This window comes from Herbidospora sakaeratensis, assembly GCF_001570525.1.
In the GTDB taxonomy this organism is placed as follows: domain Bacteria; phylum Actinomycetota; class Actinomycetes; order Streptosporangiales; family Streptosporangiaceae; genus Herbidospora; species Herbidospora sakaeratensis.
Map to the genome: position 1 here is coordinate 596,378 of NZ_BBXC01000007.1, position 57,671 is coordinate 654,048.

Genomic DNA, 57,671 nt, shown 5'->3' on the forward strand with positions numbered 1-57,671 from the left:
CAGCCGCAGGGGAACCTCGCGCCGGGCGGCGAGTATCCCGACCGCCAGGAGATAGCTGAAGGCGGGCCTCGCCACGACGATGGCGATTCCGGCGAAAAAGGACAACGCCGTCATCGCAGGCCAGTCGGGGGCGACAGGGGGTGACGCTGACGCTCGGAACACGAAATCGATACCGATCCCGCCGGAGATGACGCTTGCCAGCAGCACCGTGCCGGCGAACAGGCTTCTGCGCACTCCGGCCCGCGGACTGTGCACGTTTCCGCCGGGATGGTCAAGCGACCGTCGGTTGAGCGGCGGGACATGCCATCGGTGGGTGGTCGCGACTCGGTAGCCGCCAAGCGCGGTGAGCGGAAAGATCATCCACGCGTCGCCCCAGGTGCCCCACCACATGCCCATCAGCAGCGGAGGGACGACAGCGAAGATCATACCGGCCGTCCGGTAGACCTGCGGGGGCACCGCTTCGGGGATCCTCCACCACACGAGGTCCTGATGGTCGGTGGACATGTGATGTGCGAGGAATTCCAGCCATCGCCTGGCCGCCGGGCCGTAGCGGCGCTCCAGGGGGGCCAGGGATTCGGCGTAGAGATAATTGTCGAGGAGATGCCGCTCAATGTCTCCCGCATCACGAAAGCGGGTGGAATCGAGGAGTTCGCCGGGATCTCGGCCGCCCGTTCCGTAGAAGTCGCGGAAGAGCCCGAGCATGACCGGTTTGCGCAGAGCTCGGGAAAGCGGGCTTACCTTGCCGGAAGCGAGCAATCGGATGATTCCCGACCATTCTCCGCCGTACGGAGTGGACTGCGGGCGGATCTCCGTCAGAAAGGCCGCCACATCCTGTGGCGGGGTTGTCCACGCCTTGACCACCATGCCGAAGCCGAATCGTTCGGCGTCCACCAACCGGCGGACATGCCGGTCGTTCGGTGACCGGCAGATGATGATCAGGGCGTCGCTACGCGTCAACGCCTGCTCAAGGGCGTTGACGACCAGACGTTGCCTGGACGGCGGGAGTTCGTGGAGGCCGTCCAACACGGGCAGAATCTGTCGGTTGCCCACCAGTACCTTCGCCATCTCGGGCCCGTACTCCTCGTCGGCGAGCCACGGATGGTCGGTGAGGACGCGACCGGCCAGCCAATCATGAAACGGCTCGTCGTCGGGATCCCAGGTGTGCAGCCCGGTATGGAAAGGCACCTGACCCTGGCCCGTTGCCCTGCGCATGTCCAGCAGGTGAAGCGACAGCAGGACGGCGAGGCTCGTCTTCCCTGAACCGGGAGGACCAGTGATCATCATCCGGCCGCCGGCCACCGACAAGAACCTCTCGGCCATGGTGTGGGAGGAAAGGGGCACCACTTGTCCGGCGAACACCTGCCCGTCCACCCATCTGACGGGCAGTTCGAGCGGGCCGATCAGGCCTGCGGCGACAGCGGCCTCCCGCCCCTGCCGATGGACCGCTGCGGCGAGTTCGGCCTCCGCTTGACCTGGCGATGCGGGCGACCGGACCGGGCGATATGTCATTACGAGAAGGAGCGCGGTGACGCAGATCGCCAGGAAGGCGTAGAGCCACTCGAAGTAGCCGAGGTCTCCCATCCCGAAAATCTGACTGACGGCGAACGTAGAGCTCACCACTGCCGCCATCAGTGCGGCCGCGAGGGTGCGTCTTCTGCGCACGGCTCTCTCCCCGCGCTCCCCGATCCGCGTGGCCGGCCATCGCCGGCATGAAGAGCGCCGAAGGGATTCTGCCGGATCGGATCATTCCGTTTCACGCCAAATGAGAAATGTCCGATCCGCTCTCAATGAGCGATTTCATGGTAAATAGCAACCGACAGGGCAGATTTCATGAATCGCCCTGTCGGTCGACTATCGCGTCAGCACGCCCAGCGCCCTGACCAGGCCGTCGGTCGCGCCGTTGCGGAGACGGGCGTAGTCGGCCTCCGGGTACTGACGGGGGCCGTCCTCGACCAGCAGGATCAGGTAGAGGTACGCCTGGTACATCGCGAAACGCACCCGCGACGTCGGGGTGAAGCCGGCCCGGCCGCCGCCCTCCTGGTAGCCCGCCAGCATCGGGTCGTCGCCGGTCAGGTCGCCGAAGATGGTCGGGGTCACGAAGTCGGCCAGGGGGTCGCCCCAGAAGGCCCGTTCGTGGTCGATCAGGGCCTCGACCGTGCCGTCGGGGGTCAGGAAGACGTTCCCCGGCCAGATGTCGAAGTGGACCAGGGAGGGGGTCTGCACGTCGTCGAGGGCCGCCGCGTTGCGGTGGAAGGCGCCGACCAGGTCGAGGATGGTCGCCGGTAGGCGGGTCTCCCATTTCACCGCGTCGTCGAGGATGGCGCCGACCATCTTCAGGAACGCCTCGCGCCACGTCTGGCCGGTCAGGCCCGCGTAGGGGTAGCCGTAGGCGCCGGTGCCGGGGATGCGGTGGAGGGTGGCCAGGTGGACGCCCATCTCGCGGCGCAGGGCGGCGTCGCGCGCCGGGTCGGGCGCCGCGCGGTTCCACGGGGTGCCCGTCAGCGCCGAGAGGATCAGCCAGTCGCCGCCGATCTCGGGGTCGTCGAAGCCCGCGTGCAGCAGGGTGGCCATCGGCAGGCCGGTGCCCTGGGCCAGGTGGTAGACCATGGCCTCGGTGCGCAGCAGGTCGCGCTCGTAGGTCAGGAGCGGCAGGTCGGGCGGGGGGCCGACCTTCAGGACGACCTGCGACTCGTCGTCGAGGCCGAGGCGCCAGACGGCGTTGGCGAAGCCGTCGGGCAGCTCCTCGGCCGTCACGACGCCCGCTCCCAGGGCGCCGATGACGAGCGCGTCGAGTTCGGCGGTCGTCAGTGACCGCTTCGTTTTGCTGTCCATGGGTCGTCAGGCCGCCGAGATCGTCCAGCTCGCCTCGTGCGTGTCGCCGGGCTTGAGGACGATCAGGTCGGTGCCGCTGTTGTAGGCGTCGGGCGGGCAGGTCATCGGCTCGACCGCGACGCCCTTGTAGCCCAGGCCCACGCCGTTGCAGACCTGGACCCACGGCAGGGACTCGTGGTCCCACGTGACGGCCACGCCGCCGCCGGGGCCGCTCACGACGACGCGGCCCTCGGTCAGGGCGGTGTAGGCGTGGTCGATCGCCACCCCGCCCAGGACGTGGGGCGCGCGGAAGTCGTACTCCGTGCCGTCGACCGCGACCAGCTCCGTGGGGGCGAGCAGCTCGTCGGTCAGGAAGATCTTCCCGGCGGGGAGGGACAACGTGTATTCGCTCACGTCGGGGCCGGCCAGCAGCCACGGGTGGGGGCCACAGCCGTAGGGGGCGGCGGCCTCGCCGATGTTCTCGGCCTTCAGCGTGGTCGTCAGGCCCGACTCGTCGAGGACGTAGGTCGTGGTCAGGGCGAGCCGGTAGGGGTAGCCCTGGTGGGGCTCCAGCGTGTATTTCATGACCGCCGACGAGCGGTGGTCCTCGATCGCCGTGAACTCCACGCACGACCAGTGGGCGTCGGAGACGAAGCCGTGCAGCGCGTGGCCCCGGTCGGGCTCGTTCACCGGCAGCTCGAAGCACTCGTCGGCGAAGACGTAGCGGGCGCCGACGACCCGGTTGGGCCAGGGGGCGAGCAGGGTGCCGTTGTAGAACTCGATGGGCCCGTCGACGGGGCGGCTCGGGATCAGGTCACGTCCTCCGTGCGAGAGGGCTGACACGGCGCCGCCGAGTTCGGTCAGCTCCGCGCGGTAGCCGCCGCCGAGGAGGGTGTACTGGGGCACGGGGGGTGTCCTTTCTCCGAGAGACAAGGTCAAGGGTATGCGCCACGTGATCGGCCCAGCTCGGCAGCCTCCTGGCCACCCGAGTGGGAGCGCTCCCACAACCTAGTGTGAATTGGGCTGAAGAGTCAACGAAAAAGAAGCAGGTCACCGTAGCTCGCCGGTCTCGATGAGATCCCGGTACCAAAGGGCGCTGTCTTTCGGAATTCGCTTCTGCGTTTCGAAGTCGACGTGCACGACGCCGAATCGCTGGCTGTATCCCTCGGCCCATTCGAAATTGTCGAGCAGCGACCACACGTGATATCCCTCGACGTTCGCGCCGGCCTTCATCGCGCGGTGCATCGCGCCGATGTGGCCGCGCAGGTAGCCGATCCGGTCGGCGTCGTGCACGCCGCCGTCGGGGGAGACGGCGTCGTCGGTCGCCAGGCCGTTCTCGGTGATGACGATCGGCACGCCGGGGTGGTCGCGGGTGACGCGCAGCAGGACGTCGTGCAGGCCGTCGGGGTAGTCCTCCAGCCAGTCGGCCACCCTGACCGGGTGGCGGACGACGCGCCGCTGTTCGGCGTCCATGAAGAGCGGGGTGTAGTACTGCACGCCGAGCACGTCCACCTTCTCGCTGATGATCTCCATGTCGCCGTCCATGATCATGTCATGGCGGGTCATGGCCTCCTCCGGGTAGGTCCCCCGGAACACCGGCTCCAGGTAGAGGCGGTTCTCGCGGGCGTCCTGGCGGCGCGCGGCCTCCTTCGCCTCGGGCGAGTCGTCGGCCGGGTAGGTCGGGTGGAGGTTCAGCGCCGGGCCGATGCGGCGGCCGGGGTGGCGGTCGTGCAGGATCCGGCTGGCCAGGCCGTGGCCCAGCAGCAGGTGGTGGCAGGCGACCAGGGCGCGGTCGTCGTCGCGGACGCCGGGCGCGTGGATGCCGGTGCGGTAGCCGCAGTCGACGACGGTCTTCGGCTCGTTGATCGTGAGCCAGTCGCGGACGTGCAGGGCGTCGTACATGATCTCGGCGTATTCGGCGAAGCGGTAGGCCGTGTCGCGGTTCTCCCAGCCGCCCTCGTCCTGGAGGGCCTGGGGCAGGTCCCAGTGGAACAGCGTGACCATCGGCCGGATGCCGGCCCCGACCAGGGCGTCGACCAGGCGCTTGTAGTAGTCGAGGCCCTTGAGGTTGGGGCGGCCGGAGCCGGTCGGCTGGACGCGCGGCCAGGCGATCGAGAAGCGGTAGCTCTCCAGGCCGAGCTCGCGCATGAGCTCGACGTCCTGCTCGAAGCGGTGGTACTGGTCGGCGCCCGGATCCCCGGTGTCGCCGTCCCTGACGTTCCCCGGGGTGGCGGCGAAGGTGTCCCAGACCGACACCCCCCTGCCGTCCTCCTTGGTGGCCCCCTCCACCTGGAAGGCGGAGGTGGCCGCCCCCCAGACGAAGTCGCGCGGGAAGCGTACGGGCGTCATGGTTCTCCTCGGTCGGTCTGCGGCGCAGGCGCCGGCGGCGCTGAGTGACATCAGCACAAATACACCACGACGCGTTATTCCAACCATCTGCGCGGTTCCTCCAGCAACCGCTTGACCGCTCCGAGGAAGAGCGCGGCGTCCCGGCCGTTCACGACGCGGTGGTCGAAGGCGAGCCCGATCCGGACCGTCTGCCGGACGATGAAACCTTCATCGCCCCGCTGCACCTCCTGCTGGGTGGACGCCAGCGACAACGCCGCCACGTGGCCGGGATAGACGATCGGGATGGCGAACTCCACGCCCGCCTCGCCGTGCAGGGTGACCGCGATGTTGGCGCCCTCCAGGTCGCGTTCGCGGAAGCTGCCGCGCAGCGCGGTCATCCGGTAGTCCATGAGCTCGCGGGCCACCGCGTCGAGCGGACGCACGTCCGCGTCGCGGACGACCGGCACGAACAGGCCCTTGCCGACGTCGATGGTGACCCCGACGTGCGACCCCTCCGCGAGCCTGATCCGGCCGTCGCCGAGCCAGCTGGCGAACAGGTGCGGGAACTCGGCCCGCTGGTCGGCCACCGCCTTGACCAGCAGTTCCGACAGCCCGATCAGGGTCCGGGCGTGCTTGGACAGGTCCCGGGTGAGCTTGGCGGTGTCGGTGACGTCGGCCTTGACCGCCGTGAACGCCGCCGGGATGGTCTGGTGCGACAACACCACCACGTCGGCCGCCTGACGCTGCGCCCTCGGCAGCGTGATCACCTCGCGCGGGTCGGCCAGCGCCGCCACGTCCTCGGCCCGGATCACCTTCCGGCCGAGCGCCCGCACCCGGTCGAGCGAGATGCCGTGGTGCTCGATCAGCGCCTGGGCCGGGCGGGTGATGACGACGTCGATCTCCCCGGACGTCAGCGGCGGCACCTCCGGGATCACCGGTTCGGCCACCTCGACCGCCGCCCCGATCGCGCCGATCAATTCGCCCGGCGCGCAGTCGCCGGAATGCACCCGGATGACCAAAGTCCCGTCGGCCGGACTTTCCAGTTCCTCCGCCGTCTTCGACGTTTCGATCACCACGAGCGGGTCGCCCTGTTTCACCTCCTGGCCGTCGGCCGCGAGCCATTCCACGAGGATGTAGCTGTCGTCGTTGTTGTTCAGCTTCGGAATGCGGAATTCGGTCATTTGTTTATGGCTCTTCGGATGTCGGCGGGCTGGACGGTGCAGCGGGCCTCGAGGTGCGCGGCCGTCGGGATGATCGAGTCGGGGGCCGAGATGTGCGTGATCGGCGCGGTCAGCCGGCCCCACAGCCGCTCGTGCAGCACCCGGGCCACCTCGGCGCCCCAGGTGCCCCCGGCGGTGCCGTCCTCGGCGACGTGCACCCGCCTGGCCGCCGCGAGCACGTCGGCGACCGGGGTCACGTCGAGCGGGTGGAGGCGGGCGGGGACGAGCAACGTACAGGCGATCTCGTCTTCCAGCAGCAGGTCGCGCAGGGCGGCGACGGCGCGGTCGGTGAGGCCGCCCGGGGCCAGCAGCACGTGCTCGGTGTCCTCCTCGGCCCGGATCACCGCCCAGCCGTCGCGCAGCTCGAAGGTGTGCAGGCCGTCGCCGCCGCTGAGCATCGGCTTGGTGTAGAGGACCTTGTCCTCGAAGAACACGGCCGGCGTGCCGCTCGCGAAGATCTCGCCGAACAGCCGCTCGGCGTCGTGGAAGGGGCTCATCTCGTAGACCGACAGGCCCGGGACGCCGATGAAGTGCTTCTGCAGGCTCTGGCTGTGCGTCGGCCCGTAGCCCCGGCGGCCGCCCGTGGGCAGGCGCACGATCAGCGGTACGTCCACCCGGCGGCCGTACATGGTGGTCGACTTGGCCGCGAAGTTCACCAGCTGGTCGAAGGCCAGCGTGGCGAAGTCGCCGAACATGATCTCCACGATGGCCCGGTCGCCCGCGAGGGCCAGCCCGGCGCCGACGCCGACGATGCCCCCCTCGGACAGGGGGGTGGACATCACGCGCGGGCCGAAGCGGTCCGACAGCCCTTTGGTGATCTTGAACGCGCCGCCGTACGGATCGGAGACGTCCTCGCCCAGCAGGTGCACCGACGGGTCGCTCTCCATCAGCGCGTGCAGCGACCGGTTCAGGTGTTCGGCGACTCTCATGACCACTCCGACAGGGGCCGGGCCAGCACGTTCTCCACGGCGGCGTCGATGAACGCGCGCTCGATCTCCTCCAGCGCCGCGACTTGCGCGGGGAAGTCGCGCGTGTAGTGGGCGTACCAGTCGCCCGCGGCGGCCTCGGCCAGCTCGGCGGCGGTCCGGGTGTCGTCGCCCTTGCTGTGCGGGCCGGCCCGGTGGACCGACGCCTCGAACACCGCCGGGCGCTTCTCCCGCCGCACGTAGTCGGCCAGCGGGGCCAGCGCGCCGCGCACCACGTTGACGTCGACCGACTCGACCCGCTCGTGCCGCACGCCGAACCCGGCGCAGCGGCCCGCGATCGACCCGGCCATCTGGGCCCCGGTCGGGGTCGACTGGGCGATCCGGTTGTGCTCGACCACGACCAGCAGCGGGGCGCCCCACAACTGGGCCATGTTGAGGGCCTCGTACACCGACCCCTCGCCCCAGGTGCCGTCGCCGACGTACGCGCACACGATCCCGTCGCCGGTCCGCTTGTGCCGCAGCGCGACCCCGACCGCGACCGGGAGCGACTCGCCCTGGACGCCGGTCGACAGGAACCGCTCGTGGTAGATGTGCTGGCTGCCGCCCACCCCGTTGCAGAGCGCGCCCTCGCGGCCGGTGATCTCGGCCAGCAGGGCGTGCGGCTCGTCGTAGCGGGCCAGGAAGTGGCCGTGCCCCCGGTGGTTGCTGAACACGTGGTCCTCGGGCCGCAGCAGGGCGCTGACCGCGACCGGCACGTGCTCCTGGCCGAGGCAGGTGTGCGTGGTGCCGTTGAGGCGGCCCTGCTCGAACAGGCGCAGCAGGGCCTTCTCGAAGTGGCGGATGCGCAACATCCGCGACAGATCGGCTTCCGAGACGGGCGTCAGCGTGCGTTCCCGCACCGCTCCGATCATGACTGGGACTCCTTCGCGCGGGCCGCCGCCAGCGCGGCCAGCGCGGCGAGGCGGCGGTTGGGGCGCAGGGCGGTGAGGTGGGCTTCCAGGGCGCCGGCGTCGAGCGAGCCGATGAAGTCGAGCGCGGCCTTGCGCGACCGGCGGGCCAGGTGGCGGTGCAGCGCCTCGTCGCCCGTGACGGGGTCGAGGGCGTTCAGCCAGGGGCCGAGGTCCTGCTCCGGCACGACCGGGACCGGCCGGGCCTGGCCGACCGACTCGTAGCGTTCGATGCTGCGCACCGGGACCGAGTAGGGCACGCCGAGCTTGGCCTCCGACAAGCCGCCGACGGCGCTGGCGATCACCGGGATCCCCCGGGCCATGGCCTCGACACAGGCGTACCCGAAGGTCTCGTCCCAGAGCGAGGGCATGAGCAGGACCTTGGCCCGCGACAGGACGTCGTCGATGTCGTCGGACGGCTGCCCGATCTCGATGTTGGGCCGCCGCTTCAGCTCGTCGAGGTCGTCGGCGGTGGTGCCCCAGGTCGGCACGGCCAGGAACCGCAGGCCGGGCCGCGCGTCGGCCAGGCCGAGCAGCACGCTCAGGCCCTTGTAGCCGCACGGGTTGATCATCGTGACCAGGTCCCCGGCGGCCAGCTCTGGCGGATCTCCGTAAATATGCGGATAAATCAGCGTGGACGAGATGTCGCCCCACTTCTGCAGGTACGCCCCCGCGGCCTGGCTCACCGCCACGACCGACGCCGCCAGCTTCACCATCCGGGTCCCGGCCGCGCTCGGGTAGAACGCCCCGGGCCCGAACGGCAGCTGCTGCAGCGTGTGCGCCAGATAGACCACCCGCTCCGGGGCCGCCCTGAGCGCGGCCCCGAGAACGATCAGACCCGGGTCGTCCGACGGGACCAGCGTCCAGTCGGGGGAGACCTCGGCGGCCACCTCGCCGATCCGCTTCGCGAGCAGCGACGCTCGGGTCACCACGTGGGCCCGCACCCCGTTGTACTCGTAGACCAGCGCGTCGGGCGTGGCCGACGTCACCTCCGCGCCGAGACCCTTGAGATAGCTCACGTGGTCGTCGGTGGACGTCGCCCGCAACGCCCCGCTCATCGGCGCCACGACGTGGCACTCGTGCCCGCGCGCCGCGAGCTGTTCCATCATGATCCGGTTGGACTTGTTCGCCCCGCCGTGGCTGGGCAGGTGGAACATGTTCTGGGCGAGCAGGACTCTCATGCGTTGTCGGAGAGCAGTTCGTTGATCTCGTCGTCCGACATGCCGTCGAGCTGCTTCAGCAGGGCGGCCAGCTCGTCGTCGTCCACGGCCGCGATCCGTCCCTGGTCGATCGCCTTGGACGCCTCCGCGACGGTGAACCCGGACGCGAACAGCACGTCGATGGGTAACTCGACGCCGAACTGCTCCTCGACCCGGGCCAGGAACTGGACCATCGTCAGCGACTGGCCGCCGAGTTCGAAGAAGTCGTCGTCGACCGACGGCGGGGCCTGGCCGAGCAGCTCGGTCCAGATCTCGGCGACGGCGGATTCGGTGGGGGTCATGCGGAGGTTCCCTTCAGTTCTGCGAGACCGACCAGATCGTCGGGTTCGGCGTCAGGGGTGTCCCGGTCGAAGTTCCGGAGCGCCCGGTGCCTCAGTGCGATCACGATCGTGACGGCCATGGCGAGGCCGCAGATCAGATAGAGCAGGCCGATGCCGCGCCCCTCGCCGACGCCGATCACGGCGCCGACCGTCGAGGCGAGCGCGCCGTCCTCGCGCAGCAGCGGGACGAACACCAGCCCGGCCAGCCAGGCCTGCACGGCCAGGCCGATCGGCTGCGTCGACATGGCGAGCATCTGGTTGATGGCGATCACACGGGCGTGGTAACGCTGCGGCACCTTCGAGTGGATGATCGTGATCCAGATGCCGTCGCTGATCGTCATGAACAGCGCCATGCCGGCCGCCCCCACCGCGACCAGCGGCAACCACGGCCGCAGGCCCATCGAGAAGGCGAACAGCGCCACGACGGCCACGGCCGAGAGCATGCCGAACATCCGGCGGCGGCGCGGGCCGCCCCAGATCGAGATCACGAACCCGCCCGCCACCGCTCCGGCGGCGGCGACCAGGGCCACGGTCCCGGTGTCGCCCAGGTCGCCCATCGAGAGCACCAGCGGCGAGATCATCGTGAACGCGGTGAACAGGAAGAAGTTGACGGCGAACATGGTGATCGCCATCGCCCGCAGGCCCGGCCGCCGCCACAGGTAGCGGAAGCCGTTGCGGATCTCCGCGCCGACCGTCTCCCGCCGCGTCCAGGCCATGGCCTTGGGGAACGGCGTGATCAGGGTGACGGCGACGGCGAACAGGTAGCAGACGACGTTGGCGATCAGGATGCCGTCCAGGCCGATCGCGGCCAGCACCCCGACCGCGAACAGCGGGACCATCAGGCGGCCGATCGCGTTGCCCAGCTGGAGCACGCCGCCGGCGTGGCCGAGATAGTGCTTGGGGGCCAGTTGCGGCACGGCCGACGCCCAGGCCAGGCGTTGCACCGTCAGCGCCACGCTCAGCAGGACGAGGATTCCGTACAGGGCGGGCATCGGGAGCGTGTCGGTGAGCAGCAGCCCCAGCATGAGCGCCTGCAGGCCGAGGCAGGCGCCGTCGCCGATGAGCATCGCCCTGCGGCGGTCGCTCCGGTCGACCAGCGCGCCGACCAGCGGCGAGAGCACCAGGCCGGGCACCAGGGCGATGATGGCGAACAGGCTGAACTGCAGCAGCGAGCCGGTCTTCAGGTAGGCCCAGATCGGCACCGCGAACTCGGTCATGGCCGTGCCGACCATCGACACCGTCTGGCCGGTGGCCACCCGCAGGAACCGGCCGAGCGTCGCCTCGGCGGGCGGCTTCTCGCGGGAGACCGCCTCCTTGCGCCACGTTGCGGCGGCGTGCGGGCCGTCGAGGTCGGTGTGCACGGTGGTGATGATCTTCGCCAGCTCCTCGGCCCGGTAGCGGAGGAAGTAGTGGCCCGCCTCGTCGATCACCACGAGCGCGGTCGTCCTGGCGGTGACGTGCCAGTCGCGGTAGCGCTCCTCGTAGAAGTCGGTGATCGGGTCGCGGCTGCCGACGATCGAGATGACCGGGGCGGTCAGCGGGGTCGCGCCCTCGTCGATCAGCCGGGTGAAGTAGGCCTCGCCCGCCTTGGCGTCCGAGCGCATGGTGGTGACGATGCGCTCGACCTCCTCGGCGCCCAGGCCGTCGAGGTCGGCGCCGATGGCGCGCAGCCAGTTGGCCTCGGAGTTGTTGTTCCGCAGCCGCCGGTTGTTGAAGTAGTGCTTGTTCAGCAGGCCGCTCAGGCCCTTGGTCGGGACGGCGAACGGGAAGCTGCCGGCGATGTAGACGGCGTCGATCTCCCGGCCGGCCGCCTCGACGCGGCGGGCGATCTCGGTCGTGAGGGCGCTGCCGACGCAGTGGCCGTACAGCACCAGCGGGCCCTTGACCTTGGCCAAAATCTCGTCGCAGATCTGCGCGGCGGCCTCGTCGAAGGGCAGGATCTCCTCCTCGACGCCCAGCTCGTGGCCGGGCAGGGCGACCGCCTGGAGCGCGACGCCCTTGGGCAGCGCGTCGGCGAGCGCCTGGTAGACGACCGCGCTGCCGCCGCCGTAGGGCACGCAGACCAACGTCATCGTGGGTGCGGCGATCGGCTTGGTGAGCCGGACCAGCAGGCCCTGCTCCTCCTCGGCCGGTCCGTCGACCAGCGCGGCCAGGGCCGCGACGGTCCGGTTGGCCAGCGCGTCGACGACGCTGACCGGCCGGTCGGGCATCGTCTGGCGGAGCTTGGCGATCATGCGGATGAGCAGCAGCGAGTGGCCGCCCAGGGCCACGAAGTCGTCGTCGGCGCCGATGGTCTCGACGTTGAGGACCTCTTTCCAGACGCCCGCGATGAGGAGCTCGGTCTCGGTGCCGGGCTCGCGTCCCGCCGAGGCCGTGACCCGCGGGACGGGCAGGGCCTTGCGGTCGACCTTGCCGTTGGCGTTCAGCGGCATGCGGTCGAGCTCGGTGAAGACCACCGGGACCATGTACTCGGGCAGCCGGAGCGCGCAGTGCTCCTCCAGGCCCCGCACCGGTCCGGCGACCGGCACGTAGTAGGCCACCAGTCGTTCCTCGTGCACCGCCGCCACCGCGTCGCGCACGCCCGGATGGTCGAGCAGCGCGGCCCTGACCTCGTCCAGTTCGATGCGGTAGCCGCGGATCTTCACCTGGTCGTCGAACCGGCCGAGGAACGCCACGTTGCCGTCGGGCAGCCAGAGGACCCGGTCGCCCGTCTTGTAGACGCGTTCACCCTCGAACTCCACGAACCGTTCGGCGGTCAGGTCCGGTCGGTTCATGTAGCCGCGGGTGACGCCGACGCCGCCGACGTACAGTTCGCCGGGGACGCCCGCGGGGAGCAGGCGGCGGTGCGGGTCGAGAACGAACATGCGCATGTTGGGCAGTGGCGCCCCGATGGGGACGACCTCGTGGTGCTGCCGGTGGGTGACCGGATAGACGCACGTGCCGACGGTGGCCTCGGTGGGGCCGTACTCGTTGATCAGCCGTCCGGGGCCGAGGATCTCGAGCCAGCGGTCGGCGAGCGAACCGGGGAGGGCTTCCCCGGCCACGACGATCACTCCGGCCAGCGCGGCGGCGCGGGCGTCGTCGAGCTGATGGCCCAGCACCTCCAGATGGCCGGGGGTGAGCTTGATGAAGCTGAAGTCCCGGCCGCTGAGCAGCTCGCCGAGCTCGCCCATGTCGAAGTCCTGGTCGAGCACGGTCACCGCCTGGCCGACCACGAGCGGCGCCCACAGGTTGGGCACGACCAGGTCGAAGGCGACCGACCCGAGCAGCGGCGCGCCGCCCTCGCCCCGGGAGGCGAGCTCCTCGACGGCCCACCACACGTGGTTGACCAGCCCCCGGTGGGTGACCTGGACGCCCTTCGGCTTCCCGGTCGAGCCCGAGGTGAAGATCAGGTAGGCCAGCCGGTCGAGGTCGGGCTCGACGTCGACCGGCGTGGTGTCGCCGTCGATCGCGGCGACCTCGACGACCGTGGGGCCGTCGAACCGGGACAGGTACTTGCGCTCGGTCAGCACCAGCGAGGTGGCCGCCGTCTCCAGCATGTCGGCGATGCGCTGCGGCGGGAACGCCGGGTCCATCGGCACGTACGCCGCCCCGGCCAGCCACACGCCCAGCAGCGACGCGATCAGGTCGGGGGAGCGGTCGAGCAGCACCCCGACGGTGCTCTCGGGGGTGACCCCCTCGGCCAGCAGCCGCCGGGCGATCTGGTTGGCGCGGGCGTGCAGGTCGGCGTGGGAGACGTCCCGGCCGGCGAACCGGACCGCGGTCGCGGTCGAGTTCCGGTGCTGCGCGAGCAACAAAGGGAGCGCTCTCTCTGGGTACGGACGCCCTGAGTCGTTCCACGTCCCGAAGATCGTGTCCCGCTCCTCGGGCGTCACCAGGTCGAGCTCGGCCAGCGTGGCCGACGGGTTCGCCGCGATCTGGGCGGCGAGGTGGTGGTAGTGGCCGACCATGCGGTCGACGACCTCGTCGTCGAGCAGGTCGCGCCGGTAGGTGAAGTCGAGCCCCGTGACGTCGCCGTCGAGGTGGACGAGCAGCGACAACTCGTAGCCCTGGTGGTCGACCTCGTGGTCCCAGATCGAGGCGGTCAGGCCGGGCCAGTCGCCGCGCTGGTCGCGGAAGCCGCGTAAGGAGAAGCTCACCGGCAGCGTCAGGCCGACCGCGTCGGCCAGCACCGACAGCGGCAGCTGGTTGCTCAGCGCGCCGCCGACGGCCGCCCGGATCCGCGCGGCGACCTCGGGGAACGCGGGGTCGCCCGACAGGTCGCCGTGGATCGGCACCGCGTTCACGAAGCACCCGACGACGCCTTCGAGCTCGCGCCGCCGGCGCCCGCCGTTGGTGGTCGCCAGGGTGACCCCCTCGGCGCCGGTGTAGCGGGCCAGCAACATCGAGAACACCGCCAGCAGGGCGGTGAACGGCGTGGTGCCCGGCCCGCCGGCGGCCTGCAGCGCGGCGAGGGTGCCCGGGGCGAGCAGGCTCCAGTTCGTGCTGGTACGCCGCCCGTCGGCGACCGGCCGTTCCCGCCGCACCGGCAGCTCGACCGCCGGGGCGCCGTCGAGGGCCGTCCGCCAGTAGGCGGTGCGCCGGGCGACCGCCTCGGGGGTCAGCTCGGCCCGCGACCAGGCGGCGTAGTCGGCGTACTGGACCGGCAGCGGAGGCAGCGCGGACAGGGCGGCGGAGGCGCTCCCGGCCGCCTCCCCGGCGAGCGTCTCCGTGCCGAGCGTCTCCGTGCCGAGCGTCCGCGCGCCGAGGAACTCGCCGTAGAGCGTCGCCAGTTCGTCGGCGAGCAGGCCCATCGACCAGCCGTCGGCGGCGATGTGGTGGCACACGACCAGCAGGGCGTGCGACTGCTCGGCCAGCCGGATGAGGGTGGCCGCGACGACCGGCCCGTTCCGCAGGTCGAACCGCCGGGTCACCGCTTCCGCGGTGATCTCCTGGGCGAGGTCGGGGGCGCCGTGGAACTCCAGCGGCATGGGGAACGGGTCGAGCACCGTCTGGAGCGGCTCGTCGCCGCCCGGGGCCGGGACGTTCGCGGTCGAGGAGCCCGCCGTCTGGGCGGCCTGCTCGCCGGGAGTCGCGTAAACGGTACGCAGGCTCTCGTGTCGGGCGATCAGGGCGTCGAGGGCGGCGGTCAGCGCCGGGACGTCGAGCGGGCCGTCGAGCCGCAGCCCCAGAGTGGCGTTGGGGGCCGGGGCCACGCCGTCGAGTTGGGCGCCGAGCCACATCTGGCGCTGCTCGAAGGAGCAGGCGAGGGGGCCCTGGTCGCGCGGGACGACGGGGATGGGGGATTTCGGACGCGCGGTGAGCAGGCGGGCGAGGGCCGCCTGGCGCGCGGGGGAGAGCCCGCCGAGGGAGCTACGGGGCGCGGACTCGGGTGTGGATGTGGACGTCACTGCCACGGAGTGGCCTTTCTTTGAACGGTCCAAGGCAACCCGAAAAAGGCCGGCGCGATAAGCGCCATCCTAATGTTGCGCTGAGTTGCAGAAAGTTGCGGAACCCAATTAACCGTCATGGGAGCGCTCCCACTGCACCCCCACAAGAGATTAATGGAACCTATTCGCAACGCGCAAGTGCGCGCCGCGCGCCGTCGGGGAATGTCGGCTTACCCGCGAATTACCGATGAGTAAGCGAACGACCCTCCTTCGCTCTGCTGTTGTGCAGGTCAGGCATCCGGGAGCAGGATAGTATAGAACTTAAAAAAAGTCACGACCATGAGTCTGCCCCACATTCCCGGAGTACTGGAAGCGGTCGTTCCATTATGCGGGATCACCGTTGACAGGAACATGTCGCTGCTGCTTCTTTGGTTGCATTCAGGGCGGGCATCCGGGAACAAGAGAGCGCTTTCTCGTCGGAGTATCACCCACCGGCCGCCATCGATGCAAGGGACCAGAAACTTTCATGCGCAACTCACTGTCAGCCGAAATTCCGGGCGCCGGGCGGGTGGCGTGCCGAGGATAATCGCCGTCACCCATGGCACCGACGGTGACGTGATGCCCTTCGTCCGGCTCGGTGCGGAACTGCGCCGCCAGGGCCATGAAGTGACCCTGATCACCCACGCGCCCTACCGGGCCGCGGCGGGCGGCCTCGACTTCGCCGCGATCGACACCGCCGAGCAGTTCGCCCGCCACCAGGCCGACACCGCCCAGCTCATGGACACCCGCAGCGGCCTCGGCTGGCTCGCCTTCTACGAGCGCAACGGCCTGTTCGAGCAGCTCGCCTTCGAGGTCAAGGCCATCGCCGAACGCCACGAGCCGGGCCGCACCGTGCTGGTCGGCCGGCACACCTCCGCCTTGTCGGTCCGGTTCGCCGCCGAACTCCTCGGCTGCCCGGTCGCCTGGGTCGCGGTCTCCCCGATCCAGGTCATGGGCGCCCGCCTGGCGGCCCACATGTACGCGACCGAACTCGCCGGCGGCTTCCAGGCCGTCCGCGACGACCTCGGCCTGCCGCCGATATCCGATTGGCATGGCTGGTTCGCCGGCGCCACGATGGACGTCGGATTGTGGCCCCGCTGGTTCGACCAGGCCGGCGCGAAATCCCCGGCGCGATTCGAACTCGCCGGATTCGCCGTGCCCGACGCCGCCTCCCGGGAAACGTTCTCTCCGGACGTCGTCGCCGACCGTCCCGTCCTGGTCTCGGGCGGCACCGGGCGCATGCTGAACGCCGACTTCTACCCTTCCGCGCTGAAAGCGGTCGAGGGATTTCCGGCCGTGGTCGTCACGCCCTATCCCGAATTGTTGCCCGCGCCGCTGCCCGACGGGGTGCGCTGGTTCGAACGGTTGCCGTTCGACCAGGTCGTACCGGAAGTCAGAGCGGTGGTGCACCACGGCGGCATCGGCACACTGACGCGCGCGCTGATGGCCGGCACCCCGCAATTGGTGCTCGCCGACGGCGCCGACCGTCCCGACAACGCCGCCCGGCTCGCCAAACTCGGGCTGGCACGATGGCTTCCGCCCGGGAAATGGCCCGAGGCGGGGGAACAGCTGCGCGACCTGCTCGCATCGGGGGAGCGGCCGGCAGCACCCGAGGACCTCGACCCGTCGTCGGGCATCACGAGAGCGGCGGCCCTCATTGCCTCGCTCCTCGGCCCGCCGCGCCCGGTTCGTCCCGTCCTCACGGAATCCCAGCGCGAAGCGCTCCGACGCCACCTCCGAAAAGGATCCCGATGAGCTGGCAACCCCATGAGTTACACAGCGACGGCAGGCCGCTGGCCGACTTCCTGCGCGACACCCCCGTCGACGACCTCCTGGTCGAGAAGAAGGCCCTGGTCTTCCGCGGCTTCGGCGTGACCGAGGCGACGCTCGACCCGCCGATGGACGTGCTGCTGCCCGACCGGCTGGCCTACGTCCACGGCAACTCCCCCCGCACCAAGGTCGGCCAGAACGTGTACACCTCGACGGAGTACCCGGCCGAGTACACGATCTCCATGCACAACGAGTTGTCCTACGCGGCGTCCTGGCCGTCGCGCCTGATGTTCTTCTGCGCCAAGGCCGCCGAGTCGGGCGGCGCGACCCCCGTGGTCGACGGCGTGACGTGGCTGGAGTCGCTCGACCCGGCGGTGCGGGAGGCATTCGCCAAGGGCGTGCGCTACACCCAGAACCTGCACGGCGGCATGGGGCTCGGCAAGAGCTGGCAGGAGACCTTCGAGACCTCCGACCAGAAGGCGGTCGAGGAGTTCCTCGACGCCTCCGCCGCCGAATGGACGTGGCGCCCCGACGGCGGCCTGCGGGTGACCCAGATCCGCCCGGCGACCACGCGTCACCCGGTGACGGGCGTCGAGGTCTGGTTCAACCAGAGCGACCAGTGGCACCCGGCGTCACTGGGCGACGAGACGGCGATGATGCTCGCCGAGATCATGCCGCCGGAGGACCTCCCGCAGTCGGTCCAGTACGCCGACGGCACGCCCATCCCGGCCGAGCACGTGATCCAGGTGCGCGACCGGGGCCTGGAGCACGCCGTGAACGTCGACTGGCGGACCGGCGACGTGCTGCTGATCGACAACGTCCTGGTCGGCCACGGCCGCCGGCCCTTCACCGGCTCCCGCCGGGTCCTGGTCGCGATGAGCTGACCCCAAGTCGAGCGGCCGGCCTGGTCGGGAGAGCCGGGCCGGCCACTCACCGGGCGACCCCCAGGCCGAAGGGCACCGGCCCCAGCACGCCGAACAGCGGCCGCACCAGCAGCACGAACGCCTCCGGCACCCGGGCCGTGGACAGGTCGCCGAGGTCGTACACCCACTCCGGCCGCCAGCCCAGGTCGGCGAGCAGCCCCCGGACCGTCGCCCGCGCCCCGGCGTCGTCGCCCGACACGAACACCGCCCGATGCGCCGACAGCAGCGCCGGGTCGGCCATGACCTCGGCCGGGCCGACGGTGTTCAGCGTCTTGACCACCCGGGTCTCCGGCAGGGCCGCCTGGATGGTCTCGGCGAGACTGGCGGCGGGGTGGACCAGCGCGGTCGCGAAGCCGTCGGGCCCCTGCTCGACCGCGTTGGCGACGTCGATCAGGACCTTGCCGGCCAGCTCCCGGCGCAGCGGGGCGAGGACCTCCAGCGAGTGCCGCCCCGGCGTGGCGTTCACCACCACCTCGCCCGCCGCCGCGTCGGCCGGGGAGGCGCCGCCCCGGCGTGACCCGACGATCACGCGGTGGCCCGCCGCGGTCCAGCCGTCGGCGAGGGCACGCGCCACGTTCCCGGCGCCGATGATGCCCAGAGTCGTCATGCGTCTCACTCCCATGCGAAGGTGGAGTCCCGACGTTAGGGACCGGCCACCCCGAGCTGGAAGAACGCACCAAAAAGTGCCCAGGGCACCCGAAGGGACCCCATGCCGACCCAGACGAGCGCACAACGCAGGGAAGAGGCCCGCCACGCCCACCGGGCAGCCGTCGACCTCTGCCCGACCAACCGGGTGCTCGACCGGCTCGGCGACAAGTGGGTCGGCCTGGTCCTGGTGGAACTGGAGAAGGGCCGCAGCCGCCACGCCGACCTGGCGCGGGCCCTCGCCGGGGCGAGCCAGAAGATGCTCACCCAGACCCTTAGGGAACTGGAACGCGACGGGCTCGTCGAGCGGTCGGTGACGCCGTCGGTCCCGGTCAGGGTCGACTACGCCCTCACCCCGCTGGGGGAGAGCCTGCTGCCCGTCCTCCACACCGTGACCCGATGGGCCACCCGGCACATCGACGACGTCGACGCGGCCCAGCGGGCCTACGATCGGAACCGGACTCCACGAAGTCACAAGTGACTTCCAAGGCCCGGTTGCCACGCTCCTCCCAGACATCGTCTTCAGGAGGAAATCATGTCGCCGATCACCACGCGCCTTCTCGGCGCGGCCGCCGTCGTGCTGGGCCTCTTATCGGCCGCCGCCCCCGCGCAGGCCACCGAGCTCGACTTCCGCACCCTCTACCTGTTCGAGCACGCGGGCTACGAGGGGAGGTACCGGCCGGTGCAGACGCTTGAGTGGAACGAACTGGGTCACTTCTGGGTCTACCGGCAGGCCTCCGCGCCCGAACTGCCCCTCTTCAACGACGAGACCAGTTCGCTGACCAACAACGACTGGAACGCCTGGGTCGTCTACGACGACAAGGACTACCAGGACCGGCGTTACTGCGTCAGGCCCGGCGAGACCGTGCCCAATCTGAGCGCCCAGCAGTTCAAGTTCAACGACAAGATCTCCTCGGCCAGGCGGCTGGAGAGCGCGAGCTGCGCCGGCTACCCGGCCTTCTTCACCACCGGCTGATCAGGTCGACGCCCTGATCACCAGGTGGGTGTCGAGGATGACGACCGGCTGCTCCAGCGGCTCGCCGTTGATGCGGGCCACCAGCAGCTGCACCATCTGCCGGCCCATCGCCTCGGTCGGCTGGTGGACGCTGGTCAGCGGCGGCTCGGTGTGCAGGGCCACCTTCGAGTCTTCGAAGCCGATCAGCGCGATGTCCTGGGGCACCGCGCAGCCCCGTTCGCGCAGCACCCGCAGCGCGCCGACCGCCATCGGGTCGGAGGCCGCGAAGACGGCGTCGAGGTCGGGGTGGCGGTCGAGCAGTTCGCGCATCGCCGTCGAGCCGCTCTCCTCGGAGAAGTCTCCGTAGGCGACGCGTTCGGTCAGGCCGGTCGCGAGCAGGGCGTCGCGGTAGCCGGCCAGTCGGTCGACGCCCACGCCCATGTCCTGGGGACCGGCGATGGTGGCGATGCGGGTGCGGCCCTTGCCGAGCAGGTACTTGACCGCCTGCCGGGCCCCCGCCCGGTTGTCCATGTCGACGTAGCTGTAGGGGTTGAGCCCCACGGGGCGGCCACCGAGGACGGTGGGCACGCCGAGCTCCTCGAGACGTCCCGGCAGGGGGTCGGCGCCGTGGACCGAGGTCAGCAGGACGCCGTCGACGTGCTGCCCGGTCAGGTAGTGCTCCAGGCGGTCGTGTTCGTTGCGGTTCTGGGCCATGCTCAGGATGAGCTGCAGGCCCGTCTCGGCCAGCGCCGACCCGATTCCCCTGATCAGGCCGGCGAAGTAGGGCTCGTCGAACACGCGCTGCTCGGATTCCGACACCACCAGGGCGATGGTGTCGGTCCGGTTGGTGACGAGGGTGCGGGCCGCCCGGTTGGGGACGTAGCCGAGCTCGTCGATCGCGAGCAGGACGGCGTCGCGGGCCTTCTCGCTCACCTTCGGCGAGCCGTTGATGACCCGTGAAACCGTTCCTCGCCCGACTCCGGCCCGTGCGGCGACGGCTTCGAGCGTCGGCCTCGCGACCGAGCGGCGGTCCCCGTTCATCAGTCCTGCCCCCTCACCACGTTCACGCTATTGTGCCGGACCCCGGAGGCCCCCGTGCCGGATGGTCTCGGCGTACCAGAGAGCGCTATCTTTCAGGATGCGCGTCTGGGTTGGGTAGTCCACGTAGACTAGGCCGAATCTCTTGCCATAACCCCACGCCCACTCGAAATTGTCCATGAGCGACCAGGCGAAGTAGCCCTCCAGCGGCACGCCCGCCTCGATGGCCTGGTGGCAGACCCTCAGGTGGGTGTCGATGTAGGCCTGGCGTTCGACGTCGTGGATCGCGCCGTCGTCGGTGACCACGTCGTCGTAGGCGGCGCCGTTCTCTGAAATGTACAGAGGGACGGCGGGGTACTCGTCGCGCAGCCGGGTGAGCACTTCGAGCAGGCCGTTGCCGTCGACCTCCCAGCCCATGCCGGTGACCGGGCGCCCGCCGTTGACGAAGCCGACGTGCTCGTTGCCGGGCCACGCCGAGCCGGTGTCGGTGGGGGCCGCCGACGCGGACTTGGGGCCGCCCTCGGCGCCGGTGACGGTGAAGCGGCTGTAGTAGTTGATCAGCAGCATGTCGAGCGGGGCCGCGATCAGCTCCAGGTCGCCGTCCTTGATGTACTCCTCGGGCGCGATCAGCGGCGTCAGGTCGTCGAGGACGTCCTGGGGGTAGCTGCCGCGCATGAGGGCGTCCAGGAAGAAGCGGTTCTGCATGCCGTCGATGCGGCGGGCCGCGTCGAGGTCGGCCTCGGTGTCGCTCTGGGGGCTGATCGCGTAGAGGTTGACGCAGCCGCCGATCCGCGTGTCGGTGCGCTGGGCCCGCATCGCCTGGACGGCCAGGCCGTGGGCCAGGTTCAGGTGGTGGGCCGCCTTGATCGACTCCGCCGGGTTCCGGCGGCCGGGGGCGTGCTCGCCCGAGGAGTAGCCGAGGAACGCCGCGCACCACGGCTCGTTGACCGTGGCCCAGTTGGCGACCCGGTCGCCGAGGGCGCCGTGCACGACGGCCGCGAAGTCCGCGAAGCGCTTCGACAGGTCGCGCGACGGCCACCCGCCCTCGTCTTCGAGGGCCTGCGGCAGGTCCCAGTGGTAGAGCGTCACCCAGGGCGAGATGCCGTAGGAGAGCAGCTCGTCGACCAGGCGCTTGTAGAAGTCGAGGCCCTTGGCGTTGACCTCGCCCTTGCCGTCGGGCTGGATCCGCGTCCAGGAGACCGAGAACCGGTAGGCGCTCAGCCCCAGGTCGGCCATCAGCCGGACGTCGTCGCGGTAGCGGTTGTAGTGGTCGATCGCCACCGAGGCGTCGTCGCCCTCGACGACCCGCCCGGGTTGCGCGACGAAGGTGTCCCAGATGGAACGGCCGCGGCCGTCGGCCGTGAGGGCGCCTTCGATCTGGTAGGCCGACGTCGCGCTGCCCCAGACGAAGCCGGTGGGGAAGACCAGACCAGGGGTGTCGATCTGGGTCTCTGTGTTCTGGGTCACTCCTTGACCGCACCTTCCATGAGTCCGCCGATGATCTGGCGGCCGAAAAAGACGAATACCAGCAGAAGCGGAATGATCGACACCGTCGTGCCCGCGAAGATGAGCACGTAGTTGGTCGAGTAACGGTCGTTCAGGGCCCTCAGCGCGACTTGCACAGTCGGATTGTCCGGCGTGAGCACGATGAGAGGCCAGAGGAACTCGTTCCAGATCAGCATGAACGTCTGGATCGCCAGCACGGCCATGCCGGGCCGGACCGCCGGCACCGCGACGTTCCACCAGATGCGCAGGGTGCTCGCGCCGTCGACCCGCGCGGCCTCCACCAGTTCCCTCGGTACGGCCTGGCGCGTGTACTGCGTCATGAGGAACACCCCGAAACCGTTCACCAGGAACGGCAGGATGACCGCCTTGAGGGTGTTCGTCCAGCCCAGCGTCACCATCATCTGGTAGAGCGGGACGATGCCCATCTGCTGCAGCGGCACCATCATGGTCAGCACGACCGACAGCAGCAGCAGGTTGCGGCCTCTGAAGGTGAGCGAGGCGAACGCGAACCCGGCCAGCGTCGAGATGATCACGATGCCGATCGTCACCGTGCAGGCGATGATGATCGAGTTGACGATGCCCGTCATGAAGTGGGCGTTCTCGGCCTCGAAGACGGCCCTGATGTTCTCGCCCAGGTTGCCGGCCGGGAGCAGCGGCGGCGGCATGCTGTGCGCGTCCTCGTTGGTGCGGGTCGCGATGACGATCATCCAGTAGATCGGGAAGATCGACAGGAAGATGGCCAGGCCCAGGCTCGCCTTGGTGAGCGTGGTGGCGCGGAACGGGTCGAGCCGGGAGGTGCCCGCCTTGGCAGCGCGGGGCGCCCGATGTGTGATCGTCGTCATCGTGATCTCCCGATGCCGCGGACGATGGCGAAGTTGATCAGCGCGGTGATCATGATGAGCAGGAACAGGATCCAGGCCGCGGCCGCGGCGTAGCCGTACTGGAAGTCCCGGAAGCCCTCCTTGACGATGAACATGGCCACCGTCTGGAACTGGCCCGTCGTGCCGCCGGTCATCAGGCCGGCGCCGAACATCACCGGCTCGGCGAACAGGGTGAAACCGCCGATCGTCGAGACGATGACGGTGAAGATGATCGTGGGCTTGAGCAGCGGGACCGTGATGCCCCAGAACTGGCGGCGCGGGGAGGCGCCGTCGATCGCGGCGGCCTCGTAGAGGTCCTTGGGGATCGTCTGCATCGCGGCCAGGTAGATGATCGCGTTGTAGCCGGTCCAGCGCCAGTCGATCATCGTGGCGATGGCGATCCACGACGACCACTTCTCGTTCTGCCAGTGGATCGGGTCGACGCCGAACGCGCCCAGCACCCAGTTGACCAGGCCGTAGTCACGGCCGTACAGCTGGGTGAAGACGACCGCGACGGCGACCACCGAGGTGATGAGCGGCGCGAGCACGCTCAGCCGCAGCACCAGCCGGCCGCGCAGCTTCTTGTTCAGTGCGTTGGCCAGCAGCAGCGCGAGCAGCAGCTGCGGCACCGTCGCGATCACGAAGATGCCGACGGTGTTGAGCACCGAGTTCCAGAACTTGTCGTCCGCCAGCAGCTCGGTGTAGTTCTCCATGCCGATGAACGTCTTGTCGCCGGCGAGCTGCCAGTCGTGCAGCGACACCCAGGCGGTGAAGATCAGCGGGAAGACGCCGAAGATCGCGAACAGGATGAAGTAGGGCGAGACGAACAAATAGGGAGTGGCCCGCAGGTCCAGCCAGGACCAGAATCTCCGGCCGCCCGGCGGCCGCGCGTGCCGCCGGGGCCCGGGTGGCACCGTGCGGGTCCGGGAGCCCGCGTCGACGCTGAGGCTCATCGTCAACCTTTCGTGGAAGGAGCGGCCGGGGGGATCCGGCCGCTCAAGTGAGTGACCGGCCCCTCGGTGCAGGGGCCGGTCGGGCACGGCCGGGGGGTCAGCCCGCGGCCTTCACGCCCTCCTCCACGAATCGGGTCCAGGCCTCGTCCCACTTGACCGAGCCCTGGTCGGCGCCCACGAGGACCTCCTCGACGGCGGCCTTCACCTGGGCGTGCTTCTCACCGAAGAACACCGGCGCGAGCTTCGCGACCGAGGCGGCGAAGATCGGGCCGCTCGGGGCGTCGTTGAAGTAGGCGTTCTTCGCGTCGGCGACGGTCGGGTCCTGCTGCGCCGGGATGGCGCTCGGGAAGTTGCCGCCCTCCTTGAACGCCGCGACCTGGCCGTCCTTCCCGGTCAGGAAGTTGAGGACGTCGGCGGCCTCCTTCGGGTGCTTGCTCTGCGACGGGACCATCAGCCAGGAGCCGCCCCAGTTGCCGGAGCCGCCGGGCACCGCCGCGACGTCCCACTTCTTGGCGTTGGAGTCGCCGGAGGTGCCGGAGATCACGCCGAGCATCCACGAGGGGCAGCCCATGGTGGCGAAGCCACCCTTCTGCATCGCGGTGTTCCACTCCTCGCTCCAGGAGCGGAGCTTGGCGGTCAGACCGGCGCTGCTGAGGGACTGCACGTAGTCGAACGCGGCCTTGACGCCCGGGTTCTTGTCGACCACGAGGGCCTGCGACTTGTCGAAGTAGTAGAGGCCGCCGTTCTTGCCGGCCTCCTGGGCGAGCACCGAGTTGTACACGGTGTTGGCGCCGTCGACGAAGCCCGCGTCCGGCACCTTCGCCTTGAACTTCTTGCCGACCTCGAGGTAGTCGTTCCACGTCGGCCAGAGCTTGGAGACCTCGTCGCGGTTGGTCGGCAGGCCGGCCTTCTCGAACAGGTCGGTGCGGTAGCACATGGCCATGCCGCCGATGTCGGTGCCGAGGGCGAACAGCTTGCCCTCGGTGTTGAGGCCCACGTCGTACTTGAACGCGGGGTAGTCCGCCTTACGGCTGTCGAGGCCGTACTGACCGAGGTCGGCGAAGTACTGCGGACGGGCGGCCATGAGGCCCATCGCGCCCTCGTCCATGGCGATGATGTCGCCGGCGCCGCTGCCGGCCTCCAGCCACTGGAGGACCTGCGGCAGGTAGGTGTCCTCGAACCGGTCGGTCAGGTTGACGTACTTGACCTGGACGTTCGGGTTCGCGGCGTTCCACTGGGCCACCGCGTCGTCGTAGGCGAAGTTCTCGCCGCCGCCGAAGGTGTTCAGCGTGATCTCGATCTTCTCGGCAGGGGCCGCGGAGCCGCCCGCGCTAGGTGCCGCTGCGGGTGCCTCGTCGCCGCCGCAGGCAGCGGCCGTGATGGCCAGCGTCCCTGCGGCCACGGCCGCGAGCACACCGCGGCGCGTGTTGTTCATCATTCCGGACCCCTCTCAGGTGGTTCCCGAATCTGTGACAGAAGGTGGGCTCCCGGCCGATCCCCGACTGCTCAGCAGGTTGGGAGCGCTCCCACGAAGAGTCCACTATGGGCAACGCACCCGTCAATATGCCGAAACCTAACTGTTACTCCTGTAACGGTTAGAGGCGTAGAAACAGACATGAATCGACAAAAAGTACATACCCACAGTTGGGAGCGCTCCCAGTTCATAAAGAACAAAGTGGCCCATCTCGCTGAGGGAGACGGGCCACTGGCGGTGGGAGCGTGCTCAGATCGTGGTCACGGCCTCGTGGAGGTCGAGGCGCGGGTTGCGGGCGTACCACGCGTCGGGGCCCGGCTTGCCGATGTTGACCACGGCGAGCACTTCGTGCCGGCCCTCCGGGAAGAACTCCTTCTCCAGGGCGGCCTTGTCGAACCCGGCCATCGGCCCGGCGGCCAGGCCGTGGGCGCGCACGCCGACGATGAAGTAGCCCACCTGCAGGGCGCCGTTGAAACGGGCCGACTCGACCCGGCCGTCGCGGTCGGCGAACGCGTCCTTCGCGCCGGGGAAGTGCGGGAACGTGCGCGGCAGGTGCTCATGGAAGTCGACGTCGGCGGCCAGGATGGCGACCAGCGGGGCGGTGGCCGTCTTCGCCTTGTTCCCCGGTGACATGTGCTCGACGAGCCTGGCCCGCGCTTCGGGGGAGCGGACGTAGACGATGCGCAGCGGCTGGTTGTTCATCGCGGTCGGGCCCCACTTGATCAGGTCATAGATCGCGTGCGCGGTCTCGTCGGAGACGGGCTCGTCGGTGAAGGTGTTGGCGGTCCGCGCGTCGCGGAACAGCAGAGCCTGGCCGGTGGCGTCGAGAGCGGTCTCGGTTGTCATGGCATTCATGTTGCCCAACAACCTTCTTCTCGTGCAACATCTTCCCGTGCAACGAAATTATTCGGTCAAGACCTCCTCGAGCCGGGCCAGCGCCCGCCGCAGCGTCTCCCGCTCGGCGGCCGACAGCGGGGCCTCGAAGTGCCGGTCGACGACGCGTACGTGCACGTCGACGGCGCGCAGGAAGATCTCCGAGGCCAGCTCGGTGGGCCGGATCAGGGTCACCCGGCGGTCGCCGTCGTGGCGGCCCCGGGTGACCAGCCCCGCCTTCTCCATCCGGTCGAGCAGCCGGGTCATGCCTCCGCTGGTGAGGGTCAGGTCGAGCGAGTTGATCGCCGTGCAGGCGCCGTGGTCGCGGTAGAGGCGCAGCAGCACTTCGAACATCACGTGGGTGATCCCGACCTCCTCCTGCAGCGCCCGGTCGATCAGGCGTTCCAGGGCGGCGGCCGACCGGATGAGGTGGCCGAAGCCGGGGCTCAGCCGATCACATGCGGCGCGTTCTGAGGCCGGGGTCCGATCCATTGCACTCCTGACGGGGGGAAATCTGAGCGTTCGCCCAAAATCGTATCGGCGACCCGGCAACCCGCCCCCGAGCAGGCGTGCAGCGCGGCCAGACGGCCCGACAGGCCGGCGATCAGCGCCGGGTCGGCGGTGGCGGCCAGGTTCGTCAGCTGGTGGGGGTCGGCGATCATGTCGTACAGCTGGCGTTCGCCGGTGGCGTACTCGACGTAGGCGTGGGTCTCGGTGCGCAGCGCCCGGTAGGTGGGCGGGCAGCCGGGCGCGTAGTCGGGCTTGTCGAACTCCACCAGCACCGCGTCGCGCCACGGCACCCGGCGGCCCTGCAGCAGCGGCACCAGCGACCGGCCCTCGACGAAGCCCGGCACCTGCGCGCCGGCCAGTTCGGCGAAGGTCGGGCCCAGGTCGACCGTCGAGCCCAGCGAGGTGTCGACCCGCCCGGCCGGCACCCCCGGCCCGCGCACGATCATCGGGACCCGGATGTCCTCCTCGTAGGGCGTCGTCTTGCCCGACCGCAGCCGGTGCTGCCCCAGGTGGAAGCCGTTGTCGGAGCCGAAGAAGACGTAGGTGTCGTCGAGCTTGCCGGCCTCCTCCAGCGCCGCGACGACCGTGCCGACCAGGTCGTCGAGGCCCGCCGTGGAGCGCAGCCGGTCGCGGTACATCTGGTCGATGTTGCGCTTCACGCGCTTGGACATGCGCCCGCGCTGCTGCACCCAGAGCGGCTCGGCCGACACGTCCTCCTGGTTGTACGACGGCGTGCGCGGCGCCTTGACCCCCTCGAAGGCGTCGGCGTGGCGCGGCGCGTGGTTGGCCGGGCGGTGCGGCGCGGTCGGCGTCAGGTAGAGGAAGAAGGGGTCGCTGCGGCGCACGAACCCGGCCGCCTTCTGGGCCAGCACGTCGGTCAGGTAGTCCTCCGGCTGCTCGCCGCGCTCGACGATGATGCCGTCGTCGTTGAGGGCGTAGCCGTACTCGCGGTAGAGGTTGGTGACCGGCACCGCCCACTCGTCCCAGCCCGGCGGGATGTAGGTGCGCGGCACCTCGGGGCTCGGATACTCGTTCAGGTACTTGCCGAACAGGGCCGTGCGGTAGCCGGCGGCCTTCATCCAGGTGCCGATTGTGCTCTCCTCCAGCGGCTTGAACCGCGGGAAGCCGCCGGTGGGGAACCGGTTGCTGGTCACGCCGTGGCTGTGGATGTACTGCCCGCGCAGGATCGACGAGCGCGACGGGCAGCACCACGGGTTGGTCACGTAGAAGTGGGAGAAGGTGGTCCCGCTCGCCGCCAGCCGCGAGATGTTGGGGAAGCGGTGGAGATCGGCCGTGTCGAGGTCGTCGGCGAGGATGAAGACGACGTTCGGAGGAGCCTTCTCGGACGCCTTCGCGGGCACCTTCGGGCTCGACTTCGCGGTGGCCGGCGTGATGGTCAGCGGCGCCGCCAGGAAGGCCAGGGCGAGGCCGCACGCGAGACTCCTCTTCAGCATGGGGCAGATCATTGCCGGTGTTACACCTGCGAAAACGTACATTTAGCAGCGGACCGTGCACGATACGTAGTGGATTCTCCCAACCGGTTGCACCGGTCCAGGCACTCCGGGACAGTGATTCACATGAGATCCGGGGGTTCACGTATTCGGCTGTTCACCCGTCGTTCCCTGTCCTGTTGCGATCGGCGGCTACCGTGAGCCCGTCGTGAACGGGTCCATGGAGAGTTCTGCGAGTAATGGCGGTTCGTCCGTCGCGTGGGTCGAGTCCCCGCTGCAGCTGCTCTGCGTCATCGAGGCGCAGCACGCGGGTCTGCTCGGCGACGACGCCGTCGTCGTGCCGCGCTCGGGCCTGCCCGCGCTTCGGCTGACCCGCAACGAGATCTCCCGCCTCGCGCTGCCCGACGGGCTCAGCTTCGCCGAGCCGTCGGCCAAGATGCCCAAGCCCGGCCGCTCGTGGGCGGTGGGCGACGCCTTCTCCGGCCGCGTCCAGCTGAGCCTGCTGACCTCCCCGGTACGCCGCCTGCTGCTCGTCGACGACGGGCTGGCCACCATCCGGCTGCTCGAACTGCTCGCCGAGCGCCGCCCGCTGCTGCGCGCCCGCGCCGTGCCGGGCACCGCGCGCACCGCCATGGGGGCGGTCGCCGGGGTGCGGCTGCGCCGCCTGGCCCGCCGGGGCCGCCTCACCGTCTTCACCGCGCTGCCGGTGCCCGACGACGTCGCCGACGCCGTCCGCGCCCTCGGCGCCGCCGTCGTGCGGCACGACTTCCCGTGGTTGCGCAGCCAGCCGGGCCGGCGCCCCCCGGCCGAGAAGACGGTCGTGCTGGGCACCTCGCTGGTGCGCAACGGGCTCATCCACCGCGAGGCCTACGTGAAGTGGCTGACCGGGCTGGAGGAGCCCGTCGCCTACTACCCGCACCGCCGCGAAGACCCCAAGGACCTCGACCGGGTGCGCCGCATCGACGGCGTCACGGTCTACGAGAGCGGCGCCCCCGCCGAGATGACGCTGCGCGACCTGCGGCCCGGCCAGCGGGTGCTCAGCCTGCCGTCGACGGCGGTCACTTCTCTCCGTATCCTGCTGCGGGCACGCGGCGTCTCGGTGGAGACGGTCGACGTGCCGGACGAATGGTGGACCGCCTCGGCGGGCCCGTCACTCCGCTCCCACCTCCAGCTTTTCGCACACGAAAGAGTCGCTCCTTGATCCGCGTTTTCGCCGTGGCCGATTCAGACTCCTACCTGAAATGGGCCGCGGGCCTCGTCGGAGGCGCTCCCGGCGACTGGAAGCTCGAACTCGCCGTGGTGCGCACCCCCATCGCGCCCTCGGAGTCGCAGATCGCCGCCGCGGTCAGCGGCACCCGCTTCCACGACGTGCCGACGCTGGGCGCGCGGGCGCTGCGCAAGGCCGCCGAGCGGTTCCGCCCCGACGTGATCCTGGTGTCGTGCACCGGCCCGGTCGTCGACGCGCTGGTCAGCGAGGTGCTGGCCGGGCTGAAGCCGCGCCCGGTCTTCGTCACCGGCCTGCCGGGCATCTCGGTCCCGGCGACCGAGAAGGCGTGGATCTACCGCAGCGGCTGCGACCTGTTCATCCTCCACTCCGGCCGCGAGGTGCGGGAGTTCGGCGAGATCGCCCGGCGGCTCGGCGGCGGCGGCCAGGTGGCCCTGGCGCGGCTGCCCTACCTCGACCTGACCGGCCACCCCTCGGCCGGCGAGACCCGCGACCGCGTCGTGTTCGCCACCCAGGCCAAGGTGCCGGTCAAGCGCGACGACCGCGAGAGCGTGCTGCTGTCGCTGAAGGCGCTCGCCGAGGCCCGGCCCGACCTGCGGGTGGTCGTCAAGCTGCGGGCCCGCGACGACGAACGCCAGACCCACAACGAGAAGCACCACTACGAGCGGCTCTGGACCACCATGGCCGCCGACGGCCGGGTCCCGGCGGGCCTGCTGTCGTTCGAGGCCGGGCCGATGCACGAGCACCTGGCCCGCGCCCACGGGTTCGTCACGGTCTCCTCGACGGCGGCGCTGGAGGCCATCGCCCAGGGCGTGCCGCTGCTGGTGCTGTCCGACTTCGGGGTCAGCGCCGAGATGATCAACCTGGTGTTCGAGGGCTCCGGCTCGCTCGGCACCCTCGACGACCTCGCCAAGGCCGACTTCCGCACCCCGACCCCCGAGTGGTGCGCGGCCAACTACTTCCACGAGGCCGCCCACAACGACTGGGCCGTGCGCACCCTCGCGCTCGTCGAGGCCGCCCGCGCGGGCGCCCTGATCCCGTCGTCGTCGCTGCTCGACGGCCCCCAGCACGCCGCCGCCCGCCGCCGCGCCCGGCTGCGCATCGAGGTGCCGCCCAAGGTGCTGCGCTACGGCTACCGCGCCAAGAAGAAGATCCGCAAACTCCTCAAATAACGCTCGGTGAGCTTCCATTGACGCGGATTTGTTCCGGATGACATCGATCGGCAACGGCCCGCTCATGCACTGAGGGGCATGAGAGTCGACGGTTCCGCCCACCCCGTGGTCGTGATCGGCGGTGGCCAGGCCGGGTTGTCGATGAGCCACTGCCTGACCCGGCTGGGCATCGGCCACGTCGTGCTGGAGCGCGGCCGCGTCGGCGAGTCGTGGCGCTCCCGGCGCTGGGACTCCTTCTGCCTGGTCACCCCGAACTGGCAGTGCGACCTGCCGGGATACCCCTACCAGGGTGCCGAGCCCGACGGCTTCATGGTGCGGGACGAGATCGTCTCCTACCTGGAGGGGTATGCCGCCGCGTTCGCCCCGCCGGTGATCGAGCGGGTGACGGCTTCCCGGCTGACCCCGGTCGAGGGAGGGTTCGCCGTCACGACCGACCGGGGTGTGCTGACCGCCGGGCAGGTCGTGGTGGCGACGGGCCCCTACCAGACGCCGGTCGTGCCCCGGGTGGCCGAGCGGCTGACCGTGCCGTCGATCCACTCCGACGACTACCGGGACCCTGCCGGGCTGCCCGAGGGGCCGGTGCTCGTGGTGGGCAGCGGGCAGTCAGGCTGCCAGATCGCCGAGGACCTGTTCCTGGCCGGGCGGACCGTGCACCTCGCCGTCGGGTCGGCGCCCCGGGTGGCGCGGCGCTACCGGGGGCGGGACGTGGTCGAGTGGCTCGACCTGATGGGCTACTACGACCGGCCGATCACCGAGTTCGACGACCCCGAGGCCGTGCGCTCGCGCGCCAACCACTATGTGACCGGCCGCGACGGCGGGCGCGACATCGACTTACGCGCCTTCGCCCGGGACGGCATGCGCCTGCACGGACGGCTGAAGGGGATCGCCCACGGTGCGCTCGCCTTCGCCGACGACCTGGCGGCCAACCTCGACCACGCCGACGCGGTGTCCGAGGGCGTCAAGGACTCCATCGACGCCTACATCGCCTCGAACGGGATCTCGGCGCTCGCCGAGGACCGTTACGTCCCGGTCTGGCGGCCTCCTGACGGGGGCTCCCAGATCCGTACCGGAGACCTCGGCTCGGTCGTCTGGTGCACGGGCTTCCGTCGCGACCACTCCTGGGTCAGGGTCCCCGTGTTCGACGGGACCGGCTACCCCGCCCACACGCGCGGGGTGACCCGCTGGCCGGGGCTCTACTTCCTCGGGCTTCCGTGGCAGCACACGTGGGGCTCCGGCCGCTTCTCCGGGGTCGGCCGCGACGCCGAGCACCTCGCCGGGCACATCGCCGCCCACCTCGCCGGGCGTGCGCCCGCGGCGTCCGGCTACCACGTCCACCCCGAACTGCTGGGCACCTGATGATCCGAGACGCCCATCGCCACCTGGGGATCCTGCCCGCCCACCCCTTCTACGGCGGGCCGCCGGTCCGGCCCGACGTCGGCGCCCGCGCCACCATCACCGAGCTGCTGCGCGACCTCGACCGCGAGGGCACCGAGCGGGCGCTGGTGATCCCCAACTACGGCGTGCCCGACCCGGCCGTCGCGTTCTCCTTCAACGACCTGTGCGTCGAGGCCGCGGCCCGCGACGACCGGATCAGGGCCGGGCTCTGGGTCTCGCCGCTGCCCGCCGACGAGCCGCGCACGCTGGCCGCGCTCGCCCTCGCCAGCGAACCCGGGGTCCGGGCGCTGAAGCTGAGCTTCCTGCTCGGCGGACGCCCGGCCGACCCCTCGTGCCGGGCGCTGCTCGACCGGATCTTCACCGTCGCCCGCGACGGGGACCTGGTCGTGCACGTCCACACCTCGCCGGGGGCCGCCTCCGACGTCGACGAGGTCGCCCACCTGGTCGAGCGGTACGGCGACGCCGTCGCCATCCACCTCGTCCACTTCGGCGGCGGCGCGTCGGGCCACATCAAGCTCGCCGGGTCGCGCTTCTTCGACTGGATCGCGGCCGGCAAGCGCGTCTACACCGACCTCTCCTGGGCCATCGGGTTCGCCCCGCGCTGGCTGGCCCGCGAGATCGACCGGCGCGGCCTCGGCCACGACCGGTTGTTGTTCGCCAGCGACGAACCCTGGGGCGACCACCCCGGGGAGCACGCCCGGCTCAGCGCCGCCGTGGGGGACGGCGAGCTGGCCCGGCTGGTCTTCCACGACACCTTCGAGAAGCTTTATGGATAGGAGCCCGGAAATGACCGAACTGACCGAGCTGGAGCAGGCCAGCCTGACCGAGATCCCCCACCCGTCGCTGCCCGACGGGTCGAGCCTCTACGGCGAGACGAAGGTCTTCCCCGACTACAAGGCCGAGGACGGCGAGACCTACTTCACGCTCGTGCATGGCATCGCGCACGAGTCGTCGGTCAGCTTCGTGGCGGTCCTCCAGGCGACCCGCGCGCTTCGCAAGGGCTTCGAGTCGGCCATCTACTTCTACGGGCCGGGGTCGTTGAACTGCCTGGCCACCCGCGGTTTCCCGACGACCGGCAACTCGGCGTTCCCCGGCGAGCACAACATCAACAACTCGCTCAAGACGTTCATCGCCGAGGGCGGCAAGGTGTTCTGCTGCCGGTTCGGGCTGTCGCTGCACGGCGCCCGCGAGGAGGACCTCATCGAGGGCGTGATCCCGACCCACCCGCTCGACGTGCAGGACGCGCTGATCCATTACACCCGCAAGGGCGCCGTCATCAACTCGACGTACATGTTCTGATGACCGACCGCGTCTCGACCCGCGTCGACGTGGCCATCCGGGGGGTCCGGCTCGACGCGCCCGTACGGCGGACCGGGGGAGCCGGTCCGTCGGACGACGGGCACCTGCTCGTCGACGGCGCCAACGCGGCGCTGCCCCTCGACCCCGCCAGCCCCTACGTCGTCCGCGACGGGCGGCTGCACCTCGGCGGCACCGACCTGGGCGTGGCCGTCCGGCCCGTCCGGCGGCCCCGCTTCTACGACCTGGCGACCGCCGACGGCGTGCCGTACGAGAAGATCGCCAAGCTCCACGGGGCCGACGTGCTGGCCACGACCGTGGTGCAGACCTGCGTGCGGTACGCCGAGGAGGAACGTTGCCGCTTCTGCGCCGTGGAGGAGTCGCTGGCCTCCGGCGCGACCGTGGCGGCCAAGACGCCCGCGCAGCTGGCCGAGGTGGCCGCCGCGGCGGTCCGGCTCGACGGGGTGCGGCAGATGGTCATGACGACCGGCACCACGCCGGGCCCCGACCGCGGGGCCAGGGTGCTGGCGCGGTCGGTCCGGGCCGTGCTCGCCGCCGTGCCGGGGCTGCCGATCCAGGTGCAGTGCGAGCCGCCCGCCGACCCGGCCTGGATCGCCGAGCTGAAGCGGGCCGGGGCGCACGCGATCGGCATCCACGTCGAGTCGCTCGACGACGAGGTCCGGCGGCGCTGGACGCCCGGGAAGGCGCGCACGCCGCTGGCCGACTACTGGGCCGCCTGGGACGAGGCGGTCCGCGTCTTCGGCCGCAACCGGGTGTCGACCTACCTGCTGATCGGGCTGGGGGAGTCGGCGGACGAGCTCGTCGCGGGCGCCTCCGAGCTGATCGCCCGGGGGGTCTATCCGTTCGTGGTGCCCTACCGGCCGCTCGCCGGGACGCTGGGGCGGCGGGACGGCGTACCGGCGCCCTCGGGGGAATTGGTGCGCGAGGTGACCGAGAGGGTGGCGGCGATGTTGCGCGGCGCCGGGATGACCGGCGCCGAGCAGGGCGCGGGCTGCGCGGCCTGCGGCGCGTGCAGTGCCCTGGCGACGGCGGGCGGGTGACGGCGTGACCTCCGTCTGCGACGTGCTGCTGTCCGGGCGGCCCGGACCGTCGGCGCACCGGCCGCTCGACGTGCCCGCGCTGCTCGGGGCCGGGCGCGCGCCCGCGCCGTTCGTCGTCGAGGCGACCGCCGACCGGGGGTGCCTGTACGCCTACCGGCTGCTGCGCCGGCGGGTCTTCGTCGAGGAGCAGGGCCTGTTCGACGACGACGACCTCGACTACCGCGACGAGGATCCGCGCACGGTCGTGCTGGTGGCCCGCGACGCCGCCGGGGCCGTGCTGGGCGGGGTGCGCCTCGGCCCGGAGGACGACGGGCCCGACATCGGCTGGTGGCGCGGCTCACGGCTCGTCGTCGACCCCGTGCTGCGCCGCGCCCCCGGGGTGGGGGCCGCGCTGGTCCGGGCGGCGTGCGCGCACGCCGAGGAGGCGGGGGTGCTGCGGTTCGAGGCCGACGTGCAGGACCGGGCGGTCCCGCTGTTCAGCCGGCTCGGGTGGCGGCCGGTCCGGCCCGTGCGGGTCGCCGGGCGGCCCCACCAGACGATGCGGTGGCCCATCGGGCGGCTGGCCCGCGCCGCCGCCGGGAAGGCCGCCCTCGGGCCGCTGCTGCGCGGCCTGTCGCCCGGCGGGCGCGGCTGGGTCGGCGACGACGGCGCGCCGGTGCCCGGCGGCGACCTGATCGCGGCCTGCGACGCGATCCTGCCGTCGATGGTCGAACGCGACCCCGACTGGGCCGGGTGGTGCTCGGTGCTGGTCAACCTCAACGACCTCGCGGCGATGGGGGCCACCCCGGTCGGGCTGCTCGACGCGCTCGGCGCGCGGGACGCCTCGTTCGCGGCGCGGGTGCTGACCGGGCTGCGGCGCGCGTCGAGCGCCTACGACGTGCCCGTCCTCGGCGGCCACACCCAGCTCGGGGTGCCGGCCGCGCTCTCGGTCACCGCGCTCGGGCGCACCGCGTCGCCGGTGCCGGGCGGGGGCGGGCGTCCGGGTCATCCGGTACGGCTGACCGCCGACCTCGGCGGCCGGTGGCGGACCGGGTACACCGGCCGGCAGTGGGACTCCACCTCGACCCGCACCACCGGGGACCTGCGCGCCATGCTCGGCGCGGTCGGCGCCGCCCGGCCCGCGGCGGCCAAGGACGTGTCCATGGCCGGGATCGCCGGCACCCTCGGCATGCTGGCCGAGGCAAGCGGCTGCGGCGCGGTGCTCGAACCCGCGCAGGTGCCCCGGCCCGCCGGGGTGACCATGGGCGACTGGCTGACCTGCTTCCCGGGCTTCGCCATGCTCACCGCCGGAGGCCCCGCGCTGCCCGCCGGGCCCGCCGTGGGCGCGGAGTGCGGCGAGCTGGTGACCGGGAGCGGGGTGCGGCTGCGCTGGCCCGACGGGGTGGAGACGGAGGGCGTGCACGGCGCGGTCACCGGACTCGGAACGGCCTGAGGAGGACGCATGACCATTCGGCTGGCGGCCGTCGCCGCCCCGTTCGGCCGGGACCTCGACGCGTGCTTCGCCCTGATCGAGGCCCTGGCCGCCAGGGCCCGGTCGGAGGGGGTGACCGTGCTGGCGCTGCCCGAGGCGTGCCTGGGCGGCTACCTGGCCGACCTCGGCGGCTCGGCCGCCGGGCCGCCCGCGCTGCGCCGCGACGGCCCGGAGCTCGCCCGTCTGGCCCGCATCGCCGGCGACCTGGTGATCTGCGCGGGCTATTGCGAGGCCGACGGGGACGCCCGGTTCAACTCCGTCGTCTGCCTCACCGGCGACGGCGTGCTCGGCCACCACCGCAAGGTGCACCAGCCGCTCCGCGAGGACCGGACCTACGCGGCCGGCGACGGCTTCACCGCCTTCGACACCCCGGCCGGGCGCATGGGCATGATGATCTGCTACGACAAGGCGTTCCCCGAGTCGGCCCGGTCGCTGGCCCTCGACGGCGCGCAGATCGTCGTCTGCGCGTCGGCCTGGCCCGCCAGCCGCACCGACCCCGCGCCCGACCTGGCCGACGACCGGTGGACCCGCCGGTTCGACCTGTTCGACCAGGCGCGGGCGCTGGAGAACCAGGTGGTGTGGGTGTCGGCGAACCAGTCGGGCTCCTTCGGCGACCTGCGGTTCGTCGGCCGCGCCAAGATCGTCGGGCCGGGCGGGGAGATCCTCGCCGCGACCGGCGTCGACGGCGGGTTCGCGGTCTGCGACGTCGACGTGCCCGCCGTGCTGGCCGCCGCGCGGCGGTCGATGGGGCATCTGCGGGATCGCCGTCCCGAGGCGTATGCGGCAGGATCGTGACCCGTGCTCCGCATCGCCGCCGCCTCCGCGCACTTCGGCCGTGACCTGGAGTTCGACCTCCAGCGGGTCGCCAAGCTCATCGCCGACGCGCGGCAGGAGGGCGCCGGGCTGCTCGTGCTGCCCGACGCCGCCCTCGGCGGCTACCTCGCCGACCTGCGCGACCCCGACCCCGCCGCGCTGCCGCCCGCGCTCGGCCCCGACGACCCGCTCATCAAACGGGTCGCCGAGCTGGCCGCCGAGATGGTCGTCTGCGTCGGCTACCGCGAGGCCGACGGGGAGGCGCGGTACAACGCGGCCGTCTGCGTGACCGGCGACGGCGTGCTCGGCCGCCATCGCAAGGTGCACCTCCCGGCCGGCGAGATTGCCGCCTACGCGCCCGGCGACCGCTTCGACGCGTTCGACACCCCGGTCGGGCGGCTCGGCATGCTGATCGACTACGACAAGACCTTCCCCGAGTCGGCCCGGTCGCTGGCCCTCGACGGCGCGCAGATCGTCGCCTGCCTGTCGGCCTGGCCCACCAGCATCACCAACCGGGCCCCGCGCATGGCCCAGGACCGCCAGTCCCGTCTCTTCGACCTGTACGACTGCGCCCGCGCCGCCGAGAACCAGGTCGTGCTGGCCTCCTCGAACCAGACCGGCACGATGGGCGGGATGCGGTTCCTCGGCCAGGCCAAGGTGGTCGGCCCGGGCGGCGACATCCTGGCCCGGACGTGGTCGAAGGCCGGCCTCGCCGTCGCCTCGGTCGACGTGGCGGCCGAGATCGCGCAGGCCCGCCGGGTGCTGCGGCACATCGGCGAACGGCGGCCGGAGGCGTACCGGGCATGAGGATCGCGCTGCTGACCTACTCGACCCGGCCCCGGGGCGGGGTCGTGCACACCCTGGCCCTGGCCGAGGCGCTGGCCGCCCTCGGGGAGGAGGCCGAGGTGTGGGCGCTGGGCCGGGGCGGCGACCGCCGGTTCCACCGGGACGTGCGGGTGCCCGTCCACATCGTCGACTGCCCCGACGTGCCCGGCGAGACGGTGGGGGAGCGGGTGCTGCGCTCGATCGGCCTGCTGCGGGACGCGTTCACGCCGTCGGCGTACGACGTCGTGCACGCTCAGGACTGCATCACCGCCAACGCCGCCGGGTGCTGCGTCCGGACCGTGCACCACCTCGACCACTTCACGACGCCCGAGCTGGCGGCCTGCCACGAACGTGCCCTGGTCGAGCCGTTCGCCCACGTCTGCGTGTCGTCGGCGGTGGCGGCGGAGTTGTCGGCGGGCTGGGGCATCGCGGCGTCGGTGATCCCCAACGGCGTCGACGCCGCGCGGTTCGCGACGGCCGACGGGTCGGCCTGGCGCGACCGGTTCGGCGCCTACGTCCTGACGGTCGGCGGCATCGAACCCCGCAAGGGCTCCCTCGACCTGCTCGAAGCGGCCGCCCTGCTGCCGGAGTACCCGCTGGTCGTGGCGGGCGGCGAGACCCTGTTCGACTACCGGGGCTACCGGGCGGCGTGGGATTCCCGCGCGGCCGAACTGGGCGTCGAACCGGTCGTGCTGGGCCCGGTGCCCCACGACGACCTGCCCGGCCTGGTCGCCGGGGCGGCGGCGTTCGCGTTCCCCTCGACGAAGGAGGGCTTCGGCCTGGCGGCGATGGAGGCGCTGGCGGCCGGGGTGCCGCTGGTGGTCCGCGACCTGGCGGTCTTCCGCGAGGTCTTCACCGGCGCGGCCCTGTTCGCGACCGATCCGGCGTCGCTCGCGGCGGCGCTGCGGGAGGCGGTGACGGTCCCGTCGCCGGAGCGGGTGGCGAACGGAAAGGCGCTGGCCGCCCGGCACACGTGGCGCCGGGCGGCCGAGGCCCATCTGGAGTTCTACCGGGCGCACGTGAGGTGAGCGCCCGGTGCCGGTGATCAGGCGTCGGCCTCGCAGGCCGTCTCGGTCTCCGCCGTGCACTTGTCGAAGCCGCCGACCCCGTTGGCCGTGTCGATCCCTCCGTTGCCCTTCAGGATGTCGTCTTCGGAACCCCCGTTGAGCCCGTCGCGGCCCGGGCCCCCGTTCAGGACGTCGAGCCCCGGGCCGCCCCGCACGGACGACTGGAACCCCGTGTCGTTGGTGAACGTGTCGTTGCCCCCGAGCAGCGAGACGTCCAGGAACTGGATGACGCCGGAGCACTGGGCCACCGCGCCCGACTTGATGCACCCGGCTCCCACGATGGTCCCCGAGGTGGAGTCGACGGTCAGCGTCCCGTTGAAGAAGCTGACGTTGACGGTCTCTCCGTCGCCCGTGCCGACGATGAAGACCGTTTTCCCGGAGACGTGGACGGACGTGTCCGTCGCCGCCTGCGCGGGACTTGTGACCATCACCAGGCCGGCCGCGACGAGCGCTAAGGCGGTGAGGACACGCTTTGCCAGTGACATCTGATTTTCCCCCGTCTGGTTGGGTTGACGGGGTCCAGGAAACCGCGGATGCCGGTGGGCGTCTGCGGATAAATACTCACGGCTCCAGGGACTCGGGGATGGAGTCGCTGTTTCCGCCGGGCCGACCGGTCTTCCCGGCCGCGTCGTAGATCTTGACCCACTTCACCGTCGGGAACTGCTTCAGGGTCGCGTTGAGGTGGTTGGCGATGGTGAACGTCGCGCCGCCGCTCTTCACCTTGCCCGTCAGGTAGACCCGCGCGACCTTGTTCGTCACGGTCAGCTTGCTGTAGCCGGTCGCGCCGGAGTTCACGAAGCGCAGCCCGGCCGCCTGCTCGGCCGCCGTCGGCCCGGCGAAGAGCCGCTGGAGCGCGCCGTTGGCGGTGCTGGGCGGGATCACCGGCCGCGACACGGCCTTGAGCCTGGGCTCGCGGGGCAGGTCGAGGAAGTACGCCTTCACCGGGACGGTGCGGTAGTTCACCGTGAAGTCGACGACGACCCGGCTCGGCTTGGTCAGCGTGTACATCCGGAAGGGCGCCTTCTTGGCCAGCCCGACGCCGAACGACAGGGTCGCCTCCCAGTCGCCCGTCCGGACGACCTGGATGACGCCCGGCAGGGCGTAGGTCCGGCGGGCCGCGCCGTAGGTCGAGCCGCCCGTGTCGTTGTGGCCCCGGGCGTCGAAGAACCGTACGGCCAGCTTCGCCGCGCCGGGCACCGGCACGGTGTGGCCCGAACCGTCTTCGATCAGCTTGGGCACGTATTCGGCGATCCGCGTGGGTGGCAGCCCGCCCCGGAACTCGAAGACGAGGCGATCGATTCCGGGGTGGCGGTCGGCCCTGATCGCCACCAGCTGGGGCACGGTGTCGGCCGCGGCGGCGGCGGGGAACAGGGCGGCGGGGGCGAGCAGGGCTCCGACGAGGAGCAGGGAGCGCAGGGTGGCCATGGTCTCTCCGAGGGTTGTCACGTTCCAGGGACGAGCCGTCCCGGAGCCGTGGGCTCCGGGTGCGGCTGTCCTTAAAGACGCGGCGAACCACTCGTCAGTTCTCCGGCCGTATGGAGATGTCGCTTCCGGGCAATGCCGGTCAGAACGTCCCGCTGAACCGCCCCGGGTTCGTCACCCCCGCACCCGGGCCGAACGTGTGCCGGACGCCCGTCTTCGTCGTGACGACGTAACCGGTCGCCGTGACGGCGATGTCGGCGGCCTCCGCCGAGCCCTCGGGCAGGTCGCCCAGGTGTTCGGCGTCGCCGAAGGCGAACACGTTGCCCGCCACGTCGACCATCACGTAGCCCTTGCCGGTCGCGGTGCCCGACATGGCCACGATCGCGCGCTCGAACGTCGTCGCGTTGCCGAACCACTTCGCCGCGCCGAACGGGTGCACCTGCCCGGCCGAGGTCAGCAGCCAGTAGCCGCCCGTCGTCACCTCGATGTCGACGAACTGCCCGCTGTAGCCCTCCGGCGAGGCGGTGATCCACACGCCGGGCCCGTAGACCTGGCCCGTCGAGGTCGTCACCAGATAGCCGTTCGGCGCCGCGTCGATCGCCACCAGCTCACCCTCGGCGGTGGCCGGGCGGGCGACGGGGGGCGCGGCGTCCCCGTACGGGAAGATCTGACCCGACGACGAGAGCAGCCAGTAACCGGCGCCCGACGGCGTGACGGCGGCGTCGGTGACGCGCCCCGACACGGCCGGGGCCGCGCCGGGCAGGCCGCCGAAGACCTGGCCGGTCGAGGTGACCGCCAGGTAGCCCGCGCCGAACGGCCGGGCGCCGCCGCCGTTCACCAGCGCCGGGTAGTCGGCCGGGCCGCCGTCGGTCGACAGGATGCCGATGTTCTTCTTCGCGTGCACGACGCCCGCGACGCTGTACGACGCCCAGAACGAGTCGAGCCGCCCGCCGTGCCAGCGCATCGGGTTGCGCACCACCTGGGAGTTCTGCCCGACGGTCACGACGTTCCTGGTGCCGTCCTTGTTGACGGTGACGCGTTCGACCACGACCACGTGACCGGCCGCGCCGCTGCGGTTCATGACGACCATGTCGCCCGGCACGATCGCCTTGATCGAGCCGTTGGCCTGCCGCTCCATGCCGAGCGCCGCCGCCCGGGTGAAGATCTGCGAGGCGATGCCGACACCGGAGAAGATCCCCGAGTGCCAGCCGCGCTTCAGGTAGAAGCGCTGCGGCAGCTCCACGCACTGCCACCAGTTGTAGGAGACGCCGCCGACGTGCCTCTGCCCGGCGCAGCTGGTGGCGGTGCTGGCGCCGCAGACGGGCACGCCGCCGCCGGCGAACCAGGAGGTGCCCGCGAGTCTCAGCGGAGCCCCCGCCGCCGACGCCTCGGCCGGCGCGGTGGGGGCGAGCACGCCGGCGGCGGCCATTCCGCCGGCGATGATCTGTTTGAGAGGGGTGGACATAACGGCAAGAGTGCCGAAACCTCACGTCACAGAATGTGTGGAATACCCCTTTGGTATCACCCGGAACCGATCAGCCTTTGACGATCTGCTTCAGCCGGGCCAGGCCGGTCTTCGGCGGCGGGGGAGGCGGCGGCGCGGGCCGGTCGATGAGGCCCAGCGCCTCAAGCCGCTTCTTCTTGAAGTAGCGCATCGGCCCGTTGGCCCTGATGTACGCCTCGGCCGCCGGCCGCAGCCCCGGGTGGGCTGCGCTCTGCATGCAGTAGGCGACCGCGTCGACCAGCCCGGCCGCGTCGGCGACCGAGGGCTCGGTCAGCGTGCCGTCGGCGTCGAGGCGGGGGACCGTGGCGTCGACGATCGTGACGGGCACCCGGTTGCTGTTCTCGTACGGCGTCAGCCGCTCCAGCAGCAGGTCGGAGCCCACCGTGGCGACCGGCAGGCCGAAGAAGCGGCGGGCGGTCATCAGGGCCGTGGAGAAGCAGCTCACCACCAGGCGGGCGCGCCGGGAGGCGAACAGGACCTCCGCCGGCGCCTCGTCGGGCGCCACCGTCAGGCTCGCGTTCAGGCCCGCCGCGATCTGGGCCAGCTCGCGGCCCTGGCGGCGGCCGGCGGCCGGGTGGGGCTTGAAGACGATCGACCGGTGCCCGCGCGCGATGACGCCGCGGATCATGTCGGCGTGGAGCTTGAACTCCTCGTCGGGGGTGAGGATGCCCAGCGACGACAGGTACTGGCCCAGCACGATCGCCTCGCCGTCGGGCATCGGCCCCGACGCCGCCGCGACCCGGCCGACGACGTCGGTGAACGCCCCCGGCGGCACGGCCTGCGGCGGCACGCCGTATTCGGTCAGCAGCAGCGGGGTCAGCCCGGGGACCAGGTCGAGGTGGAGGAGGCGGGTGATGCGCTGGGAGATCTCGCCCGGGAGCACGTCGCGGGTCGGGCTGTGGGCCATCAGGCCGTCGGAGTAGATCGTCAGCATGGCGTCCTTGAACAGGCCCGGCAGGGCCCGCGCGGGCGGCACGATGACCGACTCCAGCACCATCTCCTCGATGTGCTCCAGGCCCATCGCCGTCTGCAGGAGGCGGCCGAGCATGGGGGCCTCGATCGACCGGGGCTTCCAGTCGGACGGGTGGAGCGGCGCGATGATCTCGTTCCAGGAGACGATCCGGTCGAACCGGTCGCGCAGCGCCCCGAACCCGGGCGCCTCGTCGAGGCCGAGCGCGGCCTCGGGGATGGCGGCGTTGTTGGTGACGATCAGGACCCGCTCGGCGGAGCCCGGCGGGCCGAAGGCCCCGGCGTCGATGGCCGCCGCCAGGGACATGGCGCCGAAGAACCGCGAGGCGTGGAAGACCTGCGTCACGAAACCTCCAGGAGCCGGGCGATGTACTCCCGGCGGTCGGGCTCGATGGCGTCGAAGCTCTCCCTGACCATCGCCTCGGGCAGGCGGCCCAGCCGGTCGGCGCCGCGCGCCTCGAACTTGGCCAGGATCTCGGGCGTGAACCGCTCGTTGTTGGCCAGGTGGTTGTCGAGCAGGGCCAGGAAGGTGCGCACCACCTTCGGCAGGAACCGCTCCTCCACCTCCTCGAAGACCAGGTCGAAGGCGTCGAAGAAGTGGAGCTGCCGCTCGTCGCCGATCTGGGTGAGCGACTGCGGCACGCCCCGGCGGTAGAAGACGCCGGCCAGCGAGACCGCCGCGAACGACCGGGCCCGCTGGTGCAGCCGCCAGATCCACGGACGGTCCTCGGCCGTGTGGAGGCCGCCCGGGAAGGTGAGCAGGTCGCCGAGCGACTCGCGCCGGTAGACCCCGGCCCACGCGTAGGGGTAGTCGACCATCGTCTTGGCGTCGGGCGGCATGATCGAGTCACGCGGGTCGAGCACCACCCCGCGCCGGGCGACCGGCGCGCGGTGGGTCTCTCTCTTCAGGCCGTTGACCTGTACGTGGTCGACACGCACGAAGTCGCAGCCCAGACCGTCGATCGCGGCGACGAGGTCGGCCAGGTAGCCCCGGCCGATCCAGTCGTCGCCGTCGAGGAAGGTCACGTAGCGGCCGGAGGCCAGCTTCAGCCCGGTGTTGCGGGCGTCGGCCAGCCCGACCGGCACCTGATTGCGGATCAGGTGCAGGCCGGGGAGTTCCGCGCGGAACTCGTCGGTGATCGCGCCCGTGTCGTCGGCCGAGCCGTCGTCCACGACGATGTACTCGAAGTCGGCGCGCTGGTTGCGCACCAGCGACGTGAGCGCGTCGGCGATGAAGGGCGCGCCGTCGCGGACCGGGACGATCACCGAAAGGCTGATCACACGGTCACCCTGCGCAGGCGGGCCCGGGGGGCCTCCTCGCCGGGGAAGACGCGCTTGACGCCGTCGCCCAGGGCCTTCTCGATGATGCGGATGTCGCGGACGAGGTGCTCCAGGCCGCTCGGCTCCAGCGAGGCGGCGTGGTCGGAGCCCCACATCGTGCGGTCGAGGGTGATGTGACGCTCGACCGTGACGGCGCCGAGGGTGACGGCCGCCAGCGAGATCTGCAGGCCGCGCTCGTGGCCCGAGTAGCCCACCGGCACGCCGTAGCGCTCGCGGAGGGTCAGGATCGTGCGCAGGTTGGCCTCCTCGGGAGGCAGGGGGTAGGTCGAGGTGGCGTGCATCATGACCAGGTTCTGGGTGCCCAGGATATCGACGGCGGCGTCGATCTCCTCCAGGGTCGACATGCCGGTCGAGAGCAGGATCGGCTTGCGGGTCTCGGCCAGCGCCCGCAGCAGCTCGTGGTCGGTGATCGACGCCGAGGCGACCTTGTGGGTCAGCACGTTCATGTTCTCGAGGAACTCGACCGACGGGACGTCCCACGGGGAGGCGAACCAGTCGATGCCCCGCTCGGCGCAGTAGAGCGCGATCTGCTGGTACTCGTCCTTGCCGAACTCGGTCCGGATCTTGTACTCCATGTAGGTCATCTCGCCCCACGGAGTCTGCCGGATCTGCGAACGCTGCTCCATCGGCACGCAGATCTCGGGCGTGCGCTTCTGGAACTTGACCGCGTCGCACCCGGCCTCGACGGCCACGTCGATGAGCTTCTTGGCGATCTCGACGTCGCCGTTGTGGTTGATGCCGATCTCGCCGATGACGTAGACCGGGTGACCCGCTCCGAGCAGCTTCTCGCCGATGGCGACGGCCTTCGGCTCGACCGTGACGGCGCGCGGCCGGAGGGCCGGGGCGGGCGCGGCGGGGGTCGCGGGCCGGGCGGCGAGCACCCGGTCGGCCAGCTCGCGGACGGCGCCGGCGCCGCCGCTCTGGGTCAGCACGACCCGGGCGGCCTTGCGCACCTCGGCGCGGGCCTCGGGCACGGTGACCGGCCAGCCGACCAGCGCCATGCAGCCGAGGTCGTTGACGTCGTTGCCGACGTAGGCGACCCGCTCGGGGTCGAGGCCCTCGATGGCCAGCCAGTCGGCCAGCGCGTTCTGCTTGGCCGACAGGCCCTGCAGCACCGGCACGCCGAGCTTGCGGGCGCGGGCGGCCACGACCGGGTTCTGCTCGGTCGACAGGACCAGCACCTTGACCCCGGCGCGCAGCAGCAGCGAGACGCCCATGCCGTCGGCGCGGGAGACGGCGACCATCTCGCGGCCCTCGGAGTCGACGAACGCGCGGTCGTCGGTGTGCACGCCGTCGAAGTCGGTGACCACGGCGTCGACGTCGATCGGCAGCGGGGCGTCGACCACGTGGGCCAGCGCGCGCACGATCTCGAGGTCTTCGGGGGTGTCGATCTCGTGGGCGGTCACGCTCTTGACCGGCTGCACGGCGACGGTGCCGAAGAAGCGGTGGCCGGCCTCCAGGAACCCCTGGGCGCGCATGGCGTAGAAGGCGCCGGTCTCGCGGTAGTGGGGCTCCCGGTCCTGGCGGCGCGGGCGGGTCGCGGGGTCGTGGTTGACGCCCTCGCCGCCCTCCGTCCAGATGAACTCGTAGGTCTCAAGACCGGAGAACACGACGTCGGCCTCGCCCGACAGCACCTTCGCCACGGCGGCGTCGACGTCGGCGGGGTCGATGAACGCGCTGGTGCACTGGACGAGCAGGACGACCTCGGGGGTCTCGTCGAGCGACGACAGGGCGTGCAGGACGGCCGACTCGCTCGACGCGGTCGCACCCGCGATGTCGGCGGGGCGGTCGACGACCTGGGCGCCGGCGGCCTCGGCGGCGGCGGCGATCCCCTGGTGGTCGGTGCTCACGACCACGGTGTCGACGGACCCGGCGCGGACGAGCGCGCTGACGGCCCGGGAGACCAGGGGGATTCCTCCGACCCGCTCCAGGTTCTTCAGCGGAACTCCCACCGAACCACCGCGGGCGGGGACAACGGCCAGGACTCGCACGGGTCAACTCCTCAAAGGGCGGTAACCCCCCAGGGATGGGGGTCCCAGGAAACCTAGTCACGAGTGTGACCTGAATGGGGTTGCTGAGCTTAACGGTTATGAACGTACATGTTAACTTTCCGTGCCGTAAGCATCACTTTGATCTCTGTGACCGCTCTGACCAGCCGCTATTTCCCGGCGTTTCAGGGGGTATCGAGGCACCGAGTACGTCGTTTACCCATAAATCTTGACCCCTACCCAAATGATCAAAATTTAGATAGAAGTCACATATGAGACGTATTTTGCTGGCGGTGAGTTTACCTCTGGTTCTCCTTGCCGCCGGATGCTCCGCCGCCCCCCAGGAAAGGCAGGCCCCCTTGACGACCGCCCTCACCCCCCGCGTGGCCGACACCGTCGCCGTCGACGACCGCCAGGACCTCCTGACGATCGCCTCGGCCGCCCTCGGCCGCGAGGCGCTGGTGTGGGTGCTCAAGCCGGCGGGCTGGACGCCGGGCTCCACCGGCTGGCCGGTCCTCTACCTCCTGCACGGCTGCTGCGAGCCGACCGGCGACACGTGGCTGACCAAGGGAGAGGCGGCGCGGGTGACCGCCGGCCTGAAGGCGGTCGTGGTCGTGCCGGAGGGCGGCACGGACGGCTGGTACGCCGACTGGCTCGACGGCCCGAAGTGGGAGACCTTCCACCTGAAGGAGATGCTCCCCCTGGTGGAGGACCGCTACGGGGTGGGCGGGCGCCGCGCCGTCGCGGGCCTGTCGATGGGCGGCCACGGCGCGATGGGCTACGCCGCCCGCAACCCGGGCGTCTTCGAGGCGGCGGCGTCGTTCTCCGGGGTGCTCGACATCAGAATGGACGTCCCCGGTTTCTCCTCGTTCCTGAAGGACAACGGCGCCGACCCCGACAAGCTGTGGGGCCCCCTCCCGGCCCGCGAGGACAACTGGCGCGCCCACAACCCCGCCGACCTCGCCGACCGACTGAAAGACCTGCGCCTCTACGTCTCATCGGGCAACGGCGAACCGGGCGAATTCGACGAGGGAGACGGCACCGACTTCGGCGAACAGTCCATCCTCCGCCAGAACCAGCGCTTCCTCCGCGCCGCGCGACTCGCCGGCCTGACGGTCGAAACCGACCTCTACGGCAACGGCAAACACGACTGGCCCTATTGGACCCGCGCCCTCGAACGCGCCCTCCCCACCCTTCTCCCAGAAGCCTGATCCCCCTTCCCGCCGCCCACCACTATCCCGCCGCCGAGTTCCACAAGCTTTTCCGTTACGGCTCCGCCTGGCCGGCCACCCGACCACGCAAGGCCACCCGACGTGCCCGCGCAAACCCAGCCTGACGTCGCAGATGCGAGCGGCGGCGGGGCTTGCGCGCAGGGTGAACCGGCCTGCCACCCGACGGGCCCGCGCAAACCCAGCCTGACGTCGCAGATGCGAGCGGCGGCGGGGCTTGCGCGCAGGGTGAACCGACCTGCCACCCGACGGGCCCGTGCGAACCGAACCTCCACGTTGTCGGCGTGAGCGGCGGCGGGTTCGGTCGCGCAGGGTGAGTCGACGCGCCCGCGCTGGTCCCGCACCAGGGGCGCGGGGCACCCGTGTGGCCGTCGCCGACGTGCCGGCGCGGAAGGCGGCGCATGTACCCGCGCGACGATTCTGGCGGGTGCTGCCGTTCTGGCCGCGCGCTTTTGCCGAAATTTCGGGAAATGAGACCGCTTTCAGCGCCCCGGTCCTTCGCCTCCCGCCAGGACGTAATGGCGGGGGGTGATCGCCGCCATTCGGCCGGGGAGGAGGCTGAGGCATTTCGTGTGCAATTCCGCCGGGGTCATGGTCGTCGGCGCGTGGCAGGCGAGGGCGGAATCCACCGACGCGGGAATGCCGCAGGCGTCCGTCACGAGTTTCGTCACTTCCGGCAGTGAGACCCATTGGCCATCGCTGAACACCCAGGAATCGTCTCGCTCAATCGGGACGATCCCTGAAATTTCGGGAATAGTCACGGCATTTCCGTCCCCGGCCGCGATCAATACTTTCGCGATTCCCTCGCCGAGCCTCAGCGCGTCCTCCCTGGGCAGCACGCGCGGGTCGGCCCACAGGGTCAGGTCGAGTTCGCCGTGCAGGCGGTGCACCCACAACGCCGTCCGGCACGGCAGGGTCGACTCCGGCAGCCACACCGCGCGCACCTCGTCGCCCGTCGTCGCCGGACGCCCGGTGCGGCCGGTGCCGCTCATGTCGTTGAAGACCAGGTCGCGGGCGAAGAACACGCCGCGGTCGCGTTGCACCCGCTCCATGATGGCGATCAGCGCGTCCGCGTCGAAGCGGCTGTTCTGGTACGCCCCCAGCGCCGCCCCCCGCACCCCCGCGAGCACCTCCTCGAAGGAGGCCGAGACCGGCACCGGGACCAGGGCGTCCTGCGCCAGCGGGCCGACGTAGGAGCGCAGGTCGGGGCGGAACCGGTTGGCCGAGATCGACAACACCGGCGTCAGCGGCAGGCCGCCCCGCAGCCCGGCCAGCGCCGCGTAGGCGGCCAGGACGGCGGCCGAGCCGCTGACGCCCGTCCGGGCCGAGATGCGGGCCAGCGCGCGGGCCGCCCCGGCCGAGCGCACCCGAAGGCGCGGCAGCCGCCACTCGTGGCCGGTGTCGTCGACCGACACGGTCAGCGTCGAGCGTGGCACCCGCGACAACGCGCCGTCCCAGTAGCGCAGCGCCGCCTCGGCCCGCTTGCGCCCCGCCGGGGAGGTCTCGGCGAGCGCGACGTCCACGGGCTGGGGCGCGGTGACGGGGTCGAGCGGCTTGCCGACGACGATGTCGTCCCAGTCGGCCAGCAGCACGGCGAGCCCGGCCGCGTCGGCGGCGCTGTGGGTGGTCACCAGCGTCACCTGGTCGCCGGACACCCCCACCCGCAGCGGCAGTTCGTGCTCCAGGTCGAACCGGACCGTGTGGTCGGCCTCGGGGCCGAGGGCGATCTCCCCGGAGCCGTGCACCCGCTGCACGTCGCCGTGGAAGGTGGTCCGGAGCGACTCGTGCCGGCCGACCAGGCGGCGCACCGCGTCCTCCACCGGGATTCCGGCCGGGAGGCCGCGGACAACCCGGTAGTTCATGTGCTCCGGCGGGTCGGTGCGCACGCAGCGCACCATGTTGGCCTGGCCCATCGTGAGCGGGCCCTCGCGGGCGGGCAGCCCGGAGAAGATCACTGGGGCCTCCCGTGGACGAGCGCGGCGGCCTCCTCGTCGGAGAGCTCGTCGAGCTCGGCGACGATCATCTCCTCCAGCACGGCGGCCAGCTTCTCCACGGTGGGGGAGTCGAAGATGACCCTGATCGGCACCTCGATCCCGGTGATGGCCTTGATCCGGGCCAGCGCGCGGGCCGCCAGCAGCGAGTGGCCGCCGATGGCGAAGAAGTCGTCCAGCGCGCCGACCCCGGTGAGGCCGAGGACCGAGTCGTACACCTCGGCGACCAGGGCCTCGGCGTCGCCGCGCGGTTCGACGTGCCCGAGCGAGGCGCCCGCGTCGGGCGCGGGCAGCGCCCGTTTGTCGACCTTCCCGTGGGGGGTCAGCGGCAGCGCGTCCAGCCACATCCAGACCGAGGGGATCATGTACGCCGGCAGCGCGTCGCCCGCCCATTCGGCCAGGTCGGTCCGGGTTCCGGTGACGTAGGCGACCAGCCGGTCGGCGTCGGCCACCACCACGGCCCCGGTGACCGCCGGATGCGCGGTCAGCCGCAGTTCGACCTCGGCCGGTTCGATCCGGTGGCCGCGCACCTTCACCTGGTCGTCGGCCCGCCCGAGGAACTCCAGCCGCCCGTCGGGCCGGAAGCGGGCCCGGTCGCCGGTCAGGTAGAGCCGTCCCTCCGGAGTGGGCCGGAAGCGTTCGGCGGTCAGCGCGGGCCGGTTGAGGTAGCCGTCGGCCAGACCGGAGCCGCCCAGGCAGAGCTCGCCCGGCATGCCCGGCGGCACGGGATGCCCGTGGGCGTCCAGCACCAGCGCCACCACGCCCCCGACGGGCCGCCCGATCGACGGGCGCTCCTCGTCGGTCACGTCACCGGCCGTCGCGATGATGGTGCCCTCGGTCGGTCCGTAGGTGTTCACCAGGCGGACCGAATCGCCGAACCGCGCCCGCCACCGGGCCACGGCCGCGCCGCTCAGCTCCTCGCCGCCGAGGACGACCAGCCGCAGCCCCGGGGGCATCTCGACGTCGAGGGTGACCAGTTCGTGGAAGTAGGCCGTCGGCAGGTCGAGCACGGTCACGTCGCGCCCGCGCGGCGAGGCCAGGAGGGCCGGCAGCGTGAGCGGCCCGCCGGGCAGCAGTTCGAGGGTGGCCCCGGCCGCCAGCGCCGGATAGATCTCCTCGGCGTGGGTGTCGAACGAGTAGGCCGCGAACTGCACCACGTGGTCGCCGGGCGTCAGCCCGTACGCCTCCCGCATCCACGCCACCCGCGTGGCCAGCGCCCGGTGCCCGACCACGACGCCCTTGGGCGTCCCGGTGGAGCCCGAGGTGAACAACACGTAGGCGGCGTCCTCGTGGCTTCCCCCGGCGGCCTCCGAGCGCAGGAACGCCTTGCGCGCCTCGGGCAGCGCCGGGTCGACCGGCAGGTACGCCGCCCCGGAGGCCCAGGCCCCCAGAAGCGCCCCGATCCCTTCGGGGGTGCGGTCGAGCCCGACCTCCCGGATCGTGCGCCCGTTCTCGTGGACGGCGATCGGCAGCTCCCCGTAGGTCACGGTGCGCCCGTCGGTCCGGATGGCCACCGCGCCGGGCCGTTCGGCGATCTGCCGGGCGATCATCGCGGGCACCCGTTCGGGCTCGGGCAGCGCAGGGCCGTGCCCGGCCTCCTCCAGGAAGGCCCGGTCGGCGTCGGTCAGCAGCGGCAGCTCCGACAGCCGCCGCGCGGGGTCGGCCACCACGCCGAGCAGCAGCGTCTTCAGCCGGGCGGCCAGGCCCTCGGCCGTGGCGGCGTCGTAGAGCAGGGTGTCGTACTCCAGCTGGACGTGCAGGCCCTCGGCGTCCTGCCACGCCTCCAGCAGCAGGTCGAACTTGGCCTGGGCGTGCCCGCTCGGCAGGTCGGTGACGGTCAGCCCGGCGAACGGGCGCGGCACCCGGCCGGTCTCGTGGGTGTGCAGGATCGCCATCGTCTGGAAGACCGGCGTCCGGGTCAGGTCGCGTTCCAGCCGCAACTCGGTGACCAGTTTCTCGAACGGCACGCCGCGGTGCTGGAAGGCGTCCAGGACGGTGGTCCGGGTCGCCCGCAGCAGGTCGGTGAACAGCGGGTCGCCCGACAGGTCGCCGCGCAGCACCAGGATGTCGGTCAGGTAGCCGATCACCGATTCGAGCGCGACGGTGTCGCGCCCGGCGTTGGAGGTGCCGACGAGCACGTCGGTGCGCCCGGTGTGCCGCGCCAGCGTGGTCTGGTAGGCGGCCAGCAGCGTCATGAACAGCGTCACCCGGTTGTCGCGGGCCAGCGCGACCAGCCGCTCGGTCTCGGGGAGCCCGACGCGGAAGGAGACCGTCGCGCCCGGCCCGGCGTTGCCGGTGCGGGGCCGGTCGGGGTGCAGGTCGAGCGGGGTCGGCGCGGCCAGCTGCCGCCGCCAGTAGTCGACAGCCGCGCCGGCGTCGCGGGCCCGCTGCCAGACCGCGACGTCGCCGAACTGCAGCGGCACCGGCGGCAGCTCGACGCCGGAGTAGGCGTCGGCGAGCTCGTCGAGCAGGATGTTCAGCGACACCCCGTCGCCGGTGATGTGGTGGGCCACCACGCAGAGCACGTGCGCGCCGGGCGTCTCGACCACGGTGACCCGGAGCGCCGGTCCGGCGGTGAGGTCGAACGGGGTGTTGACCCGGTCGGCGACCGGCCGGGCGGCGTCGTCGGCGGTGATCCACTCGATGACCGGGGTGGTGTCGAGGATCGCGACGACGGGCTCGCCGTCGACCGCCGGGAAGCTCGTGCGCAGGATCTCGTGCCGCCGCGCGACCGTGGTCAGGGCGTCCTGCAGCCGGGCCCGGTCGAGGTCGCCGGCCAGGCGGCGGACCAGCCACATGTTGAACCCGGCGTCGGTGTCGGGGTGGAGCCGGTTGAGGAACCAGAGGCGCTCCTGGCCCGCCGACAGCGGCGGCGTGGTCCCGGCCGGGCGCGGCCGGGGCACGTGGTCGACCGGCGGGCGGGCCGCGTCGACCTGGGCGGCCAGCCCGGCGACCGTGGGGTGCAGGAACACCGTGCTCACCGGCAGCCGGACCGGCAGGCGGGCGATCACCCGGGTGGCCAGCAGCGAGTGCCCGCCCAGGGCGAAGAAGTCGTCGTCGCCGCCCGGGAGCGCGCGGTTCAGCACGTCGGCGAACACCTTGGCGACCAGCCGCTCGGTCCGCGTCTTCAGCATGCGCGCCGGGGCCGGGGTCGCCTCGGCCTTCGGCAGCGCCGTGCGGTCGACCTTCCCGTTGGGGGTCAGCGGCAGCGCGTCGAGCACCACGACCCGGCTCGGCACCATGTACGCCGGCAGCACCCGCCGCGTCTCGTCGCCCACCAGGGAGGCGTCGCCGGTGACGAACGCGACGATCGTGTCGTCCTGGACGGCGCAGACCGCCTGGCCGACCCCCTCGATCGCCTCCAGCACGGTCTCGATCTCGCCGAGCTCGATCCGGTGCCCCCGGAGCTTGACCTGGTTGTCGGTCCGGCCGAGGAACTCCAGGGTCCCGTCGCCGAGCATCCTGACCAGGTCGCCGGTCCGGTAGAACCCGTCGGCGGTGAACCGCTCGGCGGTCAGCTCCGGCCGGCCGTGGTAGCCCAGGGCGACCCCGAGGCCGCCGATGTGCAGCTCGCCGGGCACCCCGATGGGGGCCGGGCCGCCGTGGGGCGCGACGACGCGGACGACCGTGCCCGGCGTCGGGCGGCCGATGCTGATCGCCTCGGCGTCGCGCGGCACGTCCCAGGTGGTCGAGTAGATCGTGGTCTCGGTGGGGCCGTAGCCGTTGATCAGGCGGCGGGTGCGGGCGGTCAGCTCCCGGGCCAGCTTGGGTGGCAGGGGCTCCCCGGCGGTGATCGCGGTGACCGGCGGCCAGTCGGCGGTGAGCAGCACCCGCCAGCCCGACGGCGTCGCCTGCACGTGGGTGACCCCGTGGTCGCGGATCAGGTCGCCGACCACCCCGGCGTCGCGGGCGTCGTCGGCGAACACCACCCGCCCGCCGGTGATCAGCGGCAGGAACAGCTCGACGGCCGAGATGTCGAACGCGGTGCTGGTGAGCGCCAGCCACACGTCGCCGGGCGTCGACCCGACGACGTCCCGCATGCCGAGCAGCAGATTGGCGAGCGCGGGGTGCGGCACGACCACGCCCTTGGGCCGGCCGGTTGACCCCGAGGTGTAGAGAATGTAAGCGGGCGCGTCAGAGGAGGTGGGAGTGAAGTCGGCTTCCGGGACGGCGAGGTCCTCGTCGCGCAGCACGACCTCCGCGCCTGAATCTTTCAGAATGTATTCAACACGCGCCTGCGGATAGGCCGGGTCGACCGGCAGGTAGGCCGCCCCCGCGAAGTGGGCCGCCAGCATCGCCACGACGGTCTGCACGCCCCGCGAGGTCCTGATCGCGACCAGCCGCGCGGGCGGCAGCGAGGCGGCGACCGACGTCGCCCAGCTCAGCAGTTCGCCGTAGGTGACGTCGTCGACGGCGAGGGCGTCGGGGGTGTGTTGGGCCTGCTCGGCGAACAGCGAGGTCCAGGTGGCGACGTCGTGACCGGGTGCGCCCCGGCCCTGCTCGGTCAGCCAGGCCCGCTCGGCGGGGGGCAGCAGGTCGACGGCGTCGAGCGGCCGGTCGGGGTCGTCGAGGAGGGCGGCCAGCAGGGTGGCGAACCGGGCGCCCATGTGGCGGGCGGTGGCCTCGGTGAACAACTCGGTGGAGTAGATCAGCGAGCCGGTCATCGTGCCGTCGGAGTGGGGCCACAGGTCGAGCGACAGGTCGCAGCGGGCGCCGGTGAAGCCGCTCGGGAACGCCTCGGCGTCGAGGCCGGGGAGCGGGCTCGACACCGTGTCGGCGGTGTAGCTGTGCAGGGCGAACATGGTCTGGTAGACCGGCGTGCGGCTCAGGTCGCGGGGGAGGCCGAGCTCGGCGATGACGCGCTCCAGCGGCACGTCGGCGTGGGACATGGCCTCGATCAGCGTCCGCCGGGTCGCCTTGACCGCTTCGGCGAACGTGCCGGCCGGGGCTAATCGCAGCGGGAGCATGTTGGTCAGGTGGCCGATGACCTGCTCCAGGCCGACGTCGTCGCGGCGGGAAACCGGGGTGCCGAAGCAGAAGTCGTCCTGGCCCGAGTGCCGTGCCAGGAACACCGCGAACGCCGTCAGGTAGAGCATGAACGGGGTGGCCCGCATGGCCCGCGCCGTCTCGGCGGCCCGCGCGGCGGTCGCCGCGTCGATCGCCACGATCACCTCGGCGCCCGCGCCGCCGCGCCGGGCCGGGCGCGGCAGGTCGGTCGGCAGGTCGAGCACCGGCACGTCCCGCAGCCGCTCCACCCACCAGCTGGTGTGCCCCGCCTCGGGCGCGTGGACCTGCGGTTTCAGCGGTGGGAGCGCTCCAGTTCCGCCGTACGCGTCGGCCAGCTCGCGGGCCAGCACCGCCACCGACAGGCCGTCGGCGATGATGTGGTGCAGCGCGACGGCCAGCACGTGGTCGTCGGGGGCCAGCTCGATCAGCACCACCTTGATCGGCGGCTGCGACAGGTCCATCGGCGCGTTGGCCAGCTCGCGCACCATCTCCCGCGCCTCGTCCGGGCCGGCCGCGCCGAGCCGGGTGATCGGCACCGGCCCCGGGGGCAGCACCTCGGCGGCGGCGGTCGGGAACCGGGTGCGCAGGTTCTCCTGCCGGGCGGCCGCGGTCTCGAACGCCAGCGCCAGCCTCGGCACGTCGAGGGGGCCGCGCAGCCGGTAGGCGTGGCAGGTCGTGTAGGACGGGTCTGCGGGGTCGAGCTGGTGCAGGAACCAGAGGCGTTCCTGCCCGGGGGAGAGGGCGCGAGCCAAAGGGAGAACCGCCAAACTAAAACTGGAAAGTTTGCTTACAGTTAGCGAGATCGCCGTCAGTGAACCACGTGAACGGAGGGAGCGACAAGCCCTCGTCCCGGTCATTGTCCGCACGTGGGGGGCCGTGCGAAACTGACGATCTCCGCTTAACTGTAAAGACTATTTACAGTAAGGGAAATTGACAAACCGTCGTCGGAAGAGACGTTCCGTGAGCACACTGTCGGCCGACAAGAAGGCCCTCCTCGCCCAGCGGTTACGACGCAGGGAGGAGACCCGGGCGATACCCCCGCGCGACCCGGCCGCGCCCCTGGTGCTCTCTCCGGCCCAGGAGCGCCTGTGGTTCCTGGAGCAGTACCGGCCGGGCACCACGACCTACACCGTCCCGCTGACGATCCGCCTCCAGGGCGACCTCGACGACGCGGTGCTCGAAGAGGCCTTCCACCAGGTCGCGGCGCGGCACGAGGTGTTCCGCACCCGGTTCGCCGCCGACGACGAGGGTGTGCCCGTGGTGACCCTGCGGCCCGAGGCGGGCGCGGAGTTCCGGCTGGCCGAGGCGGCCACCGACGACGAGGCCCGGGAGATCGTCGAGACCGCGCTGAAGCGCCCCTTCGACCTGGAGCACGGCCCGGTGCTGCGTGCCCTGGTGGTGCGGCTCGCGCCCGACGACCGGATCCTGCTGCTGTCGGCCCACCACCTGGTCACCGACGGCTGGTCGCACGACATCGTGTTGTCGGAGCTGCTCGCGCTGGCCCGGGGCGAGACGCCCAAGCCCCCGCCGGGCGTCGCCTACGCCGACTACGCCGTCTGGCAGCGCGACCGCGACCACGCCCGCGACGTCGCCCACTGGCGCGAGCGGCTCAGCGGCGTCCCGGTGCTCGACCTGCCGACCGACCGGCCGCGGCCGCCCGAGATGGGCCACGCGGGGGCGGTGCACGAGATCCCGGTCGACGTCTCCATCGCCCGCGACGGGACCGTGACCCCGTACATGGTGCTGCTGGCGACCTTCCAGGTGCTGCTGGGCCGCTACTCGGGCCAGGACGACTTCGCCGTCGCCTCCCCGAGCGCCGGCCGGAGCGTTCCGGAGCTCGACGACGTCGTCGGCATGTTCGTCAACACCCTGGCCATGCGCGCCGACCTCGCCGGCGACCCGACCTTCGCCGACCTGGTGGCCCGGGTCCGCGACCGCGCCCTCGACGCCTACGCCCACCAGGAGCTCCCATTCGACCGGCTGGTCCAGGAGCTGGAGGTCGAGCGCGACGTCTCCCGCTCGCCGATCGCCCAGGTGACGATGGCGCTGCAGAACTGGCGGCAGGGCCTCGACGGCCACGGCCTGACCCTGACGCCGTTCCGCGTCGAGGCCGGGGTGAGCCGCTTCGACCTGTCGCTGTACCTCTACGAGCGCCCGGGCGGCTACTGGGCCCAGTTCGCGTACAACACCGACCTGTTCGACCGGACGACGGTCGAGCGCTTCGCGGAGCACTTCGCGGCCCTGCTGGCCCAGGTCGTCGCCGACCCCGGCCGGCCGATCTCCTCCTACGCCCTCCCGGCCGGTGACGTGCTCGCCTTCGCCGACGGCGGTTCCGTGGAGCGGGCCGGCACGCTCCTGCACGAGGTGGTGCGCGGCCCGGCCGATCGGGTGGCCGTGCGCTGCGACGGCGTCGACCTGACCTACGGCGACCTGGCGGACCGTTCCGACGCCCTGGCCGCCCGATTACGCGACCTCGGCGCCGGACGCGACGCCCGGATCGCCGTCTGCCTGGAGCAGTCGGCCGAGATCGCGGTCGCCATCCTGGGCGTGCTGAAGGCGGGCGCCGCCTATGTGCCGCTTGACCCGGCGCAACCCGACGACCGCCTCGCCTACCTCGTCGCCGACGCCGGGATCCAGATCGCCGTCACCCGGCGCGACCTGCCCGGCGTCGCCCACGCCGTCACCCCGGACGAACGCGGTTCCGGACCGCTGCCTGAGGTCGCCGAGACGGACCTCGCCTACGTCATCTACACCTCCGGCACCACCGGCCGCCCCAAGGGCGTGGCCGTGCAGCACCGGCAGATCCTCACCTACCTGTCCGGCGTCCGCGAGCGGCTGAACCCCAAACCCGAGGGTTCCTACGCGCTCCTCCAGTCGCTCAGCTTCGACTTCGGCATCACCGTCTTCTACCTGTCGCTGATGACCGGCGGCACCCTGACGCTGCTCAACCCGCGCCTCCCGGCCGAGGAACTCGCCCGGACCATGGCCGGGAGCGACTACCTGAAGATCACCCCCTCACACCTGGCGTCGCTGCTGCCCGAGGCCGACGTCCTGCCGAAGGAGCTGCTGCTGCTCGGCGGCGAGGCGTCCCCGGCCGAGTGGGCCGCCGGCCTGCGGCGGCCGGGCCTGCGGGTGGTCAACCACTACGGCCCCACCGAGGCCACGGTCGGCGTCACCACCCACGACGTCCACGACGGCGAGACGGGCCTGCTGCCCATCGGCCGCCCGCTGCCGGGGGCCCGCGTCTACGTCCTCGACCCCGCCGGGAACCCCTGCCCGGTCGGCGTGCCCGGCGAGGTCCACCTCGGCGGCGACCGGCTGGCCCGCGGCTACCTGGGACGGCCCGCGCTGACCGCGGAGAAGTTCGGGCCCGACCCGTTCGGCCCACCCGGCGCCCGCATGTACCGCACCGGCGACCTCGGCCGCTGGTTGCCCTCCGGCGAGCTCCAGTTCCTCGGCCGCCGCGACCTCCAGGTGAAGGTCCGCGGCTACCGGGTCGAGCTCGCCGAGATCGAGATCGTCCTGGCCGACCGCGAGGGAGTCGGCCAGGCCGTCGTCGAGCTGCGCGACGACCGCCTCGTCGCCTACCTGGTCGGCGAGCAGCGCGACCTGCGCGCCGAACTGGCCGACCTGCTGCCCGACTACATGATCCCGTCGCGGTACGTCTGGCTCGACGCCCTCCCGCTGAAGTCGCACGGCAAGGTTGACCGCGCCGCCCTGCCCGACCCCGGCACCGACCGCCAGGCCGCCTCGGCGT

Annotated in this window: 43 protein-coding genes (2 of these 43 running past the window's edge); 16 read left to right on the forward strand and 27 right to left on the reverse strand. The window is 71.6% G+C overall.

Going from position 1 to position 57,671, the window contains the following annotated elements; genetic code table 11:
- The 10 genes from AW271_RS02515 to AW271_RS02560 form a co-directional block, all read right to left on the reverse strand.
- On the reverse strand, positions 1 to 1,662 hold the start of the coding sequence (locus AW271_RS02515) for a hypothetical protein (protein WP_157553864.1). The gene continues 2,511 nt to the left of window position 1, outside the view; 1,662 of the gene's 4,173 nt are visible here — the first part of the coding sequence; it begins with the start codon at positions 1,660 to 1,662; the stop codon falls past the left edge of the window.
- 189 nt (positions 1,663 to 1,851) lie between these two features.
- On the reverse strand, positions 1,852 to 2,832 hold the full coding sequence (locus tag AW271_RS02520) for a phosphotransferase family protein (protein WP_062331065.1): 981 nt from the start codon (positions 2,830 to 2,832) through the stop codon (positions 1,852 to 1,854).
- A 6-nt stretch (positions 2,833 to 2,838) separates the two neighbouring features.
- Positions 2,839 to 3,717, reverse strand: a complete 879-nt coding sequence (locus tag AW271_RS02525) for an aldose 1-epimerase family protein (RefSeq protein ID WP_062331068.1) — start codon at positions 3,715 to 3,717, stop codon at positions 2,839 to 2,841.
- 144 nt (positions 3,718 to 3,861) lie between these two features.
- Positions 3,862 to 5,160, reverse strand: a complete 1,299-nt coding sequence (locus AW271_RS02530; RefSeq protein ID WP_062331071.1) for a GH1 family beta-glucosidase — start codon at positions 5,158 to 5,160, stop codon at positions 3,862 to 3,864.
- A gap of 74 nt (positions 5,161 to 5,234) precedes the next feature.
- Positions 5,235 to 6,320 (reverse strand): 2-oxo acid dehydrogenase subunit E2, encoded by a 1,086-nt coding sequence (locus AW271_RS02535; RefSeq protein WP_062331073.1) that lies wholly within the window; start codon positions 6,318 to 6,320, stop codon positions 5,235 to 5,237.
- Positions 6,317 to 7,288, reverse strand: a complete 972-nt coding sequence (locus AW271_RS02540; RefSeq protein WP_062331076.1) for an alpha-ketoacid dehydrogenase subunit beta — start codon at positions 7,286 to 7,288, stop codon at positions 6,317 to 6,319. The genes AW271_RS02535 and AW271_RS02540 overlap by 4 nt, the downstream gene beginning before the upstream one ends.
- On the reverse strand, positions 7,285 to 8,196 hold the full coding sequence (locus AW271_RS02545) for a thiamine pyrophosphate-dependent dehydrogenase E1 component subunit alpha (protein WP_062331080.1): 912 nt from the start codon (positions 8,194 to 8,196) through the stop codon (positions 7,285 to 7,287). The genes AW271_RS02540 and AW271_RS02545 overlap by 4 nt, the downstream gene beginning before the upstream one ends.
- A complete protein-coding gene (locus tag AW271_RS02550; RefSeq protein ID WP_062331083.1) occupies positions 8,193 to 9,413 on the reverse strand; it encodes a glycosyltransferase family 4 protein in 1,221 nt (406 codons plus the stop codon). The genes AW271_RS02545 and AW271_RS02550 overlap by 4 nt, the downstream gene beginning before the upstream one ends.
- A complete protein-coding gene (locus AW271_RS02555) occupies positions 9,410 to 9,733 on the reverse strand; it encodes a phosphopantetheine-binding protein (protein ID WP_062331086.1) in 324 nt (107 codons plus the stop codon). The genes AW271_RS02550 and AW271_RS02555 overlap by 4 nt, the downstream gene beginning before the upstream one ends.
- Positions 9,730 to 15,168, reverse strand: a complete 5,439-nt coding sequence (locus AW271_RS02560; protein ID WP_169806262.1) for a non-ribosomal peptide synthetase/MFS transporter — start codon at positions 15,166 to 15,168, stop codon at positions 9,730 to 9,732. Before AW271_RS02560 ends, AW271_RS02555 begins: the two co-directional genes overlap by 4 nt.
- A 546-nt stretch (positions 15,169 to 15,714) precedes the next feature.
- Between AW271_RS02560 and AW271_RS02565 the strand changes: the two genes are divergently transcribed.
- Together AW271_RS02565 and AW271_RS02570 are read left to right on the forward strand one after the other, a co-directional pair.
- A complete protein-coding gene (locus AW271_RS02565) occupies positions 15,715 to 16,935 on the forward strand; it encodes a glycosyltransferase (protein WP_169806263.1) in 1,221 nt (406 codons plus the stop codon).
- Complete coding sequence (locus AW271_RS02570) at positions 16,932 to 17,834, forward strand: TauD/TfdA family dioxygenase (RefSeq protein ID WP_062331093.1); 903 nt, start codon at positions 16,932 to 16,934, stop codon at positions 17,832 to 17,834. Before AW271_RS02565 ends, AW271_RS02570 begins: the two co-directional genes overlap by 4 nt.
- Before the next feature lie 46 nt (positions 17,835 to 17,880).
- Here the strand turns inward: AW271_RS02570 and AW271_RS02575 are convergent, their stop codons facing one another.
- Positions 17,881 to 18,480 carry an NADPH-dependent F420 reductase gene (locus AW271_RS02575; RefSeq protein WP_062331098.1) on the reverse strand — a complete coding sequence of 200 codons (600 nt, stop codon included), beginning with the start codon at positions 18,478 to 18,480 and terminating at the stop codon, positions 17,881 to 17,883.
- A 102-nt stretch (positions 18,481 to 18,582) separates the two neighbouring features.
- Here AW271_RS02575 and AW271_RS02580 point away from each other — a divergent pair, with 102 nt between their 5' ends.
- Complete coding sequence (locus tag AW271_RS02580; RefSeq protein WP_062331101.1) at positions 18,583 to 18,999, forward strand: winged helix-turn-helix transcriptional regulator; 417 nt, start codon at positions 18,583 to 18,585, stop codon at positions 18,997 to 18,999.
- Positions 19,000 to 19,053: 54 nt separating this feature from the next.
- Positions 19,054 to 19,494, forward strand: a complete 441-nt coding sequence (locus AW271_RS02585) for a beta/gamma crystallin family protein (RefSeq protein WP_062331104.1) — start codon at positions 19,054 to 19,056, stop codon at positions 19,492 to 19,494.
- Here AW271_RS02585 and AW271_RS02590 read toward each other — a convergent pair whose 3' ends face one another.
- The 8 genes from AW271_RS02590 to AW271_RS02625 form a co-directional block, all read right to left on the reverse strand.
- Positions 19,495 to 20,514: a LacI family DNA-binding transcriptional regulator gene (locus tag AW271_RS02590; RefSeq protein WP_030453166.1), complete on the reverse strand. Its 1,020-nt coding sequence runs from the start codon at positions 20,512 to 20,514 to the stop codon at positions 19,495 to 19,497. It lies immediately after the preceding gene.
- Between the two features lie 27 nt (positions 20,515 to 20,541).
- The gene (locus AW271_RS02595) at positions 20,542 to 21,978 is read right to left on the reverse strand and encodes a GH1 family beta-glucosidase (RefSeq protein WP_062331107.1); all 1,437 of its coding nucleotides are present in this window, start codon (positions 21,976 to 21,978) and stop codon (positions 20,542 to 20,544) included.
- The gene (locus AW271_RS02600) at positions 21,975 to 22,859 is read right to left on the reverse strand and encodes a carbohydrate ABC transporter permease (RefSeq protein ID WP_062331110.1); all 885 of its coding nucleotides are present in this window, start codon (positions 22,857 to 22,859) and stop codon (positions 21,975 to 21,977) included. The genes AW271_RS02595 and AW271_RS02600 overlap by 4 nt, the downstream gene beginning before the upstream one ends.
- Entirely contained in the window at positions 22,856 to 23,830 is a 975-nt protein-coding gene (locus AW271_RS02605) for a carbohydrate ABC transporter permease (RefSeq protein ID WP_062331113.1), read from the reverse strand. Before AW271_RS02605 ends, AW271_RS02600 begins: the two co-directional genes overlap by 4 nt.
- 97 nt (positions 23,831 to 23,927) lie before the next feature.
- Positions 23,928 to 25,265, reverse strand: coding sequence for an ABC transporter substrate-binding protein (locus AW271_RS02610; protein ID WP_245652896.1), 1,338 nt, complete (start codon positions 25,263 to 25,265; stop codon positions 23,928 to 23,930).
- 288 nt (positions 25,266 to 25,553) lie between these two features.
- The gene (locus AW271_RS02615; protein WP_062331120.1) at positions 25,554 to 26,150 is read right to left on the reverse strand and encodes a malonic semialdehyde reductase; all 597 of its coding nucleotides are present in this window, start codon (positions 26,148 to 26,150) and stop codon (positions 25,554 to 25,556) included.
- A 57-nt stretch (positions 26,151 to 26,207) separates the two neighbouring features.
- Positions 26,208 to 26,669: a MarR family winged helix-turn-helix transcriptional regulator gene (locus AW271_RS02620; protein WP_062331123.1), complete on the reverse strand. Its 462-nt coding sequence runs from the start codon at positions 26,667 to 26,669 to the stop codon at positions 26,208 to 26,210.
- Positions 26,624 to 28,141, reverse strand: coding sequence for a sulfatase family protein (locus AW271_RS02625; RefSeq protein ID WP_083976156.1), 1,518 nt, complete (start codon positions 28,139 to 28,141; stop codon positions 26,624 to 26,626). Before AW271_RS02625 ends, AW271_RS02620 begins: the two co-directional genes overlap by 46 nt.
- A gap of 217 nt (positions 28,142 to 28,358) precedes the next feature.
- Here AW271_RS02625 and AW271_RS02630 point away from each other — a divergent pair, with 217 nt between their 5' ends.
- The 10 genes from AW271_RS02630 (at position 28,359) to AW271_RS02675 (ending at position 38,424) form a co-directional block, all read left to right on the forward strand.
- Positions 28,359 to 29,339, forward strand: coding sequence for a hypothetical protein (locus AW271_RS02630; RefSeq protein ID WP_062331126.1), 981 nt, complete (start codon positions 28,359 to 28,361; stop codon positions 29,337 to 29,339).
- Positions 29,340 to 29,353: 14 nt separating this feature from the next.
- Entirely contained in the window at positions 29,354 to 30,535 is a 1,182-nt protein-coding gene (locus AW271_RS02635; protein WP_245652897.1) for a DUF6716 putative glycosyltransferase, read from the forward strand.
- Between the two features lie 78 nt (positions 30,536 to 30,613).
- A complete protein-coding gene (locus AW271_RS02640; RefSeq protein ID WP_062331129.1) occupies positions 30,614 to 31,891 on the forward strand; it encodes an MSMEG_0569 family flavin-dependent oxidoreductase in 1,278 nt (425 codons plus the stop codon).
- Positions 31,891 to 32,706 (forward strand): amidohydrolase family protein, encoded by an 816-nt coding sequence (locus AW271_RS02645; RefSeq protein ID WP_174553061.1) that lies wholly within the window; start codon positions 31,891 to 31,893, stop codon positions 32,704 to 32,706. The genes AW271_RS02640 and AW271_RS02645 overlap by 1 nt, the downstream gene beginning before the upstream one ends.
- A 10-nt stretch (positions 32,707 to 32,716) precedes the next feature.
- Complete coding sequence (locus AW271_RS02650; protein WP_062331132.1) at positions 32,717 to 33,229, forward strand: MSMEG_0572/Sll0783 family nitrogen starvation response protein; 513 nt, start codon at positions 32,717 to 32,719, stop codon at positions 33,227 to 33,229.
- Positions 33,229 to 34,287 (forward strand): MSMEG_0568 family radical SAM protein, encoded by a 1,059-nt coding sequence (locus AW271_RS02655; RefSeq protein ID WP_062331134.1) that lies wholly within the window; start codon positions 33,229 to 33,231, stop codon positions 34,285 to 34,287. Before AW271_RS02650 ends, AW271_RS02655 begins: the two co-directional genes overlap by 1 nt.
- Positions 34,288 to 34,291: 4 nt before the next feature.
- Complete coding sequence (locus AW271_RS02660) at positions 34,292 to 35,719, forward strand: MSMEG_0567/sll0787 family protein (RefSeq protein ID WP_218007922.1); 1,428 nt, start codon at positions 34,292 to 34,294, stop codon at positions 35,717 to 35,719.
- 9 nt (positions 35,720 to 35,728) lie between these two features.
- Positions 35,729 to 36,553, forward strand: coding sequence for a carbon-nitrogen hydrolase family protein (locus tag AW271_RS02665; RefSeq protein ID WP_062331137.1), 825 nt, complete (start codon positions 35,729 to 35,731; stop codon positions 36,551 to 36,553).
- Positions 36,554 to 36,556: 3 nt separating this feature from the next.
- Complete coding sequence (locus AW271_RS02670) at positions 36,557 to 37,378, forward strand: carbon-nitrogen hydrolase family protein (protein WP_062331139.1); 822 nt, start codon at positions 36,557 to 36,559, stop codon at positions 37,376 to 37,378.
- Positions 37,375 to 38,424 carry an MSMEG_0565 family glycosyltransferase gene (locus AW271_RS02675; protein ID WP_062331142.1) on the forward strand — a complete coding sequence of 350 codons (1,050 nt, stop codon included), beginning with the start codon at positions 37,375 to 37,377 and terminating at the stop codon, positions 38,422 to 38,424. Before AW271_RS02670 ends, AW271_RS02675 begins: the two co-directional genes overlap by 4 nt.
- Before the next feature lie 17 nt (positions 38,425 to 38,441).
- Here AW271_RS02675 and AW271_RS02680 read toward each other — a convergent pair whose 3' ends face one another.
- The 6 genes from AW271_RS02680 to AW271_RS38195 form a co-directional block, all read right to left on the reverse strand.
- On the reverse strand, positions 38,442 to 38,948 hold the full coding sequence (locus tag AW271_RS02680) for a hypothetical protein (RefSeq protein WP_062331145.1): 507 nt from the start codon (positions 38,946 to 38,948) through the stop codon (positions 38,442 to 38,444).
- 76 nt (positions 38,949 to 39,024) lie between these two features.
- Positions 39,025 to 39,888: a GerMN domain-containing protein gene (locus AW271_RS02685; protein WP_062331148.1), complete on the reverse strand. Its 864-nt coding sequence runs from the start codon at positions 39,886 to 39,888 to the stop codon at positions 39,025 to 39,027.
- A 139-nt stretch (positions 39,889 to 40,027) separates the two neighbouring features.
- The gene (locus tag AW271_RS02690; protein WP_062331150.1) at positions 40,028 to 41,350 is read right to left on the reverse strand and encodes a CHAP domain-containing protein; all 1,323 of its coding nucleotides are present in this window, start codon (positions 41,348 to 41,350) and stop codon (positions 40,028 to 40,030) included.
- 70 nt (positions 41,351 to 41,420) lie between these two features.
- Positions 41,421 to 42,704, reverse strand: coding sequence for a polysialyltransferase family glycosyltransferase (locus AW271_RS02695; protein ID WP_218007923.1), 1,284 nt, complete (start codon positions 42,702 to 42,704; stop codon positions 41,421 to 41,423).
- The gene (locus tag AW271_RS02700; RefSeq protein WP_062331153.1) at positions 42,701 to 43,639 is read right to left on the reverse strand and encodes a glycosyltransferase family 2 protein; all 939 of its coding nucleotides are present in this window, start codon (positions 43,637 to 43,639) and stop codon (positions 42,701 to 42,703) included. The genes AW271_RS02695 and AW271_RS02700 overlap by 4 nt, the downstream gene beginning before the upstream one ends.
- The gene (locus AW271_RS38195) at positions 43,636 to 45,690 is read right to left on the reverse strand and encodes an N-acetylneuraminate synthase family protein (RefSeq protein ID WP_083975986.1); all 2,055 of its coding nucleotides are present in this window, start codon (positions 45,688 to 45,690) and stop codon (positions 43,636 to 43,638) included. The genes AW271_RS02700 and AW271_RS38195 overlap by 4 nt, the downstream gene beginning before the upstream one ends.
- A gap of 356 nt (positions 45,691 to 46,046) precedes the next feature.
- Here AW271_RS38195 and AW271_RS02715 point away from each other — a divergent pair, with 356 nt between their 5' ends.
- Positions 46,047 to 46,898 (forward strand): alpha/beta hydrolase, encoded by an 852-nt coding sequence (locus AW271_RS02715; protein ID WP_169806264.1) that lies wholly within the window; start codon positions 46,047 to 46,049, stop codon positions 46,896 to 46,898.
- A gap of 500 nt (positions 46,899 to 47,398) precedes the next feature.
- On the opposite strand, the gene AW271_RS02720 is transcribed toward AW271_RS02715, so the two are convergent.
- Together AW271_RS02720 and AW271_RS02725 are read right to left on the reverse strand one after the other, a co-directional pair.
- Complete coding sequence (locus tag AW271_RS02720) at positions 47,399 to 48,871, reverse strand: condensation domain-containing protein (RefSeq protein ID WP_062331158.1); 1,473 nt, start codon at positions 48,869 to 48,871, stop codon at positions 47,399 to 47,401.
- Complete coding sequence (locus tag AW271_RS02725; protein WP_062331161.1) at positions 48,868 to 54,666, reverse strand: non-ribosomal peptide synthetase; 5,799 nt, start codon at positions 54,664 to 54,666, stop codon at positions 48,868 to 48,870. Before AW271_RS02725 ends, AW271_RS02720 begins: the two co-directional genes overlap by 4 nt.
- 208 nt (positions 54,667 to 54,874) lie before the next feature.
- Between AW271_RS02725 and AW271_RS02730 the strand changes: the two genes are divergently transcribed.
- Positions 54,875 to 57,671, forward strand: the 5' portion of a protein-coding gene (locus AW271_RS02730; RefSeq protein WP_062331164.1) for a non-ribosomal peptide synthetase/MFS transporter. The gene runs 2,369 nt beyond the window's last position; the window shows 2,797 of its 5,166 coding nt (coding positions 1-2,797); the start codon lies at positions 54,875 to 54,877; its stop codon lies beyond the right edge, outside the window.

Coding starts and splice junctions, on each gene's coding strand:
- AW271_RS02545 (WP_062331080.1), bottom strand. CDS start 8,196: ATGATCGGAGCGGTGCGGGAACGCACGCTGACGCCCGTCTCGGAAGCC.
- AW271_RS02520 (WP_062331065.1), bottom strand. CDS start 2,832: ATGGACAGCAAAACGAAGCGGTCACTGACGACCGCCGAACTCGACGCG.
- AW271_RS02585 (WP_062331104.1), top strand. CDS start 19,054: ATGTCGCCGATCACCACGCGCCTTCTCGGCGCGGCCGCCGTCGTGCTG.
- AW271_RS02680 (WP_062331145.1), bottom strand. CDS start 38,948: ATGTCACTGGCAAAGCGTGTCCTCACCGCCTTAGCGCTCGTCGCGGCC.
- AW271_RS02550 (WP_062331083.1), bottom strand. CDS start 9,413: ATGAGAGTCCTGCTCGCCCAGAACATGTTCCACCTGCCCAGCCACGGC.
- AW271_RS02580 (WP_062331101.1), top strand. CDS start 18,583: ATGCCGACCCAGACGAGCGCACAACGCAGGGAAGAGGCCCGCCACGCC.
- AW271_RS02540 (WP_062331076.1), bottom strand. CDS start 7,288: ATGAGAGTCGCCGAACACCTGAACCGGTCGCTGCACGCGCTGATGGAG.
- AW271_RS02610 (WP_245652896.1), bottom strand. CDS start 25,265: ATGAACAACACGCGCCGCGGTGTGCTCGCGGCCGTGGCCGCAGGGACG.
- AW271_RS02630 (WP_062331126.1), top strand. CDS start 28,359: ATGGAGAGTTCTGCGAGTAATGGCGGTTCGTCCGTCGCGTGGGTCGAG.
- AW271_RS02690 (WP_062331150.1), bottom strand. CDS start 41,350: ATGTCCACCCCTCTCAAACAGATCATCGCCGGCGGAATGGCCGCCGCC.
- AW271_RS02605 (WP_062331113.1), bottom strand. CDS start 23,830: ATGAGCCTCAGCGTCGACGCGGGCTCCCGGACCCGCACGGTGCCACCC.
- AW271_RS02555 (WP_062331086.1), bottom strand. CDS start 9,733: ATGACCCCCACCGAATCCGCCGTCGCCGAGATCTGGACCGAGCTGCTC.
- AW271_RS02675 (WP_062331142.1), top strand. CDS start 37,375: ATGAGGATCGCGCTGCTGACCTACTCGACCCGGCCCCGGGGCGGGGTC.
- AW271_RS02600 (WP_062331110.1), bottom strand. CDS start 22,859: ATGACGACGATCACACATCGGGCGCCCCGCGCTGCCAAGGCGGGCACC.
- AW271_RS02615 (WP_062331120.1), bottom strand. CDS start 26,150: ATGACAACCGAGACCGCTCTCGACGCCACCGGCCAGGCTCTGCTGTTC.
- AW271_RS02570 (WP_062331093.1), top strand. CDS start 16,932: ATGAGCTGGCAACCCCATGAGTTACACAGCGACGGCAGGCCGCTGGCC.
- AW271_RS02575 (WP_062331098.1), bottom strand. CDS start 18,480: ATGACGACTCTGGGCATCATCGGCGCCGGGAACGTGGCGCGTGCCCTC.
- AW271_RS02625 (WP_083976156.1), bottom strand. CDS start 28,141: ATGCTGAAGAGGAGTCTCGCGTGCGGCCTCGCCCTGGCCTTCCTGGCG.
- AW271_RS02640 (WP_062331129.1), top strand. CDS start 30,614: ATGAGAGTCGACGGTTCCGCCCACCCCGTGGTCGTGATCGGCGGTGGC.
- AW271_RS02685 (WP_062331148.1), bottom strand. CDS start 39,888: ATGGCCACCCTGCGCTCCCTGCTCCTCGTCGGAGCCCTGCTCGCCCCC.
- AW271_RS02530 (WP_062331071.1), bottom strand. CDS start 5,160: ATGACGCCCGTACGCTTCCCGCGCGACTTCGTCTGGGGGGCGGCCACC.
- AW271_RS02535 (WP_062331073.1), bottom strand. CDS start 6,320: ATGACCGAATTCCGCATTCCGAAGCTGAACAACAACGACGACAGCTAC.
- AW271_RS02645 (WP_174553061.1), top strand. CDS start 31,891: ATGATCCGAGACGCCCATCGCCACCTGGGGATCCTGCCCGCCCACCCC.
- AW271_RS02620 (WP_062331123.1), bottom strand. CDS start 26,669: ATGGATCGGACCCCGGCCTCAGAACGCGCCGCATGTGATCGGCTGAGC.
- AW271_RS02655 (WP_062331134.1), top strand. CDS start 33,229: ATGACCGACCGCGTCTCGACCCGCGTCGACGTGGCCATCCGGGGGGTC.
- AW271_RS02650 (WP_062331132.1), top strand. CDS start 32,717: ATGACCGAACTGACCGAGCTGGAGCAGGCCAGCCTGACCGAGATCCCC.
- AW271_RS02665 (WP_062331137.1), top strand. CDS start 35,729: ATGACCATTCGGCTGGCGGCCGTCGCCGCCCCGTTCGGCCGGGACCTC.
- AW271_RS02590 (WP_030453166.1), bottom strand. CDS start 20,514: ATGAACGGGGACCGCCGCTCGGTCGCGAGGCCGACGCTCGAAGCCGTC.